Origin of the sequence: Mucilaginibacter sp. 3215, from assembly GCF_050433785.1 — a bacterium.
Classification (GTDB): Bacteria; Bacteroidota; Bacteroidia; order Sphingobacteriales; family Sphingobacteriaceae; genus Mucilaginibacter.
The window spans coordinates 57,672-115,342 of sequence record NZ_JBNPWO010000012.1 but is presented as its reverse complement, the minus strand read 5'-3'; the positions used below and the strand labels follow the sequence as shown (position 1 = coordinate 115,342).

The following is a 57,671-nucleotide window of genomic DNA, read 5'->3' as shown; positions in this document are numbered from 1 at the left end:
AGCTTCCGCCTGTTCAATGCTGATGCCATCGAGCGGTTTGCCTTCTAACACAAACATGCCTTTATCCAAACTGCCGGTGATATAGGCATGCACCTCGCTAAAAATCTGCTTTTCCTTAATCAGCGATTTATATAATCGTGATGAGTTACCACGGGAAAGAATATCCGAGAGCAGTTCTACCACATAATAATCCTGATCGGTACGGCTACCCATCTGAAAAGCTATGTACACATCATTGAGTGGTACTTTGGCGGTCACCGTTTCACGGCGGGCCTCCTGTTGTTCCGGTTCCTGTGGCAGGTTGCGCTGATATTTTTCGCCGGCAGGTATCGGGCCAAACCATTTTTCAGAAAGCTCTTTTACTTGCTGGGTTGTTACGTTGCCCCCTACTACCATAATAGCGTTTTGAGGGTTGTAGTGCTTTTTGAAGAAAGCTTTTACGTCTTCGATTTGTGCATCCTCGATATGTTTGATGGTTTTGCCGATGGTTGCCCAACGATAAGGGTGTTTTTTGTAAACCAGCGGACGAAGCTTTAACCAAACATCGCCGTAAGGCTGATTTAAGTAACGCTGTTTAAACTCCTCTATAACTACGTTACGCTGCACCTCAAGGCTTTTTTCGCTAAAAGCAAGGCTCAGCATCCGGTCACTCTCCAGCCAAAATGCGGTCTCCAGGTTAGCAGATGGCAAGGTGATATAATAGTTGGTGATATCGTTGCTGGTAAAGGCATTATTTTCACCTCCTACCCTTTGCAGTGGTTCATCATAAACAGGAATATTGACTGATCCGCCAAACATGAGGTGCTCAAACAAATGGGCAAACCCGGTCTGTTCGGGATCTTCATCGCGTGCGCCAACATCATATAAAATGTTAAGCACCGCCATTGGCGTTGTATTATCTTCATGCACAATAACCCTAAGGCCATTGTCAAGTGTAAATCGGTTGAATTTAACCATGTATCTATTAAATTTTTAATACGGATAGCAAATGTATAACTTTTGGTGACATAGAAAGTGAATGCCAGAAATGAACAGGTGTTTTAGGTTAAGTATCAGCATTTATTTACTTTTAAGCTACTATAATGACCCGCGACGAACTCACCCAAAAAATAGAGAACACCATTGGCAAGCTCAAGGTACTTGAATTGAGCCGTATTTTAACCGAGCAGCAATTTAATTTGCACGATCTGATTGACATTACCTTTCACCCCGATAAGCCTCTCGCCTTCCGTGCGGCCTGGCTGCTTGAAAATATGTTTTTGAAGGATGCTGATGTCTTTACCGGTAACCTGCAATATTTTATTGAACGGTTGCCACAGGTTACGAACCCCGGCTGCCAACGACATTATGCTAAAATACTGATGCACGCTACCGAAGCCAAGGAACACTCTCCGGTAAAGCAAAAACTCAACCGCCTTGATCTTGAACCCGTTGTTGAGCGCCTTTTTGACTGGATGATAGATCCAAAAGTTAAAATAGCGGTGAAAGTATTTGCTGGTTGGGCATTGTTTAATTTACGGCACCGTTACGCCTGGGTGGCCGATGAGCTACCGGCCCAGCTTGAATTTTTAATGCGCAATGGTACCGCAGCTATACAATCTGCCGGGAGAAAAATGATGAAAGAATTGAGACCTCTACCTCTCTAATCCCCAAAAGGGCAGACTTTTAAAGTTGGCTATTGTATTAAAAGCCAAAAGCCGCCAACAAATATTCCGCTGTCCCTACAGAAATATTTGTCACCGACTTTTAACTTAAGATTTTTGACTTAAGACTTTCGACTTATTTACGCCGTTGGCCTGTCGTCGCCGTGCAGGTTATGGCTTACCTGCCCGTGATGTAATTTGGCAGCTAACGCTGATGAGCTATCATCGGCATAAGTACCATAAGCATTTACCAGCACTCCTTTTAAGTTATATTTTGATGATGATACAGCGTATACTATCGACATATCCGATGGGTTACTTGGACCTTCAAAGCGATAAAACTCATCGATCTCAAAGTCATCGGCTGTCATCCTGATATCTTTTTCTTTATCATCAATAGTATCGCCATCAAGGCTAAGGTTGGCCGTATATCCTCTCTTCATGAGGTCATTAGTGGCATCCACTAAGGTTTCATAATTTTTCATGGTGATGTTTTTGTATAGGTAAAACTGAAGATGAGTTCATTAATCACCTTCGTATAATATATAACTGTAAAAGCAACTAACTTGTTTGAAGCAGGATAATAAAAAAGTCCGGTTGCTACGGGCAACCGGACTTAAACTAACAAATAAAAATTCTCCCTTTCGGAGAAAGGTTATTATACACTTACTGGGCTTTGGCCAGCCAGAATGAAGCATTTAAATGAAATGACGAATGCGAGGTATATCCTGATGGAGCATCACCCGACCAGCCGTTAAACAGGTTATCGCCTGTATCACCTGTACCGTCATCAGCATCCGAGCTGTCACCGATCCAAACTACACGACCGCTTCCATAGGTTGCCAATAATGCCATAGCATTGGCATTGCCGCCATTGGTAGCGCTGTTACGCCAGAATAGCCCCTGTACACTTGAGTTGTTGGATGGGAACAGGGTTGCTGTTGAACCATCGTAGAAAGCCATTTTTGAAGCAGTGCCAGCCGCACCGTTCAGCACTTCTTGCGCATCGGCATTGGAGCCGGTATAAACATTAGTTGACGGGCTTTCGCTGATATCAACATAATTTACGCTAAAGCCGAATGGATTGTTGTTATTGATGCCATTATTGGTCATCAAGTCATTCCAAACCCTTGGCGAATCATAGCCATCACCATCACGGTCTGAAGGATTGTAGCCATTAGCATCGGTACCGGCAGTTGTTGCCGCCGTATGATCAGCTATCATGAATAAACCACCACCGTTAGCCACGAAGTTCATCAAAGCAGTTTTCTCGGCAGCCGTAAACAAGCGGTTAGGTTCGCAAACCACAAATACATCGTAGTTGCTCAAATCCTGTGCACCGCCGCCGCCGTAGGTAATAGCTGTGCCTACAGGCAGTGATTCAACAAGTTCTCCGCGTTTTACCAGTTCTACAGCCCATGCTGAAAGAGCGCCTTTCCAATAAGTTTCCGTAGTAGTAGATGAAGTAATACCTGTGTATGAAGGAGTAGGAATACGTTGAGCTTTAGTTTCGGTAGTTGTACCGCCGGTATAAATTGCAACCTGCTCAGTGCCGTCTGCATCTATTTGCCAGTCGGCACTCCCCGCGTTTTCAAGGTGACTTGCATCAAAAAGGAATTTTTTGCCTGTAAGTACAGTGCCGCCGCCTGTACCGCCGCCGCTGTTATCATTAATGATGATATCGTCAATATTGATACGGTTGGTACCGCCGCTAAGTTTACGGATCTCTAAACGTACAGTGCCGGTTTGTGTAAGTGTAAATGTAGATACTGTTAATGTTGATGTAGTGGTAATTGCCGAACCGGATTGCGTCCATGACGAACCGCCGTTAACAGAATAAAATAGTCCCCAGGTGCTTGGGCTGTCGCCGCCGTAGGTAGCACTTTTGATGGTAACCGTGCTGATGCCGGTAGTAACATCAAACAGCATAGTAATTTTACCGGTGTTACGGATACGGGCACTCCATGAGCCCGCTTTTTGGTCGGCAGAGAGATTGCCGATCAAGGCATCGTACATATTCCATGAATTGCCGGATAGGGAAACATTGTCGCCGCTTGATGAACCGGTTGGCGATACATCATAAGCAGTTTTTGGACTGGTTGCGCCAACTTCAAAACCCTGTGTTAAGGACACAGCTAAGGTTTTAATTGTTTTTGTACCGGTTGCAGTTTGATCAGCATCTTTCAATGCAGGCATCTGGCCATTTTTCTGACAGCTTGCCAGCACGCCTGTTGTGGCAGCGACCAATACCCACATACGTAGATTAGTAAGTTTTAGCATAATGATTTTTCAGGTTTTAATGTATAAGTTAACAATGTTAAATTATACGGTAAAACTGCACAAAGGTTAATTCGTAATCATTGCTATTTCATTAACTTATTGTTAAGTAAACCTATTGAAGCTTCTTACATTTATATAAGTGTTCCATTTTCAGAAGTGGAACGGCTAACATATGACTGGCCGTAACAAAAAAAGCGTCCAAAAAGGCCGCTCTTTCAGTACATTAAAATCGTTCAAATTTATTTGGCAAAATAAGCCCCTATCCTTTTGGCAAAAGCTACCGTTAGTATACCGATAAATATTTTTGCCCCTGCCGATATTACGCTGCTTTGTTCATTAACGTTAGCAAGCGTATACAAGTGGTATAAAAAATCGGGAATAGTGCCAACCAACAATAACCCTCCTATTATTACCAAGGATATTTCGTAGATAACTTTTCGCTCCGCGAAAAGTTTCGCGTTTTCCTGGTAATCACTTTCATTGGTGATCCAGCGGGTGATTCTTTTTGTACCGGCAATTAACAGCACCGCCAGTACGATCAGGAAAATAAAGTTTAGCCCGTTTACCAGCAAAAGGTTTCCTTGATCGGCAGGCTGCTGTTCGACAGGAGAATTTGCATGGTTACTGATGAAAGTGATCAGGCCCGGAAGTTTAGAGATATCGGCCACCAGCAGGTATATACCCAGTATTTTAATGGCGACCTCATAGATGTCGGATTTTTTCATTCGACTTAATTAGGGATTAATTGGTTTATGGCTTACAAGATAAACAATTGTACTACAAGTAAAAGAGAAAGAAGATCCGCAGGACAAATTATTCCAGGTAATAGTGCCTGATCCTGTTTAAATCCCCATCAAGTTCATAAACCCAGGGGGTAGCGGTAGGGATTTCCAGCGAAGTGACTTCCTCATCATTTAAATTATCAATATATTTTATAAGCGAACGCAGGCTGTTACCATGTGCCGCTACAATAACCTTTTGATTGCGGCGCAAGGCCCTGACAATTCTTTCGTTCCAAAAGGGCAATACCCTGTCCATAGTTTCGCTCAGGTTTTCGGTCAGCGGGAGCTCACGCTCGGTCAGGTCCTTGTACCTGAGATCATGACCCGGATAGCGCGCATCATCTTTGGTTATAGCGGGCGGGTGTTCATTAGGGTCGCGCCGCCATTTTAACACCTGTTCTTCGCCGTATCGGGCAATGGTTTCATCTTTATTTAACCCTTGTAAGGCACCATAAAACCGTTCGTTCAACCGCCATGATTTTTCGACGGGGATCCATAAATGATCAAGTTCTTCCAAAATATAATGGAGCGTTTTAATGGATCTCTTTAAATAAGATGTAAAGCCGATATCAAAATTGTAGCCGTTTTTATTAAGGATCTTTCCGGCGCGATGGGCCTGTTCGTAACCTTTTTCTGACAGGTCGACATCTTCCCAGCCTGTAAATCTGTTTTCCTGGTTCCAGGTACTCTCGCCGTGGCGTATTAATACTAATTTTTGCATAGGTAGGTGTCTCTAAATCCCCCCTAATGGGGAAACTTTTATTGTTTGTTATTTAAAAGTCCGCTCTGCCGGACATGCTTTGAGTGGGGCCGTTTAATTATTGCAAAAGTAGGTTAAGGGTGTGAAAAACTTGCTTAATATTTATAAATCAGTTAGCTTGCGGTACAAACCAAATAAACTAAAACCTATTATGATCCCTACCACACCAGTACCAGTGAAGGATGGCATTGCCAACCCGGCGCCGCTTGGCCTTTGCGCTTTCGGAATGACCACCGTTTTATTAAACATTCACAATGCCGGTTTTTTTGAAATGAACACCATGATATTAGCTATGGGTATGTTTTACGGCGGTTTGGCGCAAGTTATTGCCGGTGTTATCGAAGCTAAAAAGAACAATACCTTCGGGCTGACAGCATTCACCTCTTACGGATTTTTCTGGCTTTCATTAGTGGGTCTATTGGTAATGCCTAAATTTGGCTGGGGAGCTGCGCCATCTGAAGAAGCCATGATCGCTTACCTAAGCATCTGGGGTGTATTTACCCTGCTGTTGTTTTTTGGAACATTGAGGCTTAACCGCGCGCTGCAATTTGTTTTTGCATCGTTAACTATATTATTTTTCCTGTTAGTGGCTGGTGATGTCACCGGCAATGTAGGGATTAAGCACCTTGCCGGTTATGAAGGTATTATTTGCGGCGCGTCGGCCATCTACACAGGTATTGCTAATGTTTTGAATGAGATTTACGGAAAAACTGTTTTGCCAATTGGCCCGGTGAAGGTTTAAATTATTTGAGCTAAATTGCGCGGGTGAAAGATTATAAAAAATATTACAGCATACCGGCCACTCCCGAAGAGATCTATATGGCCATCACCAACCCGGTTACCATTGAATTGTGGACTGGTGAAGTCGCAGAAATGTCGACAGAGCCCGGTACCGAATTTTCTATGTGGGATGGCAGTATCGTAGGTAAAAATATCGAGTTTGAACCCAATAAAAAAGTGGTTCAGCAATGGTATTTTGAAGGACAAAGCGATAACTCTATCGTTACCATCAAATTGCATGCTGATAAACAAGGCACTTCGGCCGAGTTAAGGCACACCAACATTCCCGATGACGATTATAATGATATTGTTGACGGGTGGAACGAGAGCTACTTTGGCGGCCTGATCGATTTTTTTGAGGGAGCTTAAAACGCCGGTTATTCAACATCACCTCTTTAATAAAACAAAACATTTATAATTTATACGCATGAAACAAGGTCTTTTAATTGATATGGATGGTGTAATTTACAGCGGCGAGGAACTGATACAGGGCGCCGATAAATTCATCAAACACCTTATTGATAACGATATACCATTTGCCTTTATGACCAACAACAGCCAGCGCACCAGCCTGGAGGTTGTACGGAAACTTAAAAGATTGGGAATAACTGTAGAAACAAAACATATTTATACAAGCGCCATGGCTACCGGGAAATTCCTGGGCGATCAAAGCCCTAACGGTACCGCTTTTGTGCTTGGCGAGGGCGGCCTATTGAGCAGTTTGCACGAAAACGGCATCACGCTTGTTGATTCCGACCCGGAGTTTGTTGTTTTGGGCGAAGGCCGCAACTTTACATTGGAAATGGTGCAACGCGCGGTCGACATGATCCTGGCAGGCGCTAAGTTTATAACCACCAACAGGGACCCATCTCCTAAAAAACCAGGCTGGAACAATTTAGGTATCGCAGCTACAACAGCCATGATTGAGGAAGCTACTGGCCGTAAGGCTTTTGTAACCGGCAAGCCAAGCCCGGTAATGATGCGCTCGGCAAGGAAATTCCTGGGCCTTGAAACTGCCGAAACGACTGTAATTGGCGATACGATGGAAACTGATATCCAGGGTGGTGTACAAATGGGATATAAAACCATCCTGGTGCTATCTGGTATCTCCAGTAAAGATCAGTTGAGCCATTACGCGTTTAAACCGGATATGGTAGCGAGCTCGGTTGATAAGATAGTTTTTCCGCTTAAGTGGTGGTCATAAAATAGATTCTGTATCCTCATTTAAAGCGGACGATCCACAAGATCGCCCGCTTTTTGTTTTTAGATATTTTAATAGGCGGGCAGAAATCCGGCAATAAGGTACAGCACTTAAAATATAAAATAACCTGTAACGAAATCTTTAATATTCGCGTCCCATTTAAAAACTTACCTTATGCAAAACATGCAATCTTCTCACATATACAATAAATATATCCGGGTGCTTATACTTACCTGTTTAGTTTTGTCCGGGCTCATCTGCAACTTACAAGCCCAGATCATAAGCCCAGCCGGGAAACTTATCAGTAACACTGCTATGGATGCTTTTTTGAAAAAACAAATGGATTCGTTGCAGCTCCCGGGGGTATCTATCGCATTTATAAATAAAGGTAAGATAGTTTATCACCGGGCTTTGGGTATAAAAGATATTAAAACAAAAGCGCCTGTAGACGAGCAGTCGATTTTTGAAGCAGCCTCACTTTCCAAACCAATATTTACTTATTGGGTTTTAAAAATGGCAGATCGCGGAATATTAAGCCTGGATACTCCTTTGTATAAATATCTTCCCTATCCTGATAACGCCCATGATGAGAGATACAAACTAATCACCGCCCGGATGGTGCTTTCTCATCAATCCGGGTTACCAAACTGGCGCTTCTTTCCTGCTGATTCTGCGTTGCACGTTAAACCCGGGAACCTTTACTTGAAATTTACACCCGGCACCTCATTTTTTTATTCGGGCGAGGGTTTTCTTTACCTGGGCAAAGTGATCGCTCATCTACTTAACCGGTCATTGCAAAATATAGAGCCGGTATTTGAACAAGAAGTGACCGTTCCCCTGCACATGGCCCACAGTTCGTTCACTGCTAATCCCTATATCCTGAAGCACAAGGTCTCAGGTCACCAGGAGGGGCATGTAGATCCTGTTGGTGGGTCAAATTGGCCAGTGTTACCATCTTTGCAGATAGATTCAAATACTTTTAACCCGGCGGCAACGCTGCATACCAATGCTTTGGACTATGCAACTTTCATCATAGCCTTAATGAAAGACAAAGGGTTGAGCAAGAACAGCATCCGGGAAATGTTCCGTCCGCAGTTAACTGTTCCGCTTGCCGAAGATTTCCGCAAAGCAGGCTATTCAGCCTGGGGATTGGGTATAGCAATAGCGCAAAACCCGGTGGGTACGTTTTACCTGCATTCGGGCAATAACGGTAATTTTCAATCCGGCTTCCTGATGGACAAGACACGGCAATCGGGCTATGTGTTTTTTACCAATTGTGATCATGGCGGCAGTTTTAATGAGAAGCTGATGGCTTTCCTGTCACTAAAATAGGATTACTATATTTGCTATATGGATACACCGCTCCAACTTTCCACCTTCGAATCTGAGTTTCGCGTACGCCCCGATGATATCGACATGTTTCAGCACGTGCATAACAGCAAGTATTTTGACTACGTGCTGGCTGCCCGCTATGATCAGATGGAACGCTGCTATGGTATGGCCATGGAAAAATTCATGGAGCGGGGATTTGGCTGGGTTGTGCGTACAGCCCATGTTGAGTACAAACGCGCCCTAACCATGGGCGATTACTTTATTGTAAAAACCGGCATTGAAAGTATTGACGACAAAGGCTGCCGTGTAAAGTTTACCATCACCAATAAAGCCACTAAAAAGATCTGCTGCGATGGTTGGTTTGATTATGTGATGATTGACATGGCTACCGGACGCGGTGCAAAGATCCCTCAGGATGTAATTGATCAGTACCTGATCTGACCTTAACTGCGCGGATGAAACTGGCTTATTGTACTTTTTAAATACTCCCTGTCCAAATGGGTATAAATTTCTGTTGTGGTGATGCTTTCATGTCCCAGCATCTCCTGTACCGCCCGTAAATCGGCGCCACCTTCAACCAGGTGTGTGGCAAAGGAGTGCCGAAAGGTATGCGGACTTATCTTTTTCTTCAATCCAATGGTTTCAGCCAACCCTTTGATGGTTAAAAAAATAATCTGCCGGCTTAACCTTGTACCCCGTCTGTTCAGGAAAACATAGTCCTCCTCACCTCTTTTTATTGGGTTATGTACTCTTACATTTTCTATCCAGATCTTCAGCGCTTTTATAGCTTCGCTGCCTATCGGCACCAATCGTTCCTTATTGCCTTTACCGGTCACCTTTATAAATTCAATATCAAGGTACAGGTTGGAGAGTTTTAGTTCGGTAAGCTCGGATACACGCAGGCCTGAACCGTATAGAGTTTCCAGGATGGCTTTGTTTCGCATGCCTTCGGGTTTGGAAAGGTCTAAGGCAGCTATAATTTTGTTGATCTCTTCATAGCTCAATGTATCCGGCAGTTTACGCCTGATCTTGGGCGATTCGAGCAGTTCTGACGGATCGGATTTAATAATATCCTCCATCAGCAGGTATTTATAAAACGCTTTGATCCCGGATAGGATCCTGGCCTGGGATGAAGGGATCATCCCCAGCTCATTTATCCAGTTGATGAACTCCCGTAAATTAGTTAAAGTAATTAATTCTGGTTTTAAGTTAACTAGCTGTGAATCTGAATATTGATATAGTTTTTCTATATCCCTGCTGTAAGCTTCGATAGAGTTGTCGGATAGCGACTTCTCTAATTTTAAATAAGCCTGGAAACCTTTTATTGCCGAACGCCAATCCAATTGATTTTAGTTTTGATGATTTATAGCTAAGTTTGAACTAATGAAGATACAAATTATAAACGGCCCCAATTTGAACCTGTTAGGCGTTCGCGAAAAATCAATTTATGGCGATGCCAGTTTTGAAACCTATCTTGAAACCCTGCGTCAACGCTTTGCAAACATCACCATTGATTATTACCAAAGCAACATTGAGGGCGAAATTATAAATAAACTGCATGAAATTGGTTTTAGTTACGATGGTATTGTAATAAACGCCGGCGCTTATACCCATACCTCCATTGCTATTGCAGATGCAATTTCTGCCATCAATACCCCGGTTATTGAAGTGCATATCTCCAACGTGCACAAGCGCGAGGAGTTCAGGCATAAATCAATGATAGCGGCCAGTTGTCGTGGTGTAATTGCGGGTTTCGGGATGGATAGCTATCGCCTGGCCATTGAAAACCTGTCGCTTAAATAATATTAAAATATTTTATCGTTTTGATAAAACGCTTTTGGTGTAAAAGCGTTTAAACATTGCTTTCAGCTTATTGTTCCAGATGCTTAAAATATTCAGGGTTGCCGCGCTAAGTTTACTTTTTATTACGCTGTTATTCAGTGTTGATGCATTTGCCCAAGCCAAAAAGAAAAAGCCAAGATCGGTAAGAGACTCGCTTCGCGCCTCTATCCTCTCGCGCGATTCGATGATGCGGGCGCTCAAACGCTCGGATACATCGGTCAATAACCTGCTGCAAAAGGTTGAATATTACACATCTGCCTTTAACCAGATCAAAAGCAACCTGTCAAAAAAGTTAGATACGGCAGAGATTAGCACGAAGCTGCCATCATTTGAAAGGCGGATTACGCTCATCAAATCGCTTATTGATAATGATAAATCAAGCACGTTAAGGTACCTGTATACCATCAGGGATGTGCTTACCCGCAGTGATGACCAGCTTGACCTTTGGCAGGAGCAGCTTGCGGATATCAACAGTAAACTTGTTCAAAATCAAAACGATCTGGACGCTATATCGCGCGACAGCGTTTTAAAGATCCTGCCTGCCGATAGCTCGCTGGCTACCACTTACCTCATCCAGAAAATAGCTATCGACAGTAAATACCATCGCCTGGACACCACTAACAAAAAGGTGATGGTAAAAGTAGGCCTGCTGCAAAACCGCACCTCGGCTGTTTATATTTCGATACTTGACCTTAAAGACCAGATTGATACCAAGATCAGGGATTTCAGCATCAGGGCGATGTCTCAGGAGTATAGCAACATATGGAACATGAATGCTGATGAAGGCAGTGATTTCGGCCCGGCAACAAAAGCTACGGCCGATATGAACGCCAAGCTGTTCAACTTTTTTATAGGTCGGGATATCCTGATCCATCTTTCTGGCTTGGTGGTTCTATTTGCTTTTTTTGCCTGGGTCCGCGCCAGTCGCCGTAGGATCACACGTGATAACGATACGCCCGAAAGTGTGTTTAGTCAGGCAAATTACGTTGTAAATTATCCGTTTGTATCCTCAGTTGTTTTAACTTTTACGTTGCTGCCTAACGTTTATGATCACCCGCCGGTAATTGTATTGGAGATGTTTTTATTGGTGCTGATGATTGCCCTGCTTTACCTCATAAAAAAGGCATGCCCTGTAACTATGTTCCGTTACATGCTGCAGCTATTTGGCATCACTATTATTTACAGCCTTAGCAATCTTTATATCCAGGTAACCAATATCGACAGGGTAGTTATTTTGATTTTAGGCTTGGCTGCGTCGGTAATAAGTTTCAGGTTTTTATCAGAAGTGCGCAAGGCCAGGGCTGATTACCTGCCTTATACCGGCTTTATATTGAAGGTTTTCATATTTCTGCAGGGGGCATCTTTTTTGTGCAATGTTTTCGGCAGGGTGAGTTTGGCTAAGATCATTGGTGTTAGTGTAGTTTATAACCTGTGGCTTGCCCTTGCTATGTATTATATAGTGCATATCATTATGGAAGCCTTGTTCCTGCAACTGGAAGCCGGTAAAAAGAGCAACAACCTTACTTCTTTTATCGATTATAAATTAATGCAAAATAAGTTCAGGAGTGTGCTGAGCATATTGGCTACCTTGCTATGGCTGGTAATGCTTACCCAAAACCTGAACGTTGAAGATACCGTATTTGATTACCTGGCCGATTTTCTGACCAAAAACCGCAGCATCGGGGGCACCAATACCCAGTTCACGTTTCAAAGCGTAATCATATTTGTGGCCGTGATCTGGCTGTCATCCATCGCGTCAAAGATCATCAGTTACCTTTATGATATTGCTGCCAAGCATGCCAATGATATTGATGTCGCCAAGAAAAAGAACCGCACCTCCACCCTGCTTATCCGAATTGGGGTGATTGCTTTAGGCTTTTTCCTGGCCGTTGCTGCTTCGGGCGTGCCTATTGATAAGATCACCATCATAATCAGCGCCTTTGGTATTGGTATTGGTTTTGGCTTACAGAATATTGTAAACAACCTGGTATCGGGTTTGATACTGGCTTTCGAGAAACCTATCCAGGTTGGTGATATTATTGAAGTTGACAGCCGTTCGGGTACTATTATGGATATCGGCATCCGTGCCAGTAAAATAGCCACTGCCGATGGCGCGGAGGTAATTATCCCTAACGGCGACTTAATATCCCACCACGTAATTAACTGGACCTTAAGCAATAACAACCGGCGGGTTGAACTGATTATCGGGGTAGCATATGGATCAAACATTGAGCAGGTTAAGGCAATATTGTTAAATTTATTAACTAACCATGATGATATCATGAACCAGCCATCGCCTTCTGTATTCCTGCATAATTTAAATGAAAGCTCGGTTGATTTCAGGGTGTTTTTCTGGGCAGCCGATATCAATACCTGGCTTGGACTTAAGAGCCGCGTATTAGCCGATATTTACGATGCATTTAACAGAGAAGGAATCGACATACCATTCCGCCAGCAGGATGTACGGGTGATATGGCCTAAGGGTTTGCCACCTATTAAGGTCGAGGGGCCCGGCATAATCAACGAAGCAGCAGAACCGGAACAGGGTGCAGATGACGTTAAAGCTCCGAAGGATCAAGATCAGTAAAATGGATCTTCTTTTTCACAAAGAAATCCCAAACAATACTGTTCCTGTATATACCTTTTGTGTTTTGTACCGCGTTACCTTTCGCCTTTTGCCTTTCGCCTTTAACCTTCTTAAAGAGGCTTAACACAAAGCTTTGATGTGCCCTGCTTACTGCCCAGGCATCTTTGCGTTTACCTTCCATCAAAAACCTGAACAAGGCCAGGAGATCCATTATAAAGCGGATGCCGATCACCCAAAACGCCCGCCAAAATGGAAGGTTCTTTTTTATAAGCAGCAGGTTATTCCTGAAATTGAGATAGGTCTTAAACGGGTTTTCGGCATTTAATGTACCGCCGCCAACGTGATATATGGTTGATCGCGCGCAGTACATTACTTTATAGCCCATGTTTTTTAAGCGCCAGCAAAGGTCGATCTCTTCCATGTGGGCAAAAAAGCTTTCATCAAAACCACCTGCTTCATCCCAGATGCTTTTTTTGATAAACAGCGATGCTCCTGACGCCCAAAACACTTCGCTCGATTGCTCATATTGGCCGTTATCCTTTTCCAGCTCGTAAAAGATCCTGCCGCGGCAAAAAGGATAGCCGTGCTTATCAATAAAGCCACCGGCAGCACCGGCATGTTCAAAGTATTCTTTTTGCGCGTATGACCGGATCTTTGGAGCAGCAGCAGCAATTAAACTATCGCTTTCCATTAATTCGATCACAGGTTCGATCCAGCCGGGGATTACCTCCACATCCGAATTAAGCAGGATATAATAATCAGCATCAACCTGGGCCAGCACCCGGTTGTAACCTCCTGTAAAACCGTAGTTTTTATCATTTTGGATAATCCTTACTGATGGATAGTTTTCGCGCATAAACGCCACTGAATCATCCGAAGAATCGTTATCGCCCATAACGATATCCAGGTTGGGATACGTTGATGACAATACCGAGGGAAGAAATTGTTTAAGGTACTTTACGCCATTCCAGTTTAAAATAACTACAGCAACTTTAGGTGTATGGGTCATCTATGTAAATCCTCCGGCTTAAATTTCCATCTCCGGTGCGACCATAGCCAATATTGCGGTTCTCTCCTGATCATCCCCTCAAGATATTTAACATGCATATCTGTTATTTCGTGTTCGGCAGTTTCTTTTGGTGTTTCGGTAAGCGGGATTAGCGTATATTCATAATATCCGCGTTTTACCCTTTTCATGTCGTAAAAAACAACAGCTGCGTCAATTGTTTTGGCAATTTTTTCGATACCCAAAAATACCGCAGTAGGCTGGTTTAAAAAATTGGTGAAATAGTTTACCTCATGCATCACGGGAGTTTGATCGCCCACGAGCACACTTACAGTAAGTTCTTTACGGTATTCAATCATTTTACGCAATGTTTGCTTCATGGCAACCGGCTGCCCACCAAACCTTGAACGGATCTTAATGAAAAAATCATCAAACGTTTTGTTCGACAGGTTTTTGTAAATGATCATAAACCTTTTATCGGTAACAAAGTTAAAATTGAGGGCGGCCATTTCCCAGTTGCAGTAATGGCCGGCAACAGCAATAATACTCTTACCTTTAGCAAAGTATTCAAACACCAGGTCGGAGTTGGTAGCCACTACCCTTTTTTGGATCTGTTTTTCTGATACGGTGATCATTTTAATGGTTTCCACTATCAGGTCGGCCAGGTAGCGATAATACTTTCGTTCAATATCATGACGTTGCTGATCTGTTTTTTCGGGAAAGGAATTGCGGAGGTTTTGCTGCACTACATCACGGCGGTAATGAACAACGTAGTAAATAATAACAAACGCGATATCGGATAAAATGTATAAAAACCAAAAGGGAAGCAACGAGATAAGGTATAAAATTAATATCCCTAACTTAGTAAAACCCTTTTTTATCATTATTTTAGCCAATTTTGAGCACAAACATAAAATATATGATTGAAAAAGGCGCTGTGTTACCCATGTTTTATCTTCCACCGGTAGATTATTTTGTACAGTTAAATACGTACAAGCCTGATATACTGATAGAAAGAGAAGAACATTTCCCCAAACAAACTTATCGCAACCGGGCCAATATCTACTCGCCCGATGGTGTACTGGCATTGGTGGTTCCGGTAATTAAAGGTTCAAAAAATCACACTAAAGTTAAAGACGTAAAAATCAGCTACGATTTTATGTGGCAGCGCCTGCACTGGCAAAGCTTGCAGGCTTGTTATCGCCGTTCGGCTTATTTTGAGTTTTATGAAGATGACTTTGCACCTTTTTATGAAAAACAAATTACCTACTTGTTTGATTATAATCAGGAGCTTTTGAGCCTGCTGCTTAAGCTCGCTAAAATAAAAACAGAATTAAATTACACGAATGAATACCAGGCCGAATATCCTAACCTGCACGATTTTCGGTTTTCTATCCATCCTAAAAAAGAAAGCGAAATGCAGCAGAAACCATATTTCCAGGTATTTGAAGACCGCAAGGGCTTTATGAAAAACCTGAGTATCATTGACCTGCTGTTTAACCAGGGCCCGCAAACCGTAAACTATTTGTAGATGAATGGCAACTTTAAACGCCTGCGTCTTAAAAAACACAAACACGCAGGAAATGTAGGTGACAGACCGGGTACTATCAGGGTAGCCGAGGATGCCCTGAAACCCATTATATCCGTTTACTCATACAATAAAGATGAGTTAGTAACATGCGAGGGCAAGGATATCAAAACAGCCTTAAAACAGCTAAATAAATGTGATAATCATACCCATTGGATCAAGATTAATGGTTTGGGCGATGCCTCGCTGATTGAGCAAATTGGTGAACATTGCAATATCAATCCCCTGGTTTTGGAGGATATTGCCAATACACACCAGCGCCCCAAATTTGATGAATACGAGGATTATGCCTTTTGTACCAGCCGCATCGTTCAATTCAATAAGGATAATGAGATCATCAACTGCCAGTTTTCAGCTATCATAAAAGATAATATCATCATTAGTTTTGAGGAGGACCACACCGAGCGCTTTGATGCTGTAAAAACACGTTTAAAAGCCGGGAAGGGCGCTATCCGTACCGCGGGACCCGGATATATGTGTTATGCGCTTACTGACACTATAATTGATACCTACTTTGTGCTGCTTGCCGAAATTGGAGATCATTTGGATGCGCTTGAAGATAAGCTTTATCTCAGCGCCGATAAAACCATCATGTTTAATGCCCAGCAATTAAAACGTACGCTCATTGTTGTACGCCGCGCCAGCTGGCCCGAGCGGGATAAGATCAATGACATGATCCGGTCTGAAAGTCCGTTGATAACGCCGGAAGTTAAATTGTTTTTACGCGACGCCTATGATCATTGCATCCAGGCCATGGACCTCATTGAAAACTATAAAGAGGTAACGTCAAGTATCATCGACCTGTACCTATCCATGGTAAGTAACCGCATGAACGAGATCATGAAGGTGCTTACTATCATTTCTGTGATCTTTATCCCGCTTACTTTTATAGCCGGTATATATGGGATGAATTTTTCCCGGCAGGATGATAAAGGCCATCTTCTGCCGGATAACATGCCGGAGCTATATTGGCACCATGGTTACATTTATGCTATCGTGTTTATGTTTTTGATAGCCATAATACAGGTGTTTGTATTTTGGAAGAAAGGCTGGTTTAACAGGTTGTAGCCCCCCCGGCCCCCTAAAGGGGAGTTATTGGCATAAAAAAGAAGCGTTACGAGTACTCCTTCTTTTTTTAATGAGATGGGTAAGAAACCTGATCAGAATCCTCCCCCTTTAGAGGGTCGGGGGGCTTGGGCTTGAACTTGTTTCTTCACCATATACAGGATCTCGCCCAGCCCATTTGTTTTGATCTCAAATGTGGTTGAAAGTAACATCCCCATTTTATCTTTACTAAAACCCTTGCCTGCCATCCATTCCAGGTATGATACCGGGATATCAGCTATAATGGTGCCTTTATATTTACCGTAAGGCATTTTAGTTTGTACAATATCGATGAGAATTTTTGGATCTGGTTTTAAATTTTCCACGCGGTAAAGGTAAGCACAAAGCGATGGGACTCTGCTCCTATTCCTGCAATCCTTTTATAATAAAAAACGTTGCGAGTGCAGCTGCGATGCCAACTGTTGCTTTTAAGATACTGCTGCTTACATAAGGCGGAATATAGGCTACGCCCATTTCATCGGCGACAACGGGATGCCCTACATAGCGGCCTTTTGCAGGTATTGCAACCTGCTCAAAGTTATCGGCCAGTTCATGCAATTGATCATGCAGCTCACGGCCGCGCATTATCGGGCCATGGCCTGTCGCTACTGTGCGTGGTTCAAGCGCGTCAAGCCTGCGTACCGATTGGGCAGCAGCTTCCCAGTCGGTGGTGAAATACCTCGGCGGTCCGGTTAACTTTTTAAGCGAACTAAATGAATATAAAGCTGATTCGGTCTTAGTAGTTGAAAAGGCATCCCCGATTACAAGGGTCGAATTTATTGGCAAAAACAGGGAAATATGGCCCGGTGTATGCCCGGGTGTGTGGATCACTTTCCATTCGGGCAATTCGGGGACCCCTTCCTCCATATCAATTGCCTTTACTTTGGAGCCCAGGTTTATGGGTGCCGTAGGGAAAAACACAGATAACAAGCTCATCATCCCGTCAGTCAGCGTTGGATCGGCGGGCGGATATGACGACAGGCCGGTTAAATACGGTAATTCAAGCGAGTGGGCATAAACCGGTACATTCCAAATCTCCAAAAGCTCTGCCAGGCCTCCTGCATGGTCAGCATGCCCATGTGTAAGCACAATAGCCGCAGGTCTGGTTCCCGGTCCAAAAAGCTCCTCGGCCATAGCAATGATTTTCTTGGCCGAACCTTTTAATCCCGTATCCACCAAAACCCAGCCTTTGGCAGCACCGGGACGGTTAGCGATCATGTAAACGTTAACAAATAATAGTTTAGTTCCCCATACCCTTTGCGATACCTGGAAATATTTTGTACTGAGCCTTCTGTTCATGGTTTATAATTATTAACAAAACGTAACTCGTGTATTAAAAGTTTTAGCAGCCTTAAATTTAAACACAATTTTATCAGTCTAAAAAATATGACATGATCGCCAGCCCAAGACTGATGCAAACAGAAATTGCCCGAATTATGTTAGCTTAATAAATTATAAAAACTATGGAACAACAATTTGATGCCACACTTACGGGGACTGACAGCATTATCGAAGGCACAGCGCAACAGGTAATCAATCGCGGGTACGCAAACGCCTATGAGTTTAAATCAATAGATGAAACACTGCATTTGGTAATAGCCAAAGATGAAGACGGCGAATGGATCAGGATTGATGGTACAGAGCCTTACCTTTCAAGCTGGATTGATGAACTGGCCGAACAGGCCGTAAGTCACTCTTTATAAAAAATAAAGCCGGATCATTTGACCCGGCTTTATTTTTTATATTTCATATGGTTAATCCAATTCAATTGGTTTCATTTTGGGCACCAGGAAATGCATAATGAGCCAGGCCAAAATGTAAGCGCTTCCGCAAACAAAAAACATAATATAATAAGCTATCTCAATTTTACCGATTGACCGGTAATACACAAAGAGGTTTTTTTGCACGGCAAGCGACAGGAACACCCCACCGATAGAGCCGAACATGCCACCTAAGCCCGTTACCGAACCAATAGTACGTTTTGGGAACATATCCGAAACTGTGGTGAATATATTAGCGCTCCATGCCTGGTGCGCCGAAGCTGCTATACCAATTACGATAACGGCAAGCCACATATTAACACCGCCCAAAATTTGGGCAAATATGATAGGTATTACTGCCAGTGCATAAATAAACATGGATGTTTTACGGGCTTTAAACACCGGCCATTTATTTTTAATCAGGTTCATGGGCAGCCAACCGCCGCCAACGCTGCCAAAGGTAGACATGGTATAAACCAACGCAACAGGAATGGCTATTTCTGTGCCTTTTAAATGATACTGGCTTTCCAAAAAGTCGGGGAGCCAGAACAGATAAAACCACCATATAGGGTCGGTAAGGAATTTGCCTACAACAAAGGCCCAGGTTTGCTTAAACGAAAGCAGCTTGCCCCATGATATTTTCTTTTGCTCAACTGGCTGCAAAGCTTCAGTTTGACTGTCATGATCACTGTTGATGTAATCAAGCTCGGCTTTTGATACCTTACTATGTTTTGAAGGTGCACGATAATTAACCTGCCAAAGCACCAGCCATATAAAACCAATAGAACCTGTGATAATAAATGCCCAGCGCCATCCCCAGGCAGCTGCGATAAACGGAACCGTTAAAGGTGCAACTATAGCACCTATATTTGCACCCGAGTTAAAGATCCCCGTAGCAAATGCACGTTCTTTTTTCGGAAACCACTCGGCAACGGTTTTAATGGCTGCAGGAAAATTTCCAGCTTCACTAAGACCCAACGCAGAACGCACCACACCGAAACCAAAGGTGCCGCCAACAAAAGCGTGGCACACAGCCGAAATACTCCACAACAGTGTTGAAAGGAAATAGCCGAGTTTGGTGCCTATCTTATCGATGATCCGTCCGGCGGCCAGCAAACCTATTGAATAAGCTATTTTAAAAGCTATCTCAATGTTTGCATAATCACCATCATTCCATTTAAACTCTTTGGTAAGGTCTGATTTAAGCAAACTGATTACTGCCCGGTCAAGGTAATTAACGGTTGTTGCGAAAAATACCAGCGAGCAGATCACCCAGCGGTAGTTTCCAACTTTTTCTTCTCTCATTATAATTTAGGTTTACAGGCTATTTAATGGTTTGTACTATTTCCAGCAGCTTCAGGGTATCGTTATACAATTTGTCGTACTCCCGGTTTTCCAATACGCTTTTGCTGATGAGCTTGCTGCCCATGCCCACGGCGCATACCCCCGCTTTAAACCAGGTACTGATGCTGTCATGGTTCAAATCAACCCCACCTGTTGGTATGAACAACTGACCGGCAAACAAATCTCTGATTGAGGATACAAACTCCGGTCCCAGTATGTTGGCCGGGAATATTTTTATCAACGCAGCCTCATTTTGTTGAGCTGTATAGATTTCGGTTGGTGTCATACAACCAGGAATCCATAACAGGTTATGCTGCGCCGCCAGTTTGCCAACCTCGGGGTTAACAATTGGCGAAACGATAAAATCAGCTCCAGCAGCAATAAAAGCTTCAGCTTCCTGAAGGCTTTTGATGGTGCCGATACCTAATTCCAGGCCCGGCATTTCGCCGTTTGCAAGGGCTTGTTTTAAAACCTTGAAGTTTTCGAGGGCGGCGGCGCCGCGGTTGGTATATTCAAATACCCTAATGCCAGCTTTATAAAGCGTGCGGGTAATCTGCAGGCTCACTTCCGGGTCTTTGTAAAAGAACAGCGGCAATGTTCCCTGTTTTAATATGGCATCAAGTACTATATCTTTTTTACTCATTATTTCATTGTGTTATAAATTTCATCAACTGTTTTGGTGGTCGCATCGCCTTCAATAAACAGCTTTTCGAATGCGGCTGCCGTTGCAAAGTCCAGCAATTGCTGCGGATCCTGCTTGTTAAAAAAGCCGTAAATAAGCCCAGCCATAAAGCAATCCCCGCTGCCTACCTTATCAACAACAGTTTCGGTAGTGTAGGTAGGCGAATGATAAAAGCGGTTGCCCGTATAAAGCGAAGTGTAATATTCAACGCCTTTGCCTGCATCAAAGCGGAAGGTATTGGCAACAGCCCGGCAGCGCGGATAAGCATCCATAATCCTTTCGGACGAGTAGAGCCCCTCTTTAAGGTAAATGCTCTGCTGACCCGATTCATGGATATCCGGTGTAACGGGAATGCCCAGCATGGTTTCCTCTGCCCAAACATTGCCCATAATGATATCAGCATATTGCACCAGCTTTGGCATAATCTCCGTTGGCTTTTTACCGTACTGCCATAATTTGGGGCGATAATTAAGATCGACAGATATGGTGATATGTTTTTTGCTTGCTGCCTGTAAAACTTCTTCGCAAACATCGGCAGCCTGCTGGCTTAAGGCCGGGCATATCGCACTGAAATGAAACCAACTCACCCCTTCCAGAACAGCATCCCAGTTAACCATGCCCGGTTTCAGATCGGCAAATGCCGAACCGGCACGGTCATATACAATGGCATTGTTCTTTACATCTTTACCACGGGTGAGGTAATAAAGACCTATCCTGTTACCACTATGATGTATTGCTGATGTGTCGATGTTTTTGCTTTCCAGGTAACCGATAATCTGTTCGGATAAGGCATTATCAGGCAAAGCAGTAAAATATTTTATTGGCTGCTCCCAAAGGGCTAAAGCATTGGCTACGTTAAGCTCGGCACCACCCATAAAAAATGGCAGCTTGTTGCTTTTTAACCATTGCCCTTCACCATCGGGGCACATGCGTAACAACAATTCGCCAAATGACAGGATGCTTCCCTTTGTATTTTCTATATTGCTCATTTAAAAATTGAAATAGTTTTTGGCGTTAAAATAGCAAATATCGCTCACGATCTTTCCTGTCCATTCAATATCGTTTGGTAATTCGCCGTTTTCAATGTCATCACCCAACAAGTTACAAAGCAACCTGCGGAAATACTCATGCCTCGGGAACGACATAAAGCTCCTTGAATCGGTAAGCATCCCAACCAAACGGCTCAACAGGCCCATGTTTGATAAAGCGTTTAATTGCTTGATCATGCCATCCTTTTGATCCAAAAACCACCAGGCCGATCCAAACTGCATTTTGCCGGCTACCGAACCGTCATTATAATTGCCCACCATAGTAGCAAACAACTCGTTATCGGCAGGGTTAAGGTTATAAATAATGGTTTTGGCTAACTGGTTAGTGGTATCCAACCTGTTCAGGAATTTGGATAATGCCCTGCCTTGTGCAAAATCGCCTATAGAATCCCAGCCGGTATCAGGGCCTAAATTGGTTAAAGCACGCGCATTATTATTGCGCAGTGCGCCAAGATGGAACTGTTGTACCCAGCCTTTTTCATGGTCCCAAATGGCAAAGTAATACAACATGGCCGATTTAAATTTCAGGATTTCCAATGACAACAACACTTCACTATTCCTTATTTTAGTAAAGATGGTAGCTATCTCTGCGTCGGTATAATCTTCGGCGTAAATTTGCTCAAGACCATGATCAGATAATTTGCAGCCATTTTCGGCGAAGTAATCATGTCTTGCTTTTAAAGCTGAAAGATATTCATCAATGTTAGATATAGATACATTTGCTACCACTTCCAATTGATCAATGTATTTATTGAGTCCCGCTATATCGTCAGCATTCATAGCTTTATCAGGGCGATAGGCCGGCAATACTTTAATACTGTACCCGTCCTGTTTCAGTTTCTGATGATGGCTAAGGTTATCCAACGGATCATCAGTGGTGCCAACAACTTCTACATTTTTACTTTTTAAAATATTACGGATGCTGAACTCCGGCGATTGCAGTTTTTCGTTGCACTGGGCATATATTTTTTGTGCCGATGCTGGTGAAAGCAATTCATTTATGCCAAAATAACGCTGCAATTCAAGGTGTGTCCAATGGTATAGCGGGTTTCTCAGAGTGTAAGGAACCGTAGCGGCCCATTGCATAAACTTTTCCTCGTCGGTTTTGTTACCGGTGATATAGGCTTCATTAATACCATTTGCCCGCATAGCGCGCCATTTGTAATGATCGCCATAAAGCCAGATCTGGGTTATGTTTTTAAAATTGATATCATCAGCAATCTGATCTGGCGGCAGGTGGCAATGATAATCAATAATAGGCTGATGGCTGGCGAACTCATGATATAAGCGCTGCGCCGTTTTGGTTTGAAGTAAAAAATCCTGATCTAAAAAATTCTTCATTGGTTATTAACAGATATATACCAGAGTTAACGGTATGGTAGTTTATACTTGTAAGCGGCAAATTACACATCATACGGGCAAGTTGGAAGTAATAAGCCTAAACAATCCACGCAAACGTTTTCGTTAGCAGGTAAAAGTTATCAGTAATTACACAAAAAAGGCGACGAGTGTTAACTCATCGCCTTTTCTTGTCTATTGGTAAAATTTCTGCTACCAGAAAATTGAGTACAATGCTACTACGATACCGGTTACAATTAAGGCACCTGCTAAAAATCCTCTCGAAGTTTTAAACATTGAGCCATCAATCTCAAGGCCGTTTGTAGTAATACCCCTGGCCTGGTCAATTTTTGAAATAATGTACATACCGATAACGCAAAGAATAAATACAAAGCCCATACGGTCAAGGAAAGGGATTTCATATAACTTGGTTACCTTATCATCCTGCAAGGCTAATTTTGAGAAACCATACGGCGATAAGAAGCTCAGGTCAATAAACCTTGGACAAAGTTTAAAGAAACATGAGAAAATGAAACCGCCAATGGTTGCAAATAAAGCCGCATTTGACGTAGCTTTTTTCCAGAAGAAACCAAGGATAAACATAGCAAAGATACCCGGAGATACGAAGCCTGTATATTCCTGGATATACTGGAAGCCTTGCTTACCTTCGCCCATTAATGCTTTACCGATAAGCTCAGATAACAGGATACCTAACAACAAGGCAACAAGCACCGAGATTTTACCCAGGTTAACCAGTTTCTTATCGGTAGCTTCAGGGTTGATTGCTTTTTTGTAAATATCTAAAGTAAAGATGGTAGCAATACTGTTTGCTTTACCCGCTAACGATGCTACAATAGCAGCCGTTAACGCAGCGAATGAAAGGCCTTTTAAGCCGCTTGGCAATAAGTTTAACAGTGATGGATACGCTTTGTTAGGATCCAAAACTCCAGATGAACTCGCCATTTCCTGGTGGAACATCCCTTTTTGATATAAAAGGTAAGCCGCAATACCAGGCAGCACCACAATAACAGGCATCAGCAACTTAAGGAAAGCTGCAAACAGGATCCCGCCGCGGGCAGTTTTAAGGTTTGCGCCCAAAGCCCTTTGGGTAATATACTGGTTACAGCCCCAATAGTTAAGGTTAGTGATCCACATGCCGCCTATCAGAACAGATAAGCCAGGAAGATCCATATAATTTGGATTATCCTTTTTGAAGATCATATGGAAGTGATCGGTAGCTTCGCTATGCAGGATCTTGAAACCATTGAGTAAGCCTGTTGTATTTTCTTTTTCGCTTAACAAAGTAAGTGCAAGGTAAGATGCCATTAAACCACCCAATATCAATACCGCCACTTGGATAACGTCGGTATAGCCGATAACCTTCATACCGCCCAGTGTAATAACCGCCGAGAATATGGCCAGCAGCCAGATACACAGGTGAATATCAAGACCTGAAATACCGCTGACAGCTAATGCACCAAGGTAAAGGATCGACATTAAGTTAACCACAATGTACAGCAACAGCCAAAAGATAGCCATGATCATGGCCACCGTTCCGTTATACCGCTGGTGCAGGAACTGCGGCATGGTAAAAATCTTATTTTTAAGATATACCGGGATAAAGAAAACCGCCACAATGATAAGGGTAATTGCAGCCATCCACTCGTAAGTAGATATGGCTAAGCCCATTTTAAACGCAGACCCACTTGTACCTATAAATTGTTCGGCAGAGATATTTGAGGCGATGAGCGATGCTCCGATAGCCCACCAGGTTAACGAGCCTTCGGCCAAAAAATAGTCTTTTGAGGTGGCATCGGCGTTGTGTTTACGCTTATACACCCACCAGCCATAGCTGGCAACAATTACAAAGTAGATAAAGAAAACAGCGTAATCGCCATTCGAAAGGGTTTTGAGGTTCATTGTTTTGGTTTGTCTTTGGGTTTAATATGTATGATTGACAATTATAAACTATATATATCGATTTATCAAATTTTCGATGTATTCTTGTTTACCGCTTGTCACTTTAGGTTCTCCGTTAGCTATCGCATAGTTACGCAAATCTTCCAAAGAAACCTTACCCTCTTCAAAATCTTTCCCGGTGCCGGCATCAAATGAGGCATACCTATCGGTACGTAATTTTTTATACTCCGACTTTTGCAAAATATTATCAGCAGTAACCAAAGCTCTTGCAAAAAGATCCATGCCACCAATGTGAGCATAGAATAAATCAGCCGGATCAGTTGAGTTACGGCGGATCTTGGCATCAAAGTTAATACCACCGCCCTGGAAACCACCTGCCTCAAGAATGATCAGCATACACTCGGTTACTTCATTAATATCGTTCGGGAACTGGTCGGTATCCCAGCCATTTTGCGTGTCACCGCGGTTGGCATCTATCGAACCTAATAAACCCGAATCGGCAGCAACCTGTAGCTCGTGCTGGAAAGTATGACCGGCTAACGTTGCGTGGTTAACTTCAAGATTCAATTTAAAATCGTTGATCAGGTCGTATTTCTGCAGGAAGCCTAATACGGTTGCAGCGTCATAATCATATTGGTGTTTGGTCGGCTCGCATGGTTTTGGCTCAATAAAGAACGTGCCTTTAAAACCTTGTTTGCGGGCATAATCTTTAGCAGTATGTAAAAACTTAGCCAAATGCTCCTGTTCGCGTTTCATATTGGTATTCAGCAGGCTCATATAACCTTCACGGCCACCCCAGAAAACATAATTTTCGCCGCCTAATGCAATCGTCGCGTCAAGTGCCGCTTTTACCTGCGCACCGGCATGTGCTAACACATGAAAATCAGGGTTGGTTGACGCACCATTCATATAACGTTTGTGGCTGAACAGGTTTGCAGTACCCCAAAGCAGTTTTACACCGCTGGCAGCTTGCTTTTGTTTGGCATAATCAACCAAAGCCTGTAAACGGCGATCATTTTCGGCAACATCATTGCCATAGTCAACCACATCAACATCGTGGAAACAGTAGTAAGGCAGGTTCATTTTGGTAAGGAACTCAAACGCTGCATCCATTTTGTCTTTAGCGCGCTCAACTGCGTCAGCTTTTTCATCCCATGGAAAAACGTGCGTAGCGCCGCCAAACGGATCGGCACCATTACCGCAGAACGAATGCCAATAAGCACCTGCAAAGCGTAAATGATCTTTCATGGTTTTGCCGGCCACTACCCTGTCCGCGTCATACCAGCGAAACGCCAGTGGGTTGTCTGATTCAAGGCCTTCAAATTTGATCTGGCCTATTTTTTTAAAAAATTCTTTTTCGCCTGTTACTATCATTTTAATTATTGAATTAGTGAGTTATTGAATTAGTGATTTTTTATTTGGTAGTAGTTGAATTTCTTTGCTTTCAGCATTTTGCTTTAAGCTTTCAGCTTGAAATCTAAAAGCGCTTTCCACTCCTGGTAAACCGGTTCAAATTGGTCTGTAGTAGGTTCAACGAGTTTAATGGCTTTGATATTACTGAATGCCTCAGCCGGTGATTTGAAGATGCCTGCGCCAATACCTGCACCTAAGGCTGCGCCTACGCTGCCGTCGTTATTATAGAGCTCGACAGGAACGCCCGTGGCATTTACAAAAGTTTGGGTGAACAGATCGCTCAGGAAAAGGTTGCTTTTGCCGGCACGGATCACAGTTGGGTTCATGCCATTGCCGCGCATAATATCAAAACCATAACGGAATGATGAGGCTATCCCCTCTTGTACCGCCCTGAAAATATGCGCCGGGGTATGCAGGTTAAGGTCGATATTTTGAAAATGCGCGCCTACCTGCTTATTATTTAACATACGCTCGGCACCATTGCCAAAAGGCAGTACCTGTAAGCCTTCGCTGCCCAGAGGTGCTTTTTCAGCTTCTGCGTTCATTTGGTTATAGGTATAGCCTGTGCCGAAGGTGTTTTTTACCCAGCGATACAAACTGCCGGTTCCGTTAATGCAAAGCAGTACACCAAGCCTCTTTTGCTCATCGGCATAATTAACGTGCGCAAAGGTATTGATGCGCGATTGCTGGTCATAAACCAACTGATCATCCACACCATATATCACGCCCGAGGTACCTGCAGTGGCAGCTACCTCGCCAGGGTGAAGTACGTTTAATGAAAGGGCATTATTGGGCTGGTCGCCGGATTTATAAGTAACCGGAATACCTGCCTTTAAATTCAGTTTTTCGGCAACGGATGCCTGCAAGGTTCCGTGCGAAGAAAATACAGGGTTAATGACCGGGAACAGGCTTTCGTCAAAACCAAAATAATTGATGATCTCTTTGGAGATGCCATTGGTTTTGAAGTCGAAAAATACACCTTCAGACAATGCCGATACCGATGTGGTGATCTCGCCGGTAAGTTTCATGGCAATAAAATCGCCAGGCAACATGATCTTATCAATTTTACTGTAGATCTCCGGTTCGTTTTCCTTTACCCAGGCCAGTTTTGAGGCCGTAAAGTTACCCGGCGAATTGAGCAGGTGCGATAAGCAATGCTCTTCGCCAATGGTGGCAAAAGCTTTATCGCCAATTTCAACAGCGCGGCTATCGCACCATATAATACTATCGCGTAAAACATTTTGATCTTTATCAACCAATACCAGGCCATGCATTTGGTATGCTATACCTATTGCTGCTATATCTTTTGTATTATAATTGCCTTTAGCATGACAGCGCTCCAATGCTTTTTGTGCCTGCTCCCACCACATTGAGGGAGATTGTTCGGCCCAGCCGGGATGCAATGCTTTGATTGGCGACTCCTGGTCAGGGTATTGTGCCGAAGCGATTGTTTTTTGCGTTGCGGCGTCAACAACACTTACTTTTACCGACGAAGTACCTATATCGATCCCTAATAACAGCATAGCCTATTCAGATTTTTGTATGATTTTTTGGTTGTATTTATTAATTGGTAACTTAACGCAACGAAAATAAAGAAATAAATAAAAATTGCAATCGATTGCGTAAAATATTTTTTCCAACTTGCACGCTATAATGAAGAAAGTTAAACGCACCACCATTTATGACATTGCCGCAAAGCTCGGCATAACCGCGTCTTCCGTATCAAGAGCGCTGAATAACAGCAGTCAGGTGAACGAAAAAACCAGGGAGCTGATTATCAAAACTGCCGACGAGCTCAATTATAAACGCAACACCCTTGCCTCCAACCTGCGCAAAGGGCATTCAAAAACTATTGGCGTAGTGGTGCCGCGGATAAACCAGAACTTTTTCAGTAACGTGATAGCCGGCATTGAGGAAACAACTTATCAAAAAGGTTATAACCTCATCATATGTCAGTCGGGCGAGGTGCATGATAAGGAAATTCAATGTGTAAATACGCTCATTAATCAGCATGTGGATTGTATAGTGATCTCGGTATCGGCCGATAGCTATGATTACCAACACCTGCAAAATGTGCTTGACCATGGCATTCAGCTGATCCAGTTTGACCGTGTTGCTGAAGAACTGGAAACGCTTAAAGTGATCAACGACAACGAACAGGCTTCATTTGAAGCGGTATCGCACCTGATAGAAAACGGCTATAAACGTATCGCTTTGCTTGAAGGCCCGCAAAATCTCAACATTTTTCGCCAGCGAAAAAACGGGTACCTAAGGGCATTAGAAACGCATAAGGTAAAAGTAATTAATGAACTGGTGGTTGAAAATGCATGGACAAAGGAACTTGGTGCCGAAGCTACCCGTAAGCTGCTTAACCTCCCCCACCCGCCGGATGCAATATTTGCCTCTACGTCTGATTTTTCGGCCTTAGGTGTTTTGGAGGTAGCCAATGTTATGAATATCAAGGTACCTTCAGAGTTGGGTATTTGCGGTTACTCTAATGAAGCTTTTACAGAGATTACCAGTCCATCGATAACCACTATAGATCAGTTTAGCGTTTATATGGGCAAAACCATTGGCAACCTGTTTTTCCAGGAGATTGCCAACGTCGAGGTTTCGGTTAAACCCAAGATTATCAGTATAAAACCTGAGTTGATCATCAGGGGATCGACGGCGCGGAAGGGTTAAAATCCTTCTACTACGTAATTGTGAGGAACAAAGAACTCCCCTGTTAACAGGGCTGTCCTATATAGTTTAGGATTGTTTCGTTCCTCGCAATCACGCTTGTTTTGTATTCTGGTTTTTTACTAAATTATCCTCATTAATACAACACTCGTCCGATAAAAAACATATTTTAAATTCAATATCGATAAGGATTTAGTTACAGATTTGTTACATTAAGCTTTAATTTCAACCATTATTTAAGTATAACATGTATGGATGATTTTTTAGCTGCCAGATCTCAAATGGCCTTATCCTTAGGTTTTCATATCATATACTCCTGTATCGGTATGGTAATGCCGGTTTTCATGGCCATATCGCATTATAAATGGATCAAAACCCAGGACCCGGTTTATAAAAACATCACTGTAGCCTGGAGTAAAGGCGTAGCTATATTTTTTGCTACCGGCGCGGTATCCGGCACCATGCTCTCTTTTGAGCTCGGGTTGCTTTGGCCTGGCTTCATGAAACACGCCGGACCGATCTTCGGGATGCCGTTTTCGTTGGAAGGTGTCGCCTTTTTTATTGAAGCGATAGCGCTTGGCTTATTCCTTTATGGCTGGAACAAATTAAATAACTGGGTACATTGGACAGCTGGCGTTATTGTTGGAATAAGCGGCGTTGCATCAGGTATCCTGGTGGTGTCAGCCAATTCCTGGATGAACAGCCCTTCGGGCTTCGATTTTGTAAACGGGCAATATATTAATATCGATCCGGTAAAAGCCATGTTTAACAAGGCCTGGTTTTCCGAGTCGTTGCACATGATCATAGCCGCCTTTTCGGCCACAGGCTTTGCTGTGGCCGGGATCCATGCGCTCATGATCTACCGTAAAAAGAATATCGCTTTCCATACTAAGGCGTTTAAAATTGCCATTATCTTCGGCGCGGCCGCTGCTATATTACAACCTTTCAGCGGCGATTTATCAGCCAAAAATGCAGCTAAGCGCCAGCCCGCAAAACTGGCTGCGATGGAGGCGTATTTTCACACCCAGGAATACGCACCGCTGGTTATTGGCGGCATCCCTGATACAGCTGCAAAAAAAGTGAACTACGGCTTAGAAATTCCCGGTTTATTAAGCTTTTTAGTACATGACAATTTTAAAACGCAGGTGAATGGATTGGATAAAATCCCGGTTAAAAATCAGCCGCCGGTAGCTGTTACGCACTATGCTTTCCAGATTATGGTTGGGATAGGTGTTTTGATGATGCTGATCGGGATTATTTACTTTTACGAGCTCTGGAAAAAGAAGGACCTGCTCTCCAAACCATGGTTCCTGAAAACCTTTATCTGGGCAACTCCACTGGGCTTTATAGCCCTCGAGGCCGGCTGGACGGTGACCGAGATTGGCCGGCAGCCCTGGATCATACAAGGTGTTATGCGTACCAGCGAGGCAGTTACGCCAATGCCGGGTATCCAATATTCATTTTACCTGTTCAGCTTTATTTATTTTACGCTGAGTGTAGCTGTTATATTTTTATTAAAAAGGCAAATCCAGATGGTGCCTGAATTGTATGACCGTAAAACCGCTCAGTCATGATGCTATATATTGTAATCCTATTTCTTTTTGCGGCTATCACCCTCTACTTTTTATTGGGCGGAGCTGATTTCGGCGCCGGCATTATCGAACTTTTTACATCAACCGACAATAAACACCGCACGCGCAAGATCATGTACCAGGCTATCGGCCCTATTTGGGAGGCCAATCACATGTGGCTTATTATTACCGTGGTAGTGTTGTTTGTGGGCTTTCCGGTTATCTATAGCGAAATGTGCATCTACCTGCATATTCCGCTGCTGGTGATGTTGCTTGGCGTTATAGCCCGGGGTACCGCATTTTCGTTCCGTAACTATGATGCTATTAAGGACGAAAAAACACAGGCATTTTATACACATATATTCGTTTATTCAAGTTTTGTTACGCCGTTGTTCCTGGGCATCATTGCAGGCAGCGCCCTATCCGGGCAGATTGATCCTAAAGCCACCGATTTTGTACATGCCTACATATTTAGCTGGTTCAACTGGTTTTCGGTGTCTGTTGGCTTTTTTACCGTGGCTCTCTGCGGCTTCCTCGCAGCTATTTATATAGTTGGTGAAACGGAAGATATTGACGAAATTAAACGCTACATCCGCAAGGCGAAGATCATGAACATTACTGCCGTAATATGCGGTGCATTGGTATTCCTGGCATCTCATTTTGAACATGTTCACCTCGCTAACTGGATTTTTGGCAATCCTGTAAGTTTAGTTGCAGTAATAGCTGCAACCATTTCATTGGCAGTACTTTATCTGATCATATCACATCGCCGTAACCGGCAATGGATCAGGGTACTTGCTGCTTTCCAGGTATGTATGATATTGATATCAGTTGGGTTTTCGCGATTCCCGAGATTTGTTATTTTTAAGGACGGCAGCTCCATGTCTTTACTTACCGAACACGCCAACAGCAATAGTATCGATGACCTGGGGATCGGTTTATTGGTGGGTAGTTTGTTTATACTGCCGGCGCTGGGGTATTTGTATTACGCGTTTAAGAAGAAAGACCGTTGATTTTTTTGATTACGCTGATTTCGTTGATTCTGTATTGATCGATAGTTTGATATAACCATCCTTGTCTATCCTGTTGTCGACAGAGTTTTATTTTCAAATATTACATTTGTGTTGTGAAGAATTATTTAAAGATCCTGTCAATCGACGAATATTCCATTACGCCTAAGTACCTGCAACTCTCCAATGCTATTATCAGGGCCATTGAAAGCGGGCAGATTGTAAAGGATGATATGCTCCCTTCTATCAATGATCTCAGCTATGCACTGGATACTTCACGTAATACCATTGAGCGCGTTTATAAGGAACTGAAGGAGAAAGGCATAGTAAGCTCAGTTCCGGGAAAAGGCTTTTTTATTTCCAATACCGATTTTCAAAAGCCGCTTAAGATCTTCCTACTGTTCAACAAACTCAGCGCGCATAAGAAGATCATCTATGATGCCTTTGTAGCTACTATCGGCGAGCAGGCTGCTATCGATTTTTATATCTATAACAACGATTTTTACTTTTTTAAAAAGATCATTGCCGAAAGTATCCAGAGCGACTATGCCAAATACATCATTATCCCACATTTTTTAGATAATGAAACCAAGGCTCATGAAATCATCAACACCATCCCTAAAGACAAGCTGATTTTACTCGATAACCTGGTACCTGGTGTAAACGGTAAATTTGCAGCGATATATGAGAATTTTGCTACAGATGTTTATGAAGCGCTGAAGAACATGTTGGATAACCTGAGTAAATACCATACGCTCAAGCTGATTTTCCCCGGCAAAACCTATCACTCTAAAGAGATCATGAAGGGTTTCCTGAATTTTTGCAGGCAGTATGCTTTTGAGTATGATATCGTTGAAACGCTATCGACAGAAACAATCCAAAAAAATACGGTATATATCAGTCTTACTGAGGATGACCTGGTTGAGCTCATTAAAAAAATCATCGCTTCCGATTTAAAAGTGGCTAAGGACGTTGGCGTGATATCCTATAACGAAACGGCGCTTAAAGAGATCATTCTTGACGGTATCACCACCATCTCAACCGATTTTAAATTAATGGGCAGCAAAACCGCCGAGTTTGCGTTGAATAACTGCCACGAGCATTTTGCAGTGCCGTTTACGGTGAGGTTGAGGAGTTCGTTGTAGCCCCCTAACCTCTTAAAGGGGGAACGATAGTTTAAAAGTAACGATGAATCCGGACTTGAGAAGTTTTAAAACTTCGCAAGTCCGGATTCCGCAATTTGAAGCTATTTTTATTTTAAGTTCTTAACCTTAATACTTCTAAAAAACACCTCATTGCCATGATCCTGTAGCAATAAATGGCCCTCGGGAGCTTCGCCGAAGTTTTTCCAGATTTTGTACTTGCTGATGGCTACCAGGTCGCGAAAAGCTTTTGAACCGCGGTCGTATTCCAGCACTTTAACGCCGTTCAGGTAGTGCTCAACATGGTTGTTTGGATATACTACCACACGACCAGTATTCCAGGCACCTATCGGGTGTACAAAACGTTCTTGTTTATTGGCTTTAATAAGGTCATACAACGAGGCTAATGTACGGTCGCCATCACGGCCAAGTTTGGCATCGGGGTGCAGTTTATCATCAAGTACCTGATACTCCAGGCCAATAGCCGATCCTTTGGTAACTTCAGACAGTGTTACAAAATATTTAACGCCACTGTTGGCACCGGGAGTAAGCTTAAACTCAAACGACAGGTCAAAAGCGCTATAATTATCATTAGTTACGATATCGCCGCCGCCTGATTCTTCTTGTCCTGCAGATGGCAGCACGTGCATAGTGCCGTTAGCATATTCCCAGCCTTTTTCAGGAAAACCTTTGAGGGTTGCACCGCGCCAGCCGGTATTGGTTTTGCCATCATATAATAATTTCCAGCCATTTGCTTTTTCCGCAGCAGTTATGCTGTTTGGTGTGAGGTTAACAACATACACATCCTTTGGAAACGGGGTGGCTTTTAAATTGTTGGTCTTTAGATTAATATTTTTAAAGTATACCTTTTTGCCTGCCTGTTTTTCCTCACTTACCGCATGCACCTGTAAAGCGATAAAACCTTTGCTGTCGATAGTATCAACAACATCGCTTGCAGGGACGCCGTTTACCCATGTTTTCATCTCGTTGCCGATACATTCAATTTTAATGTGATTGTATTCGCCTACTTTAAATGCATCTTTGGCTTTAGGGTTCAGATCAAGCGGATAAAGCCAATCGCGACGGCCTTCGTCATAAATACCACCACTCCATTTGCGTGAGGACGGGTCTATTTCAAATTGCCTGCCATAAACCTTCCCTTTGCCTTTATTACCCTCAGGGTCAAAATGGCTACGGGTTTGCACGCCCGAATTGCTCAGTTCACTTTCGATTTTAGCATCAAGCTCTAATATAAAATTGCCGTATTCCTTTTCGGTAACTAAAAATGAATTGCCAGAGTTGAGCACAGTAGTGCCTACTATGGCCCCGTCTTCTACTTTATAATCGGCGTTGCCGGCAAGCTTTTTCCAGCCTTTAAGGGTTTTACCATCAAACAGTTTGGTTTGCGCGTTTACCGGACTGAATGCCGTTGACGCCAAAAGCATAATTGCAGGGTAGATTATTTTTTTCATATTTGATATTGTCTTGTTTGATTAAAATAAATCGTCATTGCGAACACGAAGCAACGACGTAATTAAGAAATTACACTTTCACTTCCCAACCCTTTTCATACTCCCTGCGCCAAAGCTTTTGAGCTTCGGGGTCATTTAAAATATGACCATTATTTGGATCGATATGCAATACACGATCGACGCGATATGAGATATTGCCTAATTGCGGCAACAGGGTTGATTTGAAACCGATCTCAATCGGGCAGTTCAGTTTATCTGTCCCTCTTACTGAATCGACAAAGTTTTTCATGTGGAAGCCATCCAGCGCCTCCGTTGGGCTTACCTTGTTGGTGCCATCAACCTTGGTATCATCTTTAACCTCTTTTACCAGTTTGTTATCACCGTCGTAAACCCGGTAGCTATTGCCGCTATCATAAAAAAGAGTTCCTTTATCTCCATAAAATACTACTCCCCTGCTTAATTTTTCGATATCGAAGCCATTGCAACTACGGCATTCCCATTCTGCAGCGGTATTATTGGGGAAATTGTAAAGGATGTTTTGCGTATCCGGCGTTTGCCAGTCGTCATTAAAATGGAAGCGGCCGCCTGTTGATACCACTTTGCTCGGGTAATCAACACCAAGTCCCCAGCGGATCACGTCCAGTTCATGCGTACCATTATTCAGGGCCTCACCTGTACCCCAGTTCCAAAACCAGTGCCAATTATAATGGATCAGGTTGTCCTGGTACGGCTTTCTTGGCGCCGGCCCCTGCCATAAATCATAATTTAAATTGGCAGGCACAGGTACCTGTTTGCCTTTGCCAATACTTGCGCGACGATTGGTATACCAGCCTTTGGCATAATAAGTACGACCGATTACCCCGTCATGCAATTCCTTCACCATGGCCTGCACATTGGAGAATGAGCGGCGCTGGCTACCCATTTGCACCAATCGTTTATATTTATTTGCTGCTTCAACAGCCATTTCTCCCTCGTGTGGATTATGACTGCAAGGCTTTTCTACATACACATGTTTGCCGGCCTGGCAGGCCATAATGGTTGCGGGTGCGTGCCAGTGATCGGGCGGGGCAACCACTACTGCATCAAGATCCTTTATCTCCAGCATTTTGCGGATATCTGTTAATCCCTGCGGCTTTTTGCCTGTTTGCTTGTAGATGGTATCAATCGTTTTTGCAACTACGTTTGAGTCAACATCGCAGATATAACCTATCTCTACATTGGGTAACTTGGCAAAGCTTTGAGCAAGGTATAGTCCCCGGCTGTTAGTGCCCATCATTCCCAATACTACTTTTTCGTTGGGCGATCCTTTAAAAAATCCGGTAGCTTTTGATAGTTGCGGCGCAAGCAGGAAACTTGTACCAGCTACAGCAGTGGATTGAATAAACTTTCTACGATTGATCATATTCAAAACAGGTTAATTGGGTTGATAAGCGCGCCCCGGCGGACTGCGCCGCAAATTAGCTAAGTTTTGGAAAGGGCTAAAGCTATCCGGCCATTTTTTTATGGAGCAATTGTAATTTAACTGTTACTTAATTGACCTGAAAGCGAAGATCATAAATGTTATTTAAGCAGAAAGCCTAAGGCTGAAAGCGAAGTAGTCAACGTTAAATAATTTCGACTATCAAACTATTGGCTTTAGGCTTTCAGCCTTAAGCTTTTAGCTTTTAAAGCGAAAAGCCCCATCAAGGGGCTCCGGGAGTATTAATTTGCAGGACATGCTCTAAACAAGAGGTTGTATCGAAAAAACATCGAGCTTTGAAGATTGAAAATTACGTACACGTTTGTATACGCCGTTGCCGTTGCTGCTTCCATCGGTATTGGTATTTCCTTCAATAGTATCAAATAAGTCGCCATGTACGCCAATAACAATGCCTGTATGTACCCAGTCGTTAGGCGTTTTCTGAACCAGGAAAATATCGCCGGGCTTTACTACAGCAGGATTAGATCTTACTGTTGCAACACGGCTTAACAAACCTTTATTAATGCCGGTAGTACCAACAGTATCGCAACTGTAGGTTAGCGGCATAAGTGTACGAAAATCTTTTCCTAACTGGCTTGCAGCCTGGTCAATAATGGTTTGTACAAAACCCATGCACCAAAACCACTCCGTTCCTTCATTATTATCCATATAGGCCCGCACCCAGGGACCGCAATTACTTTGCCCCTTAACAGTAAGTTCAAATGGTGCGTTGCTTAAATGCTGTATAGCCGTATTCACAACCAATTCCCTTAAGCCGGTACCTGCAACTGGGCTTTTAAATGCTTTTATCATGGGTTGGCATAACTCACCGAAAACACTACTGTCAACAATGCCGGTTTGCGGCAGGTTTTTTGCCTTCTGGAAATTCTTAACCGCTGTTTCGGTACCCGGGCCAAAGCTCCCGTCAATGCCTGTTGCTGTACCTGCCGAAGGGTTGGTAACCGCATACAGGTTAAGCCAGCTTTGAATTTTACTTACTTCTTTTTGATTGTTTGAGGCACTGCCTTTTTGTTGGGTAGCTGATATAGCTATTTCTTTAAGGTATTGTTTTTTAATCATAAAGGAAAGGTTAATAGTGATAAGGTTTAGATATCGTAATATGGATATTTTATTACCTTCAAAAGCAAAGCTAAAGCAATCATTACAACTATAACAGCGTACTGTTACGGGATTTAACAGGAAAGCTTACGTAGTTTTACGTAAGCTTTCCTGTTAATGATTTTTAATATTGTATTGGCAGCGGTACCAGCTTTAAGTTCTGGCGCTGGTGCCAGTATGGATATATTGGGTCTACCTCGCTGGCGGCATCCAATTTTTTAACCTGCTCAACCGTCAAATTCCATCCTATGGCGCCGAGGTTTTGCTTAAGCTGCTCTTCGTTACGTGCGCCAATTACCAGGTTGGCAATAGTAGGCCTTTGCAGTAACCAGTTCAATGCTACCTGTGCCACAGATTTACCGGTTTCTTCAGCAACTTCGTCAAGCACATCAACGATGGCATATAAATGCTCAAAATTTGTGGCCGGACCATGTGCGCCACCCTGCACGGTCCTTGAGTTTTCGGGGATCGGCTCTCCCCTCCTGAATTTTCCGCTAAGCTGGCCGGATGATAGCGGGCTCCAAACAATAGTGCTTACTTTTTGATCGATACCTAATGGCATCAGCTCCCATTCAAACTCGCGGTTAAGCAACGAATAATATGCCTGATGGGCTACATAACGGCTCCATCCATATTTTTCAGACACCGACAGTGATTTCATTAAATGCCAGCCCGAAAAGTTTGAGCAGGCAATGTAGCGCACTTTACCGCTGGTCACCAAATCATCAAGTGCCCTTAATGTTTCTTCAACCGGGGTGTTGGCATCAAAGCCGTGCATATGATAAATATCAATCCTGTCGGTATTTAAACGCTTAAGACTGTCCTCAGCCGATTTGATCAGGTGATAGCGTGATGAGCCGAAGTCGTTAACCCCTTTTCCCATCGTGAAAGTAGCCTTGGTTGAGATCAGTACTTCATTACGGATACCTTCCAGAGCCTTACCTAATATTTCTTCAGAGATGCCGTGCGAATAAACGTTTGCGGTATCAAATAAATTAACACCTGCATCAAGGCAAATATTTATTAGCTTCTTTGCCTCGTCAACCTGGGTATTGCCCCATGCCTTAAAAAACTCATTGCCGCCGCCAAATGTGGCTGTGCCAAAACTTAATACCGGCACCCTTAAACCGGATGCGCCTAATTGTCTGTATTCCATAGTTTAATGTTTTTGTGATGTAATGGCCGCAGCCTGTATCGCAAATTTATGTTGAATGGATCGCCCGGTGGGGTTTTTGCGCATCATAAGTTTGTCATTTATGGCCAGTGTTTCATTGCAGAGCAGTAAACAAATCTTAGTTTTGAGTAATGATTGCAGACCCGCTAAGCGTTTCCCTTTTTGAGATGAGGCTGGAAGAAATCCATCGCCGCGATCCTATGCTAAGGTATGAAATCAGTATCCGTGATTTCATAGCGTTATTTCCGCTTAAAATAAAAAATGGCAGACCGTTAAAACCCGAACAGCCTTCCTCCTTTGCACTCGACAGGGATGTGTTTTTGCAGGTGCTTGTAGCGTTTAACCAGTCATTCAACTAATTAATCCGCTCCCCCTGCTTCGTCCAATCAGGAACACTTCTAAATAACAAATAAACAATTTTGACGGCTTGTCAAGTTTTAACTTTGGCCAAAATTTAACACATGGAGAAAACTAAACTTACCATTAATAATAACGGTTCGGTTAAAATAGAAGGCGATTTTGAAATTGTTGATATGCAGGGCAACGCTTACGGCTTACAGGGCCGTACTGTGGTTTCTATTTGCCGTTGCGGCTTATCAGCAAACAAACCATTTTGTGATGGTTCGCACAAAGGCCATTTCGAGCATAACGCTATCGCATTTGATCTGCCTCCAAAAAAAGTATAAACAATTGTTTTATATACATTAAGCCCGGTGTTTAATTACATTGGGCTTTTGTTTTATACACGATTTTTAAAATAATCTGCATTTTTGAAAACTATGCTTAAATCAACAAGGCGGCACTTTTTTCATATAGGTTATCATGGTGCCAGGTATTCGGGCTGGCAAAAACTTTCAAAAGCAATTACGGTGCAGGAGGTGATTGAAACGGCCCTTTCCAAAATCCTGAAACAATCTGTTGCCATTAATGGTTGCGGCCGTACCGATGCCAAGGTGCATGCAAGTCAGTATTTTTTTCACTCAGATATTCCTGATAATTTAGATTTCGACCTGCTATTTCGCCTTAACAAACTGCTGCCGGATGATATTGCTGTATTTGATATTATCCCGATGCAGGGCGATCCGCATGCCCGTTTTGATGGCGTAATCCGTACCTATGATTATTTCATCCATAATTATAAAGACCCATTTCTTAGTAACTTCAGTTCACTTTATCCGGATCAGGATCTTGATTTGGATGCAATGAAAAAGGCTGTTTCCATCCTGCCTCATTACACCGACTTCCGCGCCTTATGCAAAACGCCCGACAGGATTGAGCACACTATTTGCCACGTAAAATCTGCAGGGCTTTACATCGACGGCAATGGAAGCAAGCTCAGATTCAACATTACTGCCAATCGCTTTTTATATAAGATGATCAGGATCACCGTTGGCCGCCTGCTTGAAATTGGCAAAGGACAGATGAGCACAGATGAATTTGAGTTTTATATTGCCAACCAACAAACACCTAAAATCATTATTCCGGCACACCCCCAGGGCTTGTATCTTTCAAAAGTAACGTATCGTTACCTTGATCTTGAACCGCGGTCGGCATTTTCACTGCTCAACAGTACAGACTGGTACCCCCTATAACATTTATTTGTCATGGCAAACGTATGTAAATGAGGGGTTAACAGGGTTAACACTTTTTAAATAAAACGCGTTTAAATAACTAACATTAAGACACTTAAGCCGAAGCAAGGGTTACACTAAACTGATGTTTTTGAGCACTTAAACATGTCCGAATGTTTGTGGCTATTATCGGCAAAAGCAGGTACACATAAAACCAGGAACATTAACCGCGATCAGGCCATAAAACAAGTATCATTTGATGCTGATTGCTCACCAACATCATAACCTTATTTTGTTAGCGATCTTATAACAAGTCGTCGCCGCTAAATATTTAGACGCAGTTCCCCGCCGTATCTGCTGATTTTTAAAAATATGACGCGTTAATTTGGTACTTTTGCACCCTCATTTTAAATTTTAATAAGTATCCTGATGGCGTGGTCTGATAAATTGAAGCTTAACAAACAATTATTGCGTTCGGTAAATGAAGCCGGTTTTGCAAACCCTAAAGAGCTTCAGCTTAAAACAATCAACCGCATAATTGGCGGGCAGGATATTATCGCCATAGGCCCCGAAGGCAGCGGAAAAACCACCACTTATGTATTAGGCGTATTAAACCGCTTTAACTATGCCCCCGAAGGTGTTCCGCGTGTGTTGGTGCTTGTACCCGAAAAAGAACAGGTGTTTGCTGTTATAGAACAGTTTGACAGGCTTAACAAAAATAAATCTATCCGCATAGTTGGCCTATACGTTACCCCCGGTTTCGAAAGCCAGATGGATGAGCTTGCCGAAGGTGCCGACATTGTTGTAGCTACTCCCGACAGGGCAAGGGCCATCTATCTTAAACTAGCCTTAAATTTAAATAAAGTTGATTTGCTGGTGATAGATGATGCCGACCAGATCGTAAAAAAAGGTTTGCAATTACCGGTTGTCGAACTGGCCAACAGTATTGACAAGGGCCAGCACCTGGTATTTACCGAGGTGATGCACGCCAAACTCGAAAAAATGCTTGATCCGTTCATGAGGCAACCGGCTACAATTGAGGTTGATGAACTGGGCGAAACGGCTATTGAAACCCATGAGCAGCTTTTATATAACGTACCAAACTTTGGCACCAAGCTAAACCTGCTCAATTTATTCATGTACGATCAAGAACTGTTTACTAAAACCATTGTATTTGTAAACACCCAAACAACTGCCGAAAAGCTTTTTCAAAGCCTTAAAAGCCGTTTACGTACCGGTGTAGCATACTTAAAACCTAAGTTTTTCGACTCAAAGGGGTTCACAACCATTGAAGAGTTTAAAGCCGAAGCAGGTGCAAGGATCCTGATCGTGACTAACGAAAATGACGAAAACCTTAACCTGAGCGGTATCCCCTTCCTGATCCATTTTGATTTGCCGGCAGATAATGACCTGTTTATTAGCCGTGTGGCAAATCCTAATCCTGACGATAAGGAAGAAACGCTGGCAATGACATTTGCTACTGATATTGAGTTAAGCCAGGTGAAAAAGATTGAGCAGATGATCGGGAATAAAATTCCTGTAGCCGAGCTGCCGGATGACCTGGTGATAGTAACCGAGTCGAAGCCTAAAAAAGCGGATGCTAAAGAAGATGTTAAACCTGCAGGTGTTGGTGAAGCTTTCCACGAAAAAAAAGCATCAAATGCAAAAACTTATAATTTAAGTGCCAGTACCAAGGCTAAAATGAATAAAAAGAAAAAGCACGGGTAGTTATATCCCAATGTCATTCAAAACTTGTTTCGGCACCCAATAAGCCAGGTGGCCAATTTGCTCGGCAAGGTTGCTTAGCAAAAGAGGTGTTGAAACAAGTTCCAACATGACATTTTGCTGTGATATCACACTATCTCCAAATACAACTCTTCTACCTTTTTTCTTGCCCAATCGGTTTTTCTCAAAAATTTGAGGCTTGATTTTATACTTGGATCATCGTTAAAACAATTGATCCGGATCCGTGTCCCCAACTCTTTCCAGCCAAAGTGAGCTACCAGTTCATTTAGGATCATCTCAAGGGTTTTGCCATGTAAGGGGTTATTGGGCTGTTGCTGCATATGGCAAAAGTAAATGTTTGTTTTGTTAAAATGGTATAACAAAATTTGTTGCCCTGCCGTTTAAATAGTAAATGATATTAGCTGATATTTAATAAACGGTAAATTTTATTAAATTTAATGCAGCCAATCATGCACGGTTAAACCACTTCTTCAATTTGCCCAAAAATATTTTAATGAATAGCTATAAGTGTTATCTTGTTTTATTGTTGCAAGCTATTTCGTTATGCGTGTTTTCACAAAACCGCCCCATTCATTTTCAGCATATCGGCAGCCGCGAGGGGCTTTCTGAGTTAAACATCAATTGTATTATGCAGGATAGCCGCGGCTTTATATGGGTGGGCACACGCGACGGTCTTAACCGTTATGACGGTAACAAATTCAAAGTTTTTAAAAACATCGTCAACGATACTAACAGTATCAGCAACAGCTTTGTTCAGGATGTACTTGAGGACAAAAACGGAAACCTGTGGATCTCGACCAGCGGTGGCGGTTTAAACATGTACGACCGTAAACTTGATCGTTTTATCCATTATCGCCATAATCGAAACAATACCAATTCAATTGCGAGCGATATTTTAGTTAAGATAGCGCTTGATAAAAGCGGCAACCTGTGGATCTCGAATCAAAAAGAAGGTCTTGATCAGTTTAATATTGCTAAAAAAAAGTTTACACATTACCGCTATAATGCAGCCGATGCAACCAGTTTAAGCGATAACAATGTCCGCACAGTTTATGTAGACAGTCAAAATAAGGTATGGGTGGGTACAACCTACGGGGGACTAAATCTTTATAAGCCTCAAAGCGGTGATTTTACCCGCTTTGTTCATGATGAAAGCATCTCTTCTTCTCTATCAGCCAACAAGGTCAATGCTATTTTGGAGGATAGCGATCATCGTTTATGGGTTGGCGTGAGTGATGGGGGCCTTAATTTGTTTAATCCGGCAACCCAAACTTTTACTCATTATAAGAATGATCCGTACAATAATAATTCCCTTTCGTACAACACGGTACAATGCATGGTCGAAGACAGTAATCATAACTTGTGGATAGGTACCGAAAACGGCGGGTTAAGTATTTTTAATTATGCCGAAGGAAAATTTAACAACCACTTTGAGGATGATGTGGATAACAGCAGCGTTGCTAATAACTCGGTAGACGTAATCCTAAAAGATAAGAGTGGGAATATATGGATCGCTGCATTTGCATCAGGCCTTAACTTTTATAAAAAAACAAGCGAAAACTTTATACACTACAAGCACGGCGCCCAGCCAAATAGCTTGTCAAATAACTTTGTATTAAGTATTTACGAAGACAAAAATAACAACGTATGGCAAGGCACAGATGGCGGCGGCCTCAATCTTTTCAACCCGGAGAAGGGCGAGTTTAAGGTTTATAAAAACAACAAAAACGACAATGCCAGTATTTGCGGCAACTATGTTTTGACTATACAGGAAGATGCGAAAAATAACCTGTGGATTGGCACCTGGGGCGATGGGGTAAGCATGATGAACCCGCAAACCCGCAGGTTCAGGACATTTAAACACAACCCGGACGACAGTACAAGCATAAGCGGCAATAACATTTATGCCATAACCAAAACACTTGATGGAAAACTATGGTTCGGCACGCTTGGGACAGGGCTTGATTTATTTGACCCTAAAACCAATAAATTTATTCATTACCGCCATAAATCCAATAACCCCAAAAGCATAAGCAGCGATAATATCAATTCGCTGCTTGGCGATTCGAAAGGTAACCTTTGGGTGGGCACTAATGATGGAGGCGTAAACCTGTATGATGCTGCAACTGATTCATTTAAACCGGTACAATACGAAAAACTGAACAGCGCGGTAGGCAACAACACAGCGCTCGACCTTTTTGAAGATCACCTGGGTAATATCTGGATCTGCACTTACGGCGGTATCTATCGCTTAAATCCTGCTACAGGTAAGGTTACAAACTTTAAAGCAAAGGATGGCCTTCCCAATGATTATGCGTACGCGGTTGAAGAAGATAACAGCGGTAATTTATGGATCAGTACTAATAAAGGCATTTCCAAATACAATCCTAAAACTAACCAATTCAGAAATTTCACCATTGAGGATGGTTTACAGGCCGACGAGTTTAAACCTCACTCGGCTGTAAAAAGTCATGATGGCACCATGTACTTTGGCGGGGTTAACGGGTTTAATATGTTTAATCCTGAAAATATCCGTGAAAATATATATAACCCTCCGCTGGTACTTACCGATTTTCAGATTTATAACAAATCTATCCGCGTAGCTCAAAACAGCGATGATCCTTGGCCCCTGAAAGAAGATATTTCCGAAACTAAAGCAATAACCTTAACGCATGATCAATCGGTTATATCGTTTGAATATGTATCTATGGACTTTGCCCTAAGCAATAAGGGAACCTATGCTTATTTACTCGAAGGCTTTGATAAAACCTGGAATTATGTAGGCAATAAAAACACGGCCACTTATACCAATCTGCCGGCCGGAAATTATGTATTCAGGGTGAAAAGCCGCAGCGCCGATGGAAAATGGTCTATCCGGCAGGTAAGCCTGAATGTTACTGTGCTTCCGCCTTTCTGGCTTACCTGGTGGTTTATCAGTTTGCTGATGCTCCTGATTGTAACGACCATTTATGCATTTTATCGATATAAAGTAAATGCTATAGTAAAACAAAAGAACCTGCTTGAAAAGCAGGTTAGCGAACGTACTGCCGAGGTAATGCAACAATCGGAAGAGTTGAAAACACAATCCGAAAACCTGCAGACCTTAAATGCCGAACTCCAAAATCAGTCAGAAGAGTTACAGGCTTTGAACGAAGAACTGCTTTCCCAATCGGAAGAGCTGCAACTGCAAAAAGAACAGGAACGTGAGGCCCGGGAAGAAGCTGATAAAGCTAACCAGGCCAAAAGCATATTTTTAGCTACCATGAGCCATGAGATCAGGACGCCCATGAACGGCGTTATTGGCATGGCCTCGCTCCTGGGCGAAACTGAACTGAATGCCGAGCAACGTGATTATACGGATACCATTATTTCCTGCGGTGATAGTTTGGTAAATGTGATCAATGATATCCTTGATTTCTCCAAAATCGAATCAGGAAAGATGGAAATGGAGCAGGAAGATTTTGACCTGCGCCAGTGTATCGAAGAGGTGATGGATATCTTTTCGCAAAATGCAGCCAAACGCGAACTGGAGCTGGTTTACCAGATTGACCCCGCCCTACCACAGCAGGTAATTGGCGATAGCTTGAGATTAAAACAGGTGCTCACTAATTTAACTGGTAATGCACTTAAGTTTACCGAACGCGGCGAAGTATTTATTAAAGTATTTTTATCCAAAAATATTGGCGATAAGGAAATTGAGATTGGTTTTAGCGTGATGGATACCGGTATAGGAATCCCGGAGGATAAATTGACAACTTTGTTTAATGCGTTTTCGCAGGTTGATTCATCTACCACGCGCAAATATGGAGGCACAGGGCTTGGCCTTGTGATCAGCCAGCGCCTAGTAAACTTAATGGGGGGCGAAATATGGGCTGAAAGTGTTTATGGAGAGGGCTCTGTTTTTGTATTCACCATAAAAGCTACTATCAGCAACAAACAGTCCAAACATGTACCTATTGTTTTTAATGCCGAAGAGCTGGAGGGCAAAAAGGTACTTATAATTGATGATAATAAAACAAACCGGTTTATCCTGCAAACGCAGCTCGAACAATGGGGAATCCAAACGGTGGCGGCGGCCTCGGGCAGGCAGGCGCTTGACATCCTTACTGCCAATAATGGATTTAACCTGGTTATAACCGATATGGAAATGCCTGAGATGGATGGCGTAGGATTGGCCCGGGAAATCAAGAGCAATTATGGGGAATTGCCGGTAATTATGCTCAGTTCCATAGGCGATGGTTCAAAGAAAAAATATCCGGGTTTATTTTCAACTATTTTAACCAAGCCAGTAAAACAATCGCAATTAGGTAAAAGCCTACAGGCCGAGTTCCAGGGGAAAAAACCGGTGCCGGCCCCTGAAGCAAAGCCGGATAGACTGCTCGATGTAAATTTTGCGAAAGATCACCCCCTTAGCATACTTGTAGCTGAAGATAACACGGTTAATCAAAAGCTCATTAGCCGCATGTTGGAAAAGCTTGGCTATAGTTTTGAACTGGCCCATAACGGGCACCAAACGCTGGATAAATTAAAGGCTAATCCAACCTTCGACGTAATTTTCATGGATGTACAAATGCCTGAAATGGATGGTTTTGAGGCAACCCGCCATATTCGTCAATATGCTTTTAAGCAGCCTTTTATCATTGCTATGACCGCTAATGCCGGCCCCGACGACCGGGATATGTGTATAAGTGAGGGCATGGACGATTATATTGCCAAGCCCATGAAAACCGATGCACTGATCAATGTTTTAAAGGGCGCCTACAAAATGATGAAGAATGTAAGGGGCAAGTATGTTTAACTGTTGAAAGCAAACTACTTATTGTGATGCCACGCCCCAATAACAACTGTGGCGGATTTTTTTAAGAATTGCCGGTGTTATGCTTGACACTTCATGCTGATATTTATTTTGGTTATTGAGTACGTACATGGTGCCGCTGATATTGTTATAAATATATGAGCATAAGCGCGCGTCTTCACCGTCTTCATCTTTCTTTACGTCAACTCTTATACCGTTGGTTTGGTTACTGGTGTCTGGTGTTAATGCCGGGGCCGACGCTTTTACCCAGTTAATGGTATAATTTATACTTTGCGGCGAAATACCATTAGTACTTTCTTTGTAACTTTTACTATCCTGAATAACTGCAAGCAAACATTTTACGCACGGATCGCCCACCGTTGCCTCTCCATATTTTTTGCGCGGATTATTGATCACGCTATCTTTTTTACCTGCAACGGTAACTGTTGTTTTTGAAATATCATTTGATGCAGGCTTCGGTTTGTTTTGTTTGCAGGCAAATATGGTCATCGCCAAGGCACAAAAACAAATACATGGTTTAAACAGAATCATGGTTTATAAATTAGCTCTTAACTTATATACATCATTTTAGCCGTTTTGTGTTATAGTGTTTTGATATACCAAATGCGGCATTAATCTATAAATTGAGTTTAAACAATTTAAACATAGATTTTATTGCATTTAATGGACAGGTAAAGGACAGTTTTTCTATAAAAATTTCTTAAAATTGCCTGATTTATTTTGCCGGGCCGGTTAATTAGCGGCAGGACTTAAACCATCATAACAATTTTAAAAAAACGGGGTTTACCTTGTTATAAATAACACTGCGGCATATGCAGGATATCATAATAAAATGACTAATAGCGGTACAGGTTCAAATTTAACAGTTGACGTGGTTTTAATTGGCGCAGGTATTATGAGCGCCACCCTTGGTGTAATGCTTAAAGAGCTGCAGCCCGATCTGACGATTGAAATTTTTGAACGCCTGGATGTTATCGCTGCCGAAAGCTCGGCCCCGATGAACAATGCAGGTACCGGCCACTCGGCATTTTGTGAATTAAATTACACCCCCCAGCTTCCCGACGGTAGCGTTGAAATAAAAAAAGCTATTAAAATTGCCGAGCAGTTTGAAACCAGTAAAGAGTTTTGGGCTTATCTTATTGAACAGGGCCTTTTAAATAACCCGCAACGTTTTATCCGTAAAGTGCCGCACATGAGCTTTGTTTGGGGCGAAGAAAACGTTGAATATCTAAAAAAACGTCAGCAGGCCCTTACCAAACATCACTTTTTTAAAGGGATGGAATACTCGGAGGATAAGGCTCAAATAAAGAAATGGATCCCGCTGGTGATGGAAGGACGCGACCCTGATGAAAAAGTATCGGCAACGTTTATGGATATCGGCACCGACGTAAACTTTGGCAGCCTTACCAGTGCGCTTATAGATGAGCTTAAACAAAAAGGAGGCGTAAACATAAGTCTTAATCATGATGTAAGGGATATTAAACGCAATGCCGACGGTACCTGGAAAATTACTGTGAAAGACAAGAACACAGGCAATAAAAGAAAATTGAATGCTAAATTTGTTTTTGTTGGTGCCGGTGGTGGTGCCTTGCCCTTGCTGCAAAAATCAGGGATCCCGGAAAGTAAAGGCTTTGGCGGCTTCCCGGTAAGCGGCCAGTGGCTGGTGTGTAACAACCCCGATGTGGTAAAACAACATGAAGCCAAAGTTTATGGTAAGGCATCGGTTGGTTCGCCGCCAATGTCGGTTCCTCACCTGGATACCCGGATGATTGACGGTAAACGAGCTTTACTTTTTGGCCCATATGCAGGTTTTTCAACCCGCTTCCTGAAAAAAGGATCATTGCTTGATCTTTTTGGTTCTATTAAGTTAAACAATATACTTCCCTTACTTGCTGTGGGGCGCGATAACTGGCCTTTAACCAAGTATCTCATCTCTCAGGTTATGCAATCGCCTGCCGACAGGCTTAACGCACTTAAGGATTACATGCCAACGGCCAAAGCCGAAGATTGGGACCTGGATATAGCCGGTCAGCGTGTACAGGTTATTAAAAAGGACGCCAAACATACTGGTGTGCTGGAATTTGGCACAGAGGTGGTTACCTCTGCTGATGGGAGTATCTCGGCCTTGTTAGGCGCCTCGCCGGGCGCTTCGACTTCGGTACCTATTATGATCCAGCTTATCGAACGTTGTTTTAAAAACCACGTCAAAACAGAGACCTGGCAGCAAAAATTCAGGCAAATGATCCCTTCATACGGTGTTTCATTGGCCAGTAACGAGGCTTTGAGCGATGAGACCAGGGCAAGGACGAGCAAAGTGTTGGGATTGGTTTAAAATTAACTTAGTGTTGTTCATAAGCCAGTGAAAAACTTATTGGTACAGAATAAATTACATCGACAGTAATGCCATAACTGGTGGCGGGTTTCCAGGGCGGGGATAAACGCATCACCCGTAAAGCTTCTTGAGCCAGGATTAGGTTCCCTTGTATGGAGCGAATATCGTGTAAGATGCCCTGCCGATCAACGGTAAAAGTTAAGATTGCCCGCCCCTGTATATTATGATTACGTGCTTCAAGCGGGTATACTATACTTTTCGCAAGGTAGCTTCCGAATTTGTTTAGCCCTCCCATAAATTCAGGGGCAGTATATTCCTTATTAAAAGAATATTTATTACCGCTTTTCGCATAGCTGTTCCCTGCAATCAGGTTGCCGCTTTTATAAGTCGCCTCATAGCGTAAAGTATCGTTTAAGGTTCCATTCCAGGCATCGTCTTTTAAACCGTCTTTTATAGGACCAGTACCGATTGTGTTTTTAAAATCATCAGAATAAAGAATTATAGTACCGTTGCCGTTTTCGGCTAATACGCGTCCTGTTGAGTCAGCGCACTGGGCAACGATTAATGTATCCTTTTTGTAAATTCCGGATAAATAAATTTTGCCGTTGGGATAGTATTCGGTTACATCGCCGGAAAGCCTGCCTTTTTCATAATTGCAAATACGCTTCCTTTTACCATTAGGAAAATATTCAATACAGGCACCTTGTAATTGCGCCTCTATTAAACCTGTATTCGAAACACCTTGAAGTTTGGGTTTCCCATTTAAATAATAATCATTTACGGGGAAAAGTTGGTTATCGGTACTGGAATCCGGTGTGGTTACCATTCGGATAAAATCAGCGCTATCTTTACTATTGGTTATTTTCGCTGATGGTGCCAGCCAGGGGGCAGCAACAAAATTCTTCATGTAAGCCATTACAGTGTCGCGTTGTGCGCTTACACGTTCGGTACAAAGGACAATCGCTATTAGTAATAAGGGAACTACTTTACGCATGGGTTCAGGTACAAATCTTATCAAAAAATCAGGTTAAGATAGCAATGAAATTTGAATTTCAAAATCGTTTTTTGACATGACGAAGGCAAAGGCTTGCGGATCGTCATTGCATATTACGGCAAATGATCTATAGAAAAGCTCACCTGTACCCTGATAGCACTGTTGCCCGTGTATCTGTCAATATTTCGATTGAAACCATGGGAATAATTTAAAACCTCTGTGTGATACATTGATCAACTATTGCTTAACAGGAAGAGTCGCACCCTCTTTCATCTCCTCATTGGCTTGTTTAACTACTTTATCGCCATCTTTCAGGTCACCGGTAATTTCTACTTTTTCTTTGTCTGTAAACCCTGTTTTTACATCTACCCATTTCGCTCTGCCGTCCACGAGTTTCACTACAAACTTGCGTTCCTGCGTGGTTACAACAGCCTTGTATGGTACCGTAAAGCCAGGATCAGGTCGATCCACGTTTAAGGTGATCTGGGCAAACATCCCGGGCTTAAGCTGTTTTTTTTGATTGGGGAAACTAAACTCCCATGTTTCGCTCCGGGTTTCTGAGCTGATCGCTTCCGATTTACGCGCAAGATTGGCTTTAAATACAACTCCCGGCAAAGCAGAAACGGTAAACAAGGCTTGGTTATCTTCTATTTTAGTGGCATTATAAGCCTCCGGTACCGGTACCTGGATCCTTAACAACGAGTTATCCTCTACAGTAAAAAGCAGGATTTTACCGGTATTATCCACATAATCGCCTTTAAAAATATTACGCGCGGTAACTACTCCGTTAAATGGCGACCGGATAACCAGGTAATCTTCTAATGCATGGTTAGCCTGGTTGGCAGCTTTGGAAGCTTCGTAAGCGGAGCTGTCTGTTTTCATTTGGTTGCGGGCAATATCCAGTTCATTATCAGATATAGCGCCGGGTGTTTTGGATGCTTTTAACAACCGCGAATAAACACTTTTACTGGACAGGAACTTAGAATAAGCTCCCTGGCTGTTACTGCGGCTCTGCGCCTCGCCGGCTTTTAGTTCCGGCGCGTCCAGGATACAAAGCACCTGGCCTTTACTTACCTTGCTGCCAATGTCCACTTTTACATCCTTTACATAACCGGCTGTACGGGCATAGATATTGGCGCGGTCGTTTGGTATAATTTCCCCGGTGAGGGTGAGTTTATTGCTCACCTTACCGGCTTTAAGCTCAACGATCTCTACAGGTTGTTTTGCCTGCGCTACTGTAGCTACCGGTGTCTTACTTTCATTGCTGCCGCAAGCCCCAAGTACCATCAACAGGCTTAATCCTAAATATATATGTAATGCTTTCATGCGTTTGGTTCGTTAATGGTAAAGTATTTGCTTTCCTTATCGTCAGGATCAAGTGAGATTAACTTAACCGGGCGATCGCCGGCTAAGGCATGATAGATCAGTGGTAAAATCAATAAGCTCAAGAGCAACCCGAATAATAACCCGCCTATTACCGCTATGCCTAAAGGCGCGGTCTGATCGCCGCCCTCACCTATTCCCGATGCCATCGGGACCATCCCTGCAATCATTGCAAGGCCTGTCATCAGGATTGGCCTCGTCCTGTCCCTGATCCCGATCAGAAATGAATTTTCGGCTCTTAGTTTACGATAGTTTTCTGCCTGGATGATAAACAGGATAGCATTGGCAACCGCCACGCCAATGGCCATAATACAACCCATGTAAGATTGAATGTTTAAGGTTTTACCCGTTAGCCACAGCAGTAAAAAACATCCGGTCAATACGCCCGGTATAATACCGATCACGATCAGCGAAATCCTAAATGATTGGAAATTAACGGCCAGCAGCAGGAATATCACGACAATAGCCAGCAGGACACCGGTTTGCAGTTCATCAAATGTTTGCTGAAACACTTCCGCCTGGCCTTGCTGCTGAATCTTCATACCATCGGGCAACTTCCCTAAACCTGCAATAATCTTATCAATGTCGTCGATGGCCGCGCCTAACGATTTGCCGTGCAGATTGGCCGTAAGCGTGATAAAGCGCTTTTGATTTAAACGGTCATACTCCCCTTCTATCCTACCCATCTTCCAACCGGCCACATCACGCATAAACACCTGTTTGCCGCCATTTGAACCCAATAGGATATTATCTACCTTACCAGGGTCGTTCATGACAAACTCCGGCACCTGAACTTGCACCTGGTAAGCAGTGGCATTAGCTTTATCCAGCCAGTAATTGGGCTGGGTAAACCTGCTGGAAGACGTGGCCGCGATCAGTGATTTACTTGCGTCATCTACCGTTAAGCCTAATTGTCCTAACCTAACCCGGTCAAACTCCAGTTTCATGGCGGGGTAACTTTGAGGTGCGCCATAGGTAATATCCCGCAGGTATGGCAATTTGTGTAGTTGATCCAGGATCCGCTGCGCAAAATCCCTGTCCTGTAATAAATTTTTACCCAATATCCTAATCTGTACAGGGGTATTGGTGCCCTGGCTCATCACCTGGTCTACCAGGTCCGACGGCTCAAAGGAAATTTGCATACCGGGTATTTTCAGGGCCACTTCTTTTCTCAAAGTTTCCTTAAAATCTTCGAGATTTATGCCTGCATTCTCCACGAAATTGACTTTAAGAACTGCTTCCTGGGGGCCGCTTGTCCATAAGTGGATGGCATTAACAGGGTATGACGAACCCTGGTTGCCGATAAAGGCAGAAGTAATGGCTATTTTTTGCCCGCCCGATAAACTATCTATCAGGGCCAGCAATGCTTTGGTTTTAGTTTCAGTACGCTCAAGACGGGTGCCATCGGCTAAACGAACCCTGACCTGGAATTGGCCTGCATCAACTTTAGGAAATAATTCTTTTCCTAAAACATTGAACAATAAAACCGCGGCAACCACAGATACCAACAAGTATACCGTAACAATCAATGTAGATGCGGTGGCGGCTTTTTTCAGCCATTTGCCATGCCGGTCTTTAAATTCACTCATCTTTTCACCCTCTTTCGCGTTTTCGCTCAAATGATCCTTAAAAAGCCAGTTGGCCATAACCGGGACAAAGGATTGTGAAAGCAGGAATGACGCAGTCATGGCCAAACCTACCGCTAAGGATAAAGGCAAAAACATTGCTTTGGGAATACCGGACATAAAAAATGCCGGAAAAAATATCGCAAGGATACATAGCAATATTAACAGCTTGGGTAATGCTATCTCTTTAGAAGCTTCCAGTATCGCCCGGCCTTTCGGCTCGCCTTTTTCCTGGTGATGATGGATATTTTCTATAGTAACAGTGGCTTCATCTACTAAAATACCAACGGCCAGCGCCAGGCCGCCCAAAGTCATGATATTGATGGATTGCCCGAATAATTTCAAACAAATAACCGCTGATAACAAGGCCAGCGGAATAGTAAGCACTACAATGAGCGAGCCCCTCCAGTCGCGCAGGAATAACAGTACCATGAGGCCGGTTAGCACGGCGCCCAATACCCCTTCTGTAGTTAAACTTTTTATCGAATTGATGACATAGCCCGATTGGTCAAATTCGTAGCTCACTTTGATATCCGGCGGTATGGCAGCCTGCATATCCGGCAATGCTGCTTTAACCCGTTGAACCACATCCCAGGTAGAAGCATCGGCCCTTTTGGTTACAGGAATATATACTGAGCGTTTGCCGTTAATGAGCGCATAACCTGATGTAATATCCGCCCCATTATCTACCGCGGCCACATCATGTACAAAAACAGCCGGGCCGCTGCCAGTTTTAATGGGAATATTAGCCAGGTCCTGGATATTTTCCACAACCGTATTTTGCGGCGTGATCAGCGTTTGATCGCCCACACGAATATTGCCTGAGGGGGTGATAACATTCCCTTTGGCAATGGCGGTTACCAGGTCCTGGGGTGTCACGTTGTAACTGCGTAATTTATCAGGATCCGCTTTAATGAGTACGGTTCTCTGGTTACCCCCAAACGGCGGCGGAGCGGAAACACCCGGCAGCGTTGAGAACATGGGCCTTACCTTAAACAAGGCCAGGTCCTGCACTTCGGAAAGGGAGCGCGTTGAGCTGAATACCAGTTGCCCTACAGGTACACTGCCGCCGTCAAAACGGGTAACAAAGGGAGATATAGTACCCGGTGGCATAAATGCCCTTGCCCGGTTCACCATCGCCACAACTTCACCGGTGGCCTGGCCCATATCCGTACCCTCATGAAAGTTCAGCTTTAGCAGGGTTACGCCTTGTATTGTCTTGCTTTCAACCGATTTGATGCCGGTAACATACAGAAAGTGGTATTCATAATAAGAAGTGATATAACCTTCCAATTGCTCGGCAGACAGGCCGCCATAGGTTTGTGCTACATAGATGGTTGGGGTGCCCAGTTTTGGAAAAATATCCACGGGCATATTGCGAATAGAAATTACGGAAAAGAAAATAATGGCGATAACCGCGACAATGATCGTTACCGGTTTTCTTAATGAACCATATAAAAGCTGGATGATATTCATTTTCCGTATTGATTTAAAAAGAGATCTATATTGCCCTGGTAAGCGGCCTTAGTTAATAAAGATTTCCAGGCTCCCCAATAAGCGATCTTAACCGAGGCTTCCGATTGGTAGAGCAATTGCAGGGATTGGATCACATCATAATAACTGATGAGCCCCGACTGATAGCGGGATTGTATAGCCTGGTAGGCGTACCGCGCAGCTTTCAATGCTTCCGGGGCCAGGCGGGCAGATTGTATAGCTTTTGTTAACGCGGAATCTGCTATTTCCCGCTCGGTATTCAAATGAAGTTCGGTTTGTTTAAGCTGCTCCCGGCTGGCCGCAATATTCAGTTGCTGCTGTTTGAATAATGGTTTCTGTCGAAATACTTCCAGGATAGGAAAAGAAAGCTGTGCGCCGATACCATAATTATACCGCTCAAAACGCCACCCATCACCATTATTAACGGACCCATCGGCGGCTACGCCTGATCCGCGGCCATAACCCACACTCCAGATAGTTAGTTTAGGCAAAAGGCTCCTTTTGTAGGTTTTAAGGGTTAACTCATTGGTCAGTACATTGGTTTTTTGCAAGCTAACCTCGGGATGTTCAATATCATCAGCATTGAGTGGAACAACAGGCAGGTTCTTAAACATCGCAGAATCTGCTACAGGGGCACCAGGTAAATCCCCCCCGGTAAGTTCTTTTAAAACGATCAGGCATGAATCCCTTCGGCGTTCAAAAGCTATGAGTTGTATCTGCGCTTTAGCCAGTTCGGCGTGAAAAGTAGATGAATCCGTTCCGGGTCTTAACCCGCTTGATACAACAGCCTGCGATTGTTTCAGGTGATAAGCATCCCTGCTGATATTACTTTGATAAACTTTAACCAGGTCGGCCGTAAGCAGGTAATTGAGCCAGGCATTAATCACAAATATCTTATGCTGAAAAACAGTAAGCGTTTCGTCGGCTTGCCCGTTTTTGAGTTTTCCCCTGGCCAATTCAACGGCTGCTCCACGCTGCCCAAAGGTAAAAGGCTCCCATTGCAGGTTCAGAGCTGCAGCACTTCCCGGTGTGCCTTTATAATCATTTGATTTGCTTGGCGGGCCGCTGATAGGTGTAATGTATTGCGGGTAGATCATACCCGTAATATTGTTGTAAGTAGCGTAATCTACCTGGTAAGATGCATTTATAGAAGGAATGATGCCGTTTTGCTGTAATTTAACGGCATATTGCAATCCCTGGGTCTGCAAACGTTTGGCTTTAATCAGCGGATAATTACGGGCTGCCGTGCTGAGCAGGGAATCAAGGTAAACGCTGCCGGATTGCTGTGCATGAAGCTGCTGATAAAACAACCCCATGGCCAGCATCAACAGTATAATTTTTGAGGTTTTAGCCTGATAAAATTTCGAATAGGTTTTTGAATACACTATATATAAATTTATGGTTGCAACGCTATAAACAATCTACAGGAAAAGCTTGAATAAAATTTACCATTTGGATAGATTTTACTTTTTGGCCAGGATTTTTTTATACTCCGAAGGGCTTTGCCCAGTATGTTGTTTAAAAATCCTCGAAAAATGGCCCTGATCAGAAAAGCCGGTCAGGTAAGCAATCTCTGTGAAGCTGTGGGTGGTGGTCTCCATCAGGTTAATGGCTTTTTCAATCCGCATTTTCCGGATATAATCGCCAAAGCTCATATTCTCAAAATATTTGGAAAACTCCCTGGATAAATAAGCCGGGTTGATTTCCAGCTCTTCGGATGCCTGTTGCAGGCTCAGGCTCATATTGGTGTCGATCTGGTCCTGGATCATCTCTTTCAGTTCATTTGTCCAGGATGGCGCTTTTTTATCTTCTTTAGTTTTGAGGTACTGGTGGTAAACCTCTATAAGCCTTTGTTCAACAGGCCCGTCTGTATGTTTTTGTTTATGGAGGTATTTGGCCCAGTTGTATAGTCCGTCGTAGATCACCATGCCTAATGCCAGGAGTTGCTGATCATCGGCAATATCATGCCTTAACCCCGAAAATACCGCTTCCAAACCGGCTGATTGCGGCGCAAAATCGTGACGGTCGGTGTCCGCGCCCCTGATTATTGAGGCCAGTCGATTTAAAGCTACATCTTTTAACTGGTGTTTTTTAAGGAAATAATCAAAGGTGCATTGATCTTCGTAATGGGTATATTCTACATTGGGAATATCAAAGGGGATAGCATCCAGTTCAGCTGCCTTCGCCAGCACTTCCTCGTACGGAACGTAGATAATTTCACCTTCAGGATCAATGAAGCGTTTGATGAGCCAGGGGCAGGCAATACGGTCAATTTTAGGACGGGCACGCGTGATCCATTTCATAGTGGATCAAAGTTAAAAATCTAAAGCATATTAGTGGCGACCCCATTCCTATAATCGGCAATGGAATTAGTGATAATTATGATACATAAGATTTTTTCGACTACCAGAATTATTGTTTTATCATTCCGCTATGCGCATCGGCCAGGCGCTCTACCTCAACACTGGCTAATATAAATGCGCCGACACCTTTAGCATCGTTAGTTATTACCTTTTCGCTTAAATAATACTCGTAACTCCCATCCCGGTATGGTTTCCCTCCAAGACCCGACACACTGACGGTGCCGTTAAGATTCAACTGCCCATTTGCATCTGTTTCAATAAACTTTTTGATAATTCCGTTATAGCCTTTTTGAATGGCGGGTAAATAGGTTGGTTGTAAGTATCCCTGCCTCACCGCTTTTGCCATGGTATATACAAACATGCATGATGCCGATGCTTCCGGATAATTCCCTTTGGCGTCACTTTTGTCAAGTACCTGGTACCACAAGCCAGAATTTTCATCCTGATATTTAACAATTGCCTCGGCAAACCGGTTAAGTATTGCCAGTAACTCCACGCGTTTGGGATGCTGCGCCGGAAAATAATCAAGCACATCAACCAATGCCATCCCATACCAACCCATTGCCCGGCCCCAAAAATTAGCCGACTGACCGGTTTCCGGGTTAGCCCAACGTTCTTTTTTACTTTGATCCCAGCCATGATACAACAGCCCGGTTTTTGTGTCGCGGGCTTTTTCTTCCATCAGGATAAATTGCCTGGCTATATCATTAAATGCGGTATCTTCATGAAAAGCAGCAGCATATTCGGTATAAAAAGGCTCGCCCATATATAAACCGTCCAGCCACATCTGGTTTGGGTAACGGTTTTTATGCCAAAAGCCTCCCTGTGGTACACGCGGTTGTTTCCGCAGTTGTTCACGCAGCAACGTTGCCGCTTTATAGTATTTTTTGGCACCCAGCACTTTATATAACGTCAACAAATTACGGCCGCACAATACGTTATCTATATTATAATCAGCTTGCCGATAGGTGCGGATATTGCCGTCGGCCGTAACATATCTGTCCATACATCGCTGTATATAGCTGAAGTATCTTTTGTCGCCTGTTTGTTGCCACACGCCCTCTATGCCTTTCAAAATCACGCCCTGGTCATAAGTCCACTTGTCGCCGGTTGTCAGGCTGTCTTTCCAGATATTCATAACCGTTTGTGTCATGCGCTGCGAGTAAGGCTGCTTGTTTTGTGCCTGTAATATCAATGAACACTGTGCAAGGATGGCAATAACAAGCAGGCGCCTTTTTATAAGCTGATTACTTCTCATACGAATTCATTTTGGTGATGATAAACTAACCGGATCATCTTCATTTATT

50 protein-coding genes (1 of these 50 only partly in view) are annotated in these 57,671 nt (G+C 43.2%); 21 read left to right on the top strand and 29 right to left on the bottom strand.

Going from position 1 to position 57,671, the window contains the following annotated elements:
- Nucleotides 1-957, bottom strand: the 5' portion of a protein-coding gene (locus ABIC84_RS18835; RefSeq protein WP_429264532.1) for a M16 family metallopeptidase. The gene continues 282 nt to the left of window position 1, outside the view; the window shows 957 of its 1,239 coding nt (coding positions 1-957); it begins with the start codon at nucleotides 955-957; the stop codon falls past the left edge of the window.
- 125 nt (nucleotides 958-1,082) lie between these two features.
- Between ABIC84_RS18835 and ABIC84_RS18830 the strand changes: the two genes are divergently transcribed.
- Nucleotides 1,083-1,646 carry a hypothetical protein gene (locus ABIC84_RS18830; protein ID WP_429264531.1) on the top strand — a complete coding sequence of 188 codons (564 nt, stop codon included), beginning with the start codon at nucleotides 1,083-1,085 and terminating at the stop codon, nucleotides 1,644-1,646.
- Nucleotides 1,647-1,783: 137 nt separating this feature from the next.
- Here ABIC84_RS18830 and ABIC84_RS18825 read toward each other — a convergent pair whose 3' ends face one another.
- From ABIC84_RS18825 to gpmA, 4 genes are all read right to left on the bottom strand, one after another.
- A complete protein-coding gene (locus ABIC84_RS18825; protein WP_090525677.1) occupies nucleotides 1,784-2,128 on the bottom strand; it encodes a phosphoribosylpyrophosphate synthetase in 345 nt (114 codons plus the stop codon).
- Nucleotides 2,129-2,309: 181 nt separating this feature from the next.
- Nucleotides 2,310-3,923: a hypothetical protein gene (locus ABIC84_RS18820; protein WP_429264530.1), complete on the bottom strand. Its 1,614-nt coding sequence runs from the start codon at nucleotides 3,921-3,923 to the stop codon at nucleotides 2,310-2,312.
- Nucleotides 3,924-4,162: 239 nt separating this feature from the next.
- On the bottom strand, nucleotides 4,163-4,648 hold the full coding sequence (locus ABIC84_RS18815; RefSeq protein WP_429264529.1) for a hypothetical protein: 486 nt from the start codon (nucleotides 4,646-4,648) through the stop codon (nucleotides 4,163-4,165).
- Nucleotides 4,649-4,736: 88 nt separating this feature from the next.
- Entirely contained in the window at nucleotides 4,737-5,426 is a 690-nt protein-coding gene (gene gpmA, locus ABIC84_RS18810; protein ID WP_429264528.1) for a 2,3-diphosphoglycerate-dependent phosphoglycerate mutase, read from the bottom strand.
- Nucleotides 5,427-5,616: 190 nt separating this feature from the next.
- Here gpmA and ABIC84_RS18805 point away from each other — a divergent pair, with 190 nt between their 5' ends.
- From ABIC84_RS18805 to ABIC84_RS18785, 5 genes are all read left to right on the top strand, one after another.
- Nucleotides 5,617-6,207: an acetate uptake transporter gene (locus ABIC84_RS18805; RefSeq protein ID WP_429264527.1), complete on the top strand. Its 591-nt coding sequence runs from the start codon at nucleotides 5,617-5,619 to the stop codon at nucleotides 6,205-6,207.
- Nucleotides 6,208-6,230: 23 nt separating this feature from the next.
- Nucleotides 6,231-6,614 (top strand): SRPBCC domain-containing protein, encoded by a 384-nt coding sequence (locus tag ABIC84_RS18800; protein ID WP_091164811.1) that lies wholly within the window; start codon nucleotides 6,231-6,233, stop codon nucleotides 6,612-6,614.
- A 58-nt stretch (nucleotides 6,615-6,672) separates the two neighbouring features.
- Complete coding sequence (locus ABIC84_RS18795; protein ID WP_090525692.1) at nucleotides 6,673-7,449, top strand: HAD-IIA family hydrolase; 777 nt, start codon at nucleotides 6,673-6,675, stop codon at nucleotides 7,447-7,449.
- 312 nt (nucleotides 7,450-7,761) lie between these two features.
- Nucleotides 7,762-8,778, top strand: coding sequence for a serine hydrolase domain-containing protein (locus ABIC84_RS18790; protein ID WP_429264526.1), 1,017 nt, complete (start codon nucleotides 7,762-7,764; stop codon nucleotides 8,776-8,778).
- Nucleotides 8,779-8,796: 18 nt separating this feature from the next.
- Nucleotides 8,797-9,219: an acyl-CoA thioesterase gene (locus tag ABIC84_RS18785; RefSeq protein WP_429264525.1), complete on the top strand. Its 423-nt coding sequence runs from the start codon at nucleotides 8,797-8,799 to the stop codon at nucleotides 9,217-9,219.
- Between the two features lie 2 nt (nucleotides 9,220-9,221).
- On the opposite strand, the gene xerD is transcribed toward ABIC84_RS18785, so the two are convergent.
- Nucleotides 9,222-10,121 carry a site-specific tyrosine recombinase XerD gene (gene xerD, locus ABIC84_RS18780; RefSeq protein ID WP_429264524.1) on the bottom strand — a complete coding sequence of 300 codons (900 nt, stop codon included), beginning with the start codon at nucleotides 10,119-10,121 and terminating at the stop codon, nucleotides 9,222-9,224.
- 40 nt (nucleotides 10,122-10,161) lie between these two features.
- Between xerD and aroQ the strand changes: the two genes are divergently transcribed.
- Both aroQ and ABIC84_RS18770 read left to right on the top strand, forming a co-directional pair.
- Nucleotides 10,162-10,581 (top strand): type II 3-dehydroquinate dehydratase, encoded by a 420-nt coding sequence (gene aroQ / locus ABIC84_RS18775; RefSeq protein ID WP_429264523.1) that lies wholly within the window; start codon nucleotides 10,162-10,164, stop codon nucleotides 10,579-10,581.
- Nucleotides 10,582-10,660: 79 nt separating this feature from the next.
- Nucleotides 10,661-13,207 (top strand): mechanosensitive ion channel family protein, encoded by a 2,547-nt coding sequence (locus ABIC84_RS18770; RefSeq protein ID WP_429264522.1) that lies wholly within the window; start codon nucleotides 10,661-10,663, stop codon nucleotides 13,205-13,207.
- On the opposite strand, the gene ABIC84_RS18765 is transcribed toward ABIC84_RS18770, so the two are convergent.
- Nucleotides 13,179-14,216 carry a glycosyltransferase family 2 protein gene (locus ABIC84_RS18765; protein WP_429264521.1) on the bottom strand — a complete coding sequence of 346 codons (1,038 nt, stop codon included), beginning with the start codon at nucleotides 14,214-14,216 and terminating at the stop codon, nucleotides 13,179-13,181. The two genes, ABIC84_RS18770 and ABIC84_RS18765, sit on opposite strands and share 29 nt — an antisense overlap.
- Entirely contained in the window at nucleotides 14,213-15,097 is an 885-nt protein-coding gene (locus tag ABIC84_RS18760; RefSeq protein WP_429264520.1) for a lysophospholipid acyltransferase family protein, read from the bottom strand. The genes ABIC84_RS18765 and ABIC84_RS18760 overlap by 4 nt, the downstream gene beginning before the upstream one ends.
- A 35-nt stretch (nucleotides 15,098-15,132) precedes the next feature.
- Between ABIC84_RS18760 and ABIC84_RS18755 the strand changes: the two genes are divergently transcribed.
- The gene (locus ABIC84_RS18755; RefSeq protein WP_429264519.1) at nucleotides 15,133-15,744 is read left to right on the top strand and encodes a WbqC family protein; all 612 of its coding nucleotides are present in this window, start codon (nucleotides 15,133-15,135) and stop codon (nucleotides 15,742-15,744) included.
- Nucleotides 15,745-16,869, top strand: coding sequence for a magnesium/cobalt transporter CorA (gene corA, locus ABIC84_RS18750; RefSeq protein WP_354482882.1), 1,125 nt, complete (start codon nucleotides 15,745-15,747; stop codon nucleotides 16,867-16,869). It abuts the gene before it with no gap.
- A gap of 92 nt (nucleotides 16,870-16,961) precedes the next feature.
- Here the strand turns inward: corA and ABIC84_RS18745 are convergent, their stop codons facing one another.
- Complete coding sequence (locus tag ABIC84_RS18745; protein WP_429264518.1) at nucleotides 16,962-17,231, bottom strand: DUF3820 family protein; 270 nt, start codon at nucleotides 17,229-17,231, stop codon at nucleotides 16,962-16,964.
- Nucleotides 17,232-17,268: 37 nt separating this feature from the next.
- Nucleotides 17,269-18,204: an MBL fold metallo-hydrolase gene (locus tag ABIC84_RS18740; protein WP_429264517.1), complete on the bottom strand. Its 936-nt coding sequence runs from the start codon at nucleotides 18,202-18,204 to the stop codon at nucleotides 17,269-17,271.
- Between the two features lie 164 nt (nucleotides 18,205-18,368).
- Between ABIC84_RS18740 and ABIC84_RS18735 the strand changes: the two genes are divergently transcribed.
- Nucleotides 18,369-18,608 (top strand): hypothetical protein, encoded by a 240-nt coding sequence (locus tag ABIC84_RS18735; RefSeq protein WP_354482889.1) that lies wholly within the window; start codon nucleotides 18,369-18,371, stop codon nucleotides 18,606-18,608.
- A 51-nt stretch (nucleotides 18,609-18,659) separates the two neighbouring features.
- On the opposite strand, the gene ABIC84_RS18730 is transcribed toward ABIC84_RS18735, so the two are convergent.
- The 7 genes from ABIC84_RS18730 to ABIC84_RS18700 form a co-directional block, all read right to left on the bottom strand.
- Complete coding sequence (locus ABIC84_RS18730) at nucleotides 18,660-19,970, bottom strand: MFS transporter (protein WP_354482892.1); 1,311 nt, start codon at nucleotides 19,968-19,970, stop codon at nucleotides 18,660-18,662.
- A gap of 19 nt (nucleotides 19,971-19,989) precedes the next feature.
- A complete protein-coding gene (locus tag ABIC84_RS18725) occupies nucleotides 19,990-20,652 on the bottom strand; it encodes a bifunctional 4-hydroxy-2-oxoglutarate aldolase/2-dehydro-3-deoxy-phosphogluconate aldolase (RefSeq protein ID WP_188831946.1) in 663 nt (220 codons plus the stop codon).
- Entirely contained in the window at nucleotides 20,652-21,680 is a 1,029-nt protein-coding gene (locus ABIC84_RS18720) for a PfkB family carbohydrate kinase (RefSeq protein ID WP_426587649.1), read from the bottom strand. Before ABIC84_RS18720 ends, ABIC84_RS18725 begins: the two co-directional genes overlap by 1 nt.
- Nucleotides 21,681-23,081 carry a glucuronate isomerase gene (gene uxaC, locus ABIC84_RS18715; protein ID WP_429264516.1) on the bottom strand — a complete coding sequence of 467 codons (1,401 nt, stop codon included), beginning with the start codon at nucleotides 23,079-23,081 and terminating at the stop codon, nucleotides 21,681-21,683.
- A gap of 210 nt (nucleotides 23,082-23,291) precedes the next feature.
- A complete protein-coding gene (locus ABIC84_RS18710) occupies nucleotides 23,292-24,998 on the bottom strand; it encodes a sodium/sugar symporter (RefSeq protein ID WP_429264515.1) in 1,707 nt (568 codons plus the stop codon).
- Between the two features lie 48 nt (nucleotides 24,999-25,046).
- Nucleotides 25,047-26,372, bottom strand: a complete 1,326-nt coding sequence (gene xylA / locus ABIC84_RS18705; RefSeq protein ID WP_429264514.1) for a xylose isomerase — start codon at nucleotides 26,370-26,372, stop codon at nucleotides 25,047-25,049.
- An 83-nt stretch (nucleotides 26,373-26,455) separates the two neighbouring features.
- The gene (locus ABIC84_RS18700) at nucleotides 26,456-27,934 is read right to left on the bottom strand and encodes a xylulokinase (RefSeq protein WP_429264513.1); all 1,479 of its coding nucleotides are present in this window, start codon (nucleotides 27,932-27,934) and stop codon (nucleotides 26,456-26,458) included.
- Nucleotides 27,935-28,064: 130 nt separating this feature from the next.
- Between ABIC84_RS18700 and ABIC84_RS18695 the strand changes: the two genes are divergently transcribed.
- The 4 genes from ABIC84_RS18695 (at nucleotide 28,065) to ABIC84_RS18680 (ending at nucleotide 32,819) form a co-directional block, all read left to right on the top strand.
- Entirely contained in the window at nucleotides 28,065-29,096 is a 1,032-nt protein-coding gene (locus ABIC84_RS18695; RefSeq protein WP_429264512.1) for a LacI family DNA-binding transcriptional regulator, read from the top strand.
- A gap of 248 nt (nucleotides 29,097-29,344) precedes the next feature.
- A complete protein-coding gene (locus tag ABIC84_RS18690) occupies nucleotides 29,345-30,667 on the top strand; it encodes a cytochrome ubiquinol oxidase subunit I (RefSeq protein WP_429264511.1) in 1,323 nt (440 codons plus the stop codon).
- Nucleotides 30,664-31,677 carry a cytochrome d ubiquinol oxidase subunit II gene (locus ABIC84_RS18685; RefSeq protein ID WP_429264510.1) on the top strand — a complete coding sequence of 338 codons (1,014 nt, stop codon included), beginning with the start codon at nucleotides 30,664-30,666 and terminating at the stop codon, nucleotides 31,675-31,677. The genes ABIC84_RS18690 and ABIC84_RS18685 overlap by 4 nt, the downstream gene beginning before the upstream one ends.
- A gap of 113 nt (nucleotides 31,678-31,790) precedes the next feature.
- Nucleotides 31,791-32,819 (top strand): GntR family transcriptional regulator, encoded by a 1,029-nt coding sequence (locus tag ABIC84_RS18680; RefSeq protein WP_426587633.1) that lies wholly within the window; start codon nucleotides 31,791-31,793, stop codon nucleotides 32,817-32,819.
- Nucleotides 32,820-32,926: 107 nt separating this feature from the next.
- Here ABIC84_RS18680 and ABIC84_RS18675 read toward each other — a convergent pair whose 3' ends face one another.
- The 4 genes from ABIC84_RS18675 to ABIC84_RS18660 form a co-directional block, all read right to left on the bottom strand.
- Complete coding sequence (locus tag ABIC84_RS18675) at nucleotides 32,927-34,288, bottom strand: 3-keto-disaccharide hydrolase (RefSeq protein WP_429264509.1); 1,362 nt, start codon at nucleotides 34,286-34,288, stop codon at nucleotides 32,927-32,929.
- Nucleotides 34,289-34,358: 70 nt separating this feature from the next.
- A complete protein-coding gene (locus ABIC84_RS18670) occupies nucleotides 34,359-35,690 on the bottom strand; it encodes a Gfo/Idh/MocA family protein (RefSeq protein ID WP_429264508.1) in 1,332 nt (443 codons plus the stop codon).
- 318 nt (nucleotides 35,691-36,008) lie between these two features.
- Complete coding sequence (locus tag ABIC84_RS18665; RefSeq protein ID WP_176624758.1) at nucleotides 36,009-36,827, bottom strand: peptidoglycan-binding domain-containing protein; 819 nt, start codon at nucleotides 36,825-36,827, stop codon at nucleotides 36,009-36,011.
- A 163-nt stretch (nucleotides 36,828-36,990) separates the two neighbouring features.
- Entirely contained in the window at nucleotides 36,991-38,022 is a 1,032-nt protein-coding gene (locus ABIC84_RS18660) for an aldo/keto reductase (protein ID WP_354482920.1), read from the bottom strand.
- Between the two features lie 185 nt (nucleotides 38,023-38,207).
- On the opposite strand from ABIC84_RS18660, the gene ABIC84_RS18655 reads away from it, so the two are divergent.
- The 4 genes from ABIC84_RS18655 to ABIC84_RS18640 all read left to right on the top strand — a co-directional run bounded on the left by ABIC84_RS18655 (nucleotide 38,208) and on the right by ABIC84_RS18640 (nucleotide 41,339).
- Nucleotides 38,208-38,399 carry a hypothetical protein gene (locus ABIC84_RS18655; RefSeq protein ID WP_090525763.1) on the top strand — a complete coding sequence of 64 codons (192 nt, stop codon included), beginning with the start codon at nucleotides 38,208-38,210 and terminating at the stop codon, nucleotides 38,397-38,399.
- Between the two features lie 102 nt (nucleotides 38,400-38,501).
- Nucleotides 38,502-38,726, top strand: a complete 225-nt coding sequence (locus ABIC84_RS18650) for a CDGSH iron-sulfur domain-containing protein (RefSeq protein ID WP_090525766.1) — start codon at nucleotides 38,502-38,504, stop codon at nucleotides 38,724-38,726.
- Nucleotides 38,727-38,819: 93 nt separating this feature from the next.
- Nucleotides 38,820-39,632, top strand: a complete 813-nt coding sequence (locus ABIC84_RS18645; protein WP_426587625.1) for a tRNA pseudouridine synthase A — start codon at nucleotides 38,820-38,822, stop codon at nucleotides 39,630-39,632.
- Nucleotides 39,633-40,040: 408 nt separating this feature from the next.
- Nucleotides 40,041-41,339 (top strand): DEAD/DEAH box helicase, encoded by a 1,299-nt coding sequence (locus ABIC84_RS18640; protein ID WP_429264507.1) that lies wholly within the window; start codon nucleotides 40,041-40,043, stop codon nucleotides 41,337-41,339.
- Between the two features lie 125 nt (nucleotides 41,340-41,464).
- Here ABIC84_RS18640 and ABIC84_RS18635 read toward each other — a convergent pair whose 3' ends face one another.
- Nucleotides 41,465-41,677 (bottom strand): VF530 family DNA-binding protein, encoded by a 213-nt coding sequence (locus tag ABIC84_RS18635; RefSeq protein WP_091170888.1) that lies wholly within the window; start codon nucleotides 41,675-41,677, stop codon nucleotides 41,465-41,467.
- Nucleotides 41,678-41,850: 173 nt separating this feature from the next.
- Between ABIC84_RS18635 and ABIC84_RS18630 the strand changes: the two genes are divergently transcribed.
- Nucleotides 41,851-46,155: a two-component regulator propeller domain-containing protein gene (locus ABIC84_RS18630; protein WP_429264506.1), complete on the top strand. Its 4,305-nt coding sequence runs from the start codon at nucleotides 41,851-41,853 to the stop codon at nucleotides 46,153-46,155.
- 18 nt (nucleotides 46,156-46,173) lie between these two features.
- On the opposite strand, the gene ABIC84_RS18625 is transcribed toward ABIC84_RS18630, so the two are convergent.
- The gene (locus ABIC84_RS18625; protein ID WP_426587619.1) at nucleotides 46,174-46,704 is read right to left on the bottom strand and encodes a hypothetical protein; all 531 of its coding nucleotides are present in this window, start codon (nucleotides 46,702-46,704) and stop codon (nucleotides 46,174-46,176) included.
- Between the two features lie 301 nt (nucleotides 46,705-47,005).
- Here ABIC84_RS18625 and ABIC84_RS18620 point away from each other — a divergent pair, with 301 nt between their 5' ends.
- Nucleotides 47,006-48,505 (top strand): malate:quinone oxidoreductase, encoded by a 1,500-nt coding sequence (locus ABIC84_RS18620; protein WP_426587617.1) that lies wholly within the window; start codon nucleotides 47,006-47,008, stop codon nucleotides 48,503-48,505.
- Nucleotides 48,506-48,512: 7 nt separating this feature from the next.
- Here the strand turns inward: ABIC84_RS18620 and ABIC84_RS18615 are convergent, their stop codons facing one another.
- The 6 genes from ABIC84_RS18615 to ABIC84_RS18590 form a co-directional block, all read right to left on the bottom strand.
- Nucleotides 48,513-49,523 carry an energy transducer TonB gene (locus ABIC84_RS18615; RefSeq protein WP_429264505.1) on the bottom strand — a complete coding sequence of 337 codons (1,011 nt, stop codon included), beginning with the start codon at nucleotides 49,521-49,523 and terminating at the stop codon, nucleotides 48,513-48,515.
- Between the two features lie 213 nt (nucleotides 49,524-49,736).
- The gene (locus ABIC84_RS18610; RefSeq protein ID WP_426587613.1) at nucleotides 49,737-50,825 is read right to left on the bottom strand and encodes an efflux RND transporter periplasmic adaptor subunit; all 1,089 of its coding nucleotides are present in this window, start codon (nucleotides 50,823-50,825) and stop codon (nucleotides 49,737-49,739) included.
- Nucleotides 50,822-53,983 (bottom strand): efflux RND transporter permease subunit, encoded by a 3,162-nt coding sequence (locus tag ABIC84_RS18605; protein ID WP_429264504.1) that lies wholly within the window; start codon nucleotides 53,981-53,983, stop codon nucleotides 50,822-50,824. The genes ABIC84_RS18610 and ABIC84_RS18605 overlap by 4 nt, the downstream gene beginning before the upstream one ends.
- Nucleotides 53,980-55,386 carry a TolC family protein gene (locus ABIC84_RS18600; RefSeq protein ID WP_426587609.1) on the bottom strand — a complete coding sequence of 469 codons (1,407 nt, stop codon included), beginning with the start codon at nucleotides 55,384-55,386 and terminating at the stop codon, nucleotides 53,980-53,982. Before ABIC84_RS18600 ends, ABIC84_RS18605 begins: the two co-directional genes overlap by 4 nt.
- A gap of 78 nt (nucleotides 55,387-55,464) precedes the next feature.
- A complete protein-coding gene (locus tag ABIC84_RS18595) occupies nucleotides 55,465-56,304 on the bottom strand; it encodes a chromate resistance protein ChrB domain-containing protein (protein ID WP_426587607.1) in 840 nt (279 codons plus the stop codon).
- A 109-nt stretch (nucleotides 56,305-56,413) separates the two neighbouring features.
- On the bottom strand, nucleotides 56,414-57,622 hold the full coding sequence (locus tag ABIC84_RS18590; protein WP_426587605.1) for a glycoside hydrolase family 88/105 protein: 1,209 nt from the start codon (nucleotides 57,620-57,622) through the stop codon (nucleotides 56,414-56,416).
- Nucleotides 57,623-57,671 lie beyond the last annotated feature (49 nt).

Excerpts from the sequence above, each read along its gene's own strand:
- ABIC84_RS18830 (WP_429264531.1), top strand. The coding sequence starts at position 1,083 with ATGACCCGCGACGAACTCACCCAAAAAATAGAGAACACCATTGGCAAG.
- ABIC84_RS18825 (WP_090525677.1), bottom strand. The coding sequence starts at position 2,128 with ATGAAAAATTATGAAACCTTAGTGGATGCCACTAATGACCTCATGAAG.
- ABIC84_RS18820 (WP_429264530.1), bottom strand. The coding sequence starts at position 3,923 with ATGCTAAAACTTACTAATCTACGTATGTGGGTATTGGTCGCTGCCACA.
- ABIC84_RS18815 (WP_429264529.1), bottom strand. The coding sequence starts at position 4,648 with ATGAAAAAATCCGACATCTATGAGGTCGCCATTAAAATACTGGGTATA.
- gpmA (WP_429264528.1), bottom strand. The coding sequence starts at position 5,426 with ATGCAAAAATTAGTATTAATACGCCACGGCGAGAGTACCTGGAACCAG.
- ABIC84_RS18805 (WP_429264527.1), top strand. The coding sequence starts at position 5,617 with ATGATCCCTACCACACCAGTACCAGTGAAGGATGGCATTGCCAACCCG.
- ABIC84_RS18795 (WP_090525692.1), top strand. The coding sequence starts at position 6,673 with ATGAAACAAGGTCTTTTAATTGATATGGATGGTGTAATTTACAGCGGC.
- ABIC84_RS18790 (WP_429264526.1), top strand. The coding sequence starts at position 7,762 with ATGGATGCTTTTTTGAAAAAACAAATGGATTCGTTGCAGCTCCCGGGG.
- ABIC84_RS18785 (WP_429264525.1), top strand. The coding sequence starts at position 8,797 with ATGGATACACCGCTCCAACTTTCCACCTTCGAATCTGAGTTTCGCGTA.
- aroQ (WP_429264523.1), top strand. The coding sequence starts at position 10,162 with ATGAAGATACAAATTATAAACGGCCCCAATTTGAACCTGTTAGGCGTT.
- ABIC84_RS18770 (WP_429264522.1), top strand. The coding sequence starts at position 10,661 with ATGCTTAAAATATTCAGGGTTGCCGCGCTAAGTTTACTTTTTATTACG.
- ABIC84_RS18765 (WP_429264521.1), bottom strand. The coding sequence starts at position 14,216 with ATGACCCATACACCTAAAGTTGCTGTAGTTATTTTAAACTGGAATGGC.
- ABIC84_RS18760 (WP_429264520.1), bottom strand. The coding sequence starts at position 15,097 with ATGATAAAAAAGGGTTTTACTAAGTTAGGGATATTAATTTTATACCTT.
- ABIC84_RS18755 (WP_429264519.1), top strand. The coding sequence starts at position 15,133 with ATGATTGAAAAAGGCGCTGTGTTACCCATGTTTTATCTTCCACCGGTA.
- corA (WP_354482882.1), top strand. The coding sequence starts at position 15,745 with ATGAATGGCAACTTTAAACGCCTGCGTCTTAAAAAACACAAACACGCA.
- ABIC84_RS18740 (WP_429264517.1), bottom strand. The coding sequence starts at position 18,204 with ATGAACAGAAGGCTCAGTACAAAATATTTCCAGGTATCGCAAAGGGTA.
- ABIC84_RS18735 (WP_354482889.1), top strand. The coding sequence starts at position 18,369 with ATGGAACAACAATTTGATGCCACACTTACGGGGACTGACAGCATTATC.
- ABIC84_RS18730 (WP_354482892.1), bottom strand. The coding sequence starts at position 19,970 with ATGAGAGAAGAAAAAGTTGGAAACTACCGCTGGGTGATCTGCTCGCTG.
- ABIC84_RS18725 (WP_188831946.1), bottom strand. The coding sequence starts at position 20,652 with ATGAGTAAAAAAGATATAGTACTTGATGCCATATTAAAACAGGGAACA.
- ABIC84_RS18720 (WP_426587649.1), bottom strand. The coding sequence starts at position 21,680 with ATGAGCAATATAGAAAATACAAAGGGAAGCATCCTGTCATTTGGCGAA.
- uxaC (WP_429264516.1), bottom strand. The coding sequence starts at position 23,081 with ATGAAGAATTTTTTAGATCAGGATTTTTTACTTCAAACCAAAACGGCG.
- ABIC84_RS18710 (WP_429264515.1), bottom strand. The coding sequence starts at position 24,998 with ATGAACCTCAAAACCCTTTCGAATGGCGATTACGCTGTTTTCTTTATC.
- xylA (WP_429264514.1), bottom strand. The coding sequence starts at position 26,372 with ATGATAGTAACAGGCGAAAAAGAATTTTTTAAAAAAATAGGCCAGATC.
- ABIC84_RS18700 (WP_429264513.1), bottom strand. The coding sequence starts at position 27,934 with ATGCTGTTATTAGGGATCGATATAGGTACTTCGTCGGTAAAAGTAAGT.
- ABIC84_RS18695 (WP_429264512.1), top strand. The coding sequence starts at position 28,065 with ATGAAGAAAGTTAAACGCACCACCATTTATGACATTGCCGCAAAGCTC.
- ABIC84_RS18690 (WP_429264511.1), top strand. The coding sequence starts at position 29,345 with ATGGATGATTTTTTAGCTGCCAGATCTCAAATGGCCTTATCCTTAGGT.
- ABIC84_RS18685 (WP_429264510.1), top strand. The coding sequence starts at position 30,664 with ATGATGCTATATATTGTAATCCTATTTCTTTTTGCGGCTATCACCCTC.
- ABIC84_RS18675 (WP_429264509.1), bottom strand. The coding sequence starts at position 34,288 with ATGAAAAAAATAATCTACCCTGCAATTATGCTTTTGGCGTCAACGGCA.
- ABIC84_RS18670 (WP_429264508.1), bottom strand. The coding sequence starts at position 35,690 with ATGATCAATCGTAGAAAGTTTATTCAATCCACTGCTGTAGCTGGTACA.
- ABIC84_RS18665 (WP_176624758.1), bottom strand. The coding sequence starts at position 36,827 with ATGATTAAAAAACAATACCTTAAAGAAATAGCTATATCAGCTACCCAA.
- ABIC84_RS18660 (WP_354482920.1), bottom strand. The coding sequence starts at position 38,022 with ATGGAATACAGACAATTAGGCGCATCCGGTTTAAGGGTGCCGGTATTA.
- ABIC84_RS18655 (WP_090525763.1), top strand. The coding sequence starts at position 38,208 with ATGAGGCTGGAAGAAATCCATCGCCGCGATCCTATGCTAAGGTATGAA.
- ABIC84_RS18650 (WP_090525766.1), top strand. The coding sequence starts at position 38,502 with ATGGAGAAAACTAAACTTACCATTAATAATAACGGTTCGGTTAAAATA.
- ABIC84_RS18645 (WP_426587625.1), top strand. The coding sequence starts at position 38,820 with ATGCTTAAATCAACAAGGCGGCACTTTTTTCATATAGGTTATCATGGT.
- ABIC84_RS18640 (WP_429264507.1), top strand. The coding sequence starts at position 40,041 with ATGGCGTGGTCTGATAAATTGAAGCTTAACAAACAATTATTGCGTTCG.
- ABIC84_RS18635 (WP_091170888.1), bottom strand. The coding sequence starts at position 41,677 with ATGCAGCAACAGCCCAATAACCCCTTACATGGCAAAACCCTTGAGATG.
- ABIC84_RS18630 (WP_429264506.1), top strand. The coding sequence starts at position 41,851 with ATGAATAGCTATAAGTGTTATCTTGTTTTATTGTTGCAAGCTATTTCG.
- ABIC84_RS18625 (WP_426587619.1), bottom strand. The coding sequence starts at position 46,704 with ATGATTCTGTTTAAACCATGTATTTGTTTTTGTGCCTTGGCGATGACC.
- ABIC84_RS18620 (WP_426587617.1), top strand. The coding sequence starts at position 47,006 with ATGACTAATAGCGGTACAGGTTCAAATTTAACAGTTGACGTGGTTTTA.
- ABIC84_RS18610 (WP_426587613.1), bottom strand. The coding sequence starts at position 50,825 with ATGAAAGCATTACATATATATTTAGGATTAAGCCTGTTGATGGTACTT.
- ABIC84_RS18605 (WP_429264504.1), bottom strand. The coding sequence starts at position 53,983 with ATGAATATCATCCAGCTTTTATATGGTTCATTAAGAAAACCGGTAACG.
- ABIC84_RS18595 (WP_426587607.1), bottom strand. The coding sequence starts at position 56,304 with ATGAAATGGATCACGCGTGCCCGTCCTAAAATTGACCGTATTGCCTGC.
- ABIC84_RS18590 (WP_426587605.1), bottom strand. The coding sequence starts at position 57,622 with ATGAGAAGTAATCAGCTTATAAAAAGGCGCCTGCTTGTTATTGCCATC.